The organism is Jiangella aurantiaca, from assembly GCF_004349105.1.
Taxonomy (GTDB): Bacteria; Actinomycetota; Actinomycetes; order Jiangellales; family Jiangellaceae; genus Jiangella; species Jiangella aurantiaca.
In genome coordinates this window covers 1-57671 of record NZ_SMLB01000034.1, presented here as the reverse complement: position 1 = coordinate 57671, position 57671 = coordinate 1, and the positions used below count along the sequence as shown (strand labels likewise).

General features: G+C 71.8%; 51 protein-coding genes (1 of these 51 running past the window's edge). 23 read left to right on the top strand and 28 right to left on the bottom strand.

Annotated elements, in window-relative coordinates:
- On the top strand, positions 1-251 hold the 3' portion of the coding sequence (locus tag E1262_RS20880) for a hypothetical protein (protein WP_132105156.1). The gene continues 43 nt to the left of window position 1, outside the view; 251 of the gene's 294 nt are visible here — the last part of the coding sequence; its start codon lies off the left edge, out of view; it ends in the stop codon at positions 249-251.
- A gap of 33 nt (positions 252-284) precedes the next feature.
- Here E1262_RS20880 and E1262_RS20875 read toward each other — a convergent pair whose 3' ends face one another.
- The 4 genes from E1262_RS20875 to E1262_RS20860 form a co-directional block, all read right to left on the bottom strand.
- Complete coding sequence (locus tag E1262_RS20875) at positions 285-713, bottom strand: TA system VapC family ribonuclease toxin (RefSeq protein ID WP_132105154.1); 429 nt, start codon at positions 711-713, stop codon at positions 285-287.
- Positions 710-913, bottom strand: coding sequence for a hypothetical protein (locus E1262_RS20870; RefSeq protein WP_132105152.1), 204 nt, complete (start codon positions 911-913; stop codon positions 710-712). Before E1262_RS20870 ends, E1262_RS20875 begins: the two co-directional genes overlap by 4 nt.
- A complete protein-coding gene (mptB, locus tag E1262_RS20865; protein ID WP_132105150.1) occupies positions 870-2450 on the bottom strand; it encodes a polyprenol phosphomannose-dependent alpha 1,6 mannosyltransferase MptB in 1581 nt (526 codons plus the stop codon). The genes E1262_RS20870 and mptB overlap by 44 nt, the downstream gene beginning before the upstream one ends.
- Before the next feature lie 186 nt (positions 2451-2636).
- Positions 2637-3632: an aldo/keto reductase gene (locus E1262_RS20860; protein WP_132105148.1), complete on the bottom strand. Its 996-nt coding sequence runs from the start codon at positions 3630-3632 to the stop codon at positions 2637-2639.
- Positions 3633-3729: 97 nt separating this feature from the next.
- On the opposite strand from E1262_RS20860, the gene E1262_RS20855 reads away from it, so the two are divergent.
- A complete protein-coding gene (locus E1262_RS20855; RefSeq protein ID WP_132105146.1) occupies positions 3730-4446 on the top strand; it encodes a TetR/AcrR family transcriptional regulator in 717 nt (238 codons plus the stop codon).
- Here the strand turns inward: E1262_RS20855 and E1262_RS20850 are convergent, their stop codons facing one another.
- The 3 genes from E1262_RS20850 to E1262_RS20840 all read right to left on the bottom strand — a co-directional run bounded on the left by E1262_RS20850 (position 4447) and on the right by E1262_RS20840 (position 6720).
- Positions 4447-4638: an alpha/beta fold hydrolase gene (locus tag E1262_RS20850; protein WP_132105144.1), complete on the bottom strand. Its 192-nt coding sequence runs from the start codon at positions 4636-4638 to the stop codon at positions 4447-4449.
- Between the two features lie 250 nt (positions 4639-4888).
- Positions 4889-6064 (bottom strand): sensor histidine kinase, encoded by a 1176-nt coding sequence (locus tag E1262_RS20845; RefSeq protein ID WP_132105142.1) that lies wholly within the window; start codon positions 6062-6064, stop codon positions 4889-4891.
- On the bottom strand, positions 6061-6720 hold the full coding sequence (locus E1262_RS20840) for a response regulator transcription factor (RefSeq protein ID WP_203454120.1): 660 nt from the start codon (positions 6718-6720) through the stop codon (positions 6061-6063). Before E1262_RS20840 ends, E1262_RS20845 begins: the two co-directional genes overlap by 4 nt.
- A gap of 139 nt (positions 6721-6859) precedes the next feature.
- Here E1262_RS20840 and E1262_RS30445 point away from each other — a divergent pair, with 139 nt between their 5' ends.
- Genes E1262_RS30445 through E1262_RS20825 form a run of 4 tightly spaced genes read left to right on the top strand, consistent with a single transcriptional unit; the run spans position 6860 to position 10348 of the window.
- The gene (locus E1262_RS30445) at positions 6860-7405 is read left to right on the top strand and encodes a hypothetical protein (protein WP_162606014.1); all 546 of its coding nucleotides are present in this window, start codon (positions 6860-6862) and stop codon (positions 7403-7405) included.
- Positions 7402-8478 carry a peptidoglycan-binding domain-containing protein gene (locus tag E1262_RS20835; protein WP_162606013.1) on the top strand — a complete coding sequence of 359 codons (1077 nt, stop codon included), beginning with the start codon at positions 7402-7404 and terminating at the stop codon, positions 8476-8478. Before E1262_RS30445 ends, E1262_RS20835 begins: the two co-directional genes overlap by 4 nt.
- On the top strand, positions 8475-9143 hold the full coding sequence (locus E1262_RS20830; RefSeq protein ID WP_132105138.1) for an ABC transporter ATP-binding protein: 669 nt from the start codon (positions 8475-8477) through the stop codon (positions 9141-9143). The genes E1262_RS20835 and E1262_RS20830 overlap by 4 nt, the downstream gene beginning before the upstream one ends.
- Positions 9140-10348, top strand: coding sequence for an ABC transporter permease (locus E1262_RS20825; RefSeq protein ID WP_132105136.1), 1209 nt, complete (start codon positions 9140-9142; stop codon positions 10346-10348). The genes E1262_RS20830 and E1262_RS20825 overlap by 4 nt, the downstream gene beginning before the upstream one ends.
- Before the next feature lie 57 nt (positions 10349-10405).
- Here the strand turns inward: E1262_RS20825 and E1262_RS20820 are convergent, their stop codons facing one another.
- From E1262_RS20820 to E1262_RS20795, 6 genes are all read right to left on the bottom strand, one after another.
- Entirely contained in the window at positions 10406-10651 is a 246-nt protein-coding gene (locus E1262_RS20820) for a Rossmann-fold NAD(P)-binding domain-containing protein (RefSeq protein WP_132105134.1), read from the bottom strand.
- A 150-nt stretch (positions 10652-10801) separates the two neighbouring features.
- Entirely contained in the window at positions 10802-13576 is a 2775-nt protein-coding gene (locus E1262_RS20815) for a sugar-binding protein (protein WP_132105132.1), read from the bottom strand.
- A gap of 33 nt (positions 13577-13609) precedes the next feature.
- Complete coding sequence (locus tag E1262_RS20810; RefSeq protein ID WP_132105130.1) at positions 13610-14422, bottom strand: carbohydrate ABC transporter permease; 813 nt, start codon at positions 14420-14422, stop codon at positions 13610-13612.
- Positions 14419-15303, bottom strand: a complete 885-nt coding sequence (locus E1262_RS20805) for a carbohydrate ABC transporter permease (RefSeq protein ID WP_203454119.1) — start codon at positions 15301-15303, stop codon at positions 14419-14421. The genes E1262_RS20810 and E1262_RS20805 overlap by 4 nt, the downstream gene beginning before the upstream one ends.
- 65 nt (positions 15304-15368) lie before the next feature.
- Entirely contained in the window at positions 15369-16754 is a 1386-nt protein-coding gene (locus E1262_RS20800) for an extracellular solute-binding protein (protein WP_203454117.1), read from the bottom strand.
- Between the two features lie 145 nt (positions 16755-16899).
- On the bottom strand, positions 16900-18003 hold the full coding sequence (locus E1262_RS20795) for a PfkB family carbohydrate kinase (RefSeq protein ID WP_132105124.1): 1104 nt from the start codon (positions 18001-18003) through the stop codon (positions 16900-16902).
- Positions 18004-18206: 203 nt separating this feature from the next.
- On the opposite strand from E1262_RS20795, the gene E1262_RS20790 reads away from it, so the two are divergent.
- On the top strand, positions 18207-18959 hold the full coding sequence (locus tag E1262_RS20790; protein WP_132105122.1) for a DeoR/GlpR family DNA-binding transcription regulator: 753 nt from the start codon (positions 18207-18209) through the stop codon (positions 18957-18959).
- Positions 18956-20287: a family 4 glycosyl hydrolase gene (locus E1262_RS20785; protein WP_132105120.1), complete on the top strand. Its 1332-nt coding sequence runs from the start codon at positions 18956-18958 to the stop codon at positions 20285-20287. The genes E1262_RS20790 and E1262_RS20785 overlap by 4 nt, the downstream gene beginning before the upstream one ends.
- Before the next feature lie 112 nt (positions 20288-20399).
- Here E1262_RS20785 and E1262_RS20780 read toward each other — a convergent pair whose 3' ends face one another.
- From E1262_RS20780 to E1262_RS20770, 3 genes are all read right to left on the bottom strand, one after another.
- A complete protein-coding gene (locus tag E1262_RS20780; RefSeq protein ID WP_132105118.1) occupies positions 20400-21335 on the bottom strand; it encodes a trypsin-like serine peptidase in 936 nt (311 codons plus the stop codon).
- Positions 21336-21514: 179 nt separating this feature from the next.
- Positions 21515-22339, bottom strand: coding sequence for a DUF5134 domain-containing protein (locus E1262_RS20775; RefSeq protein WP_132105116.1), 825 nt, complete (start codon positions 22337-22339; stop codon positions 21515-21517).
- Between the two features lie 561 nt (positions 22340-22900).
- Entirely contained in the window at positions 22901-23272 is a 372-nt protein-coding gene (locus E1262_RS20770; protein ID WP_132105114.1) for a VOC family protein, read from the bottom strand.
- Between the two features lie 147 nt (positions 23273-23419).
- On the opposite strand from E1262_RS20770, the gene E1262_RS20765 reads away from it, so the two are divergent.
- Positions 23420-23758 (top strand): YciI family protein, encoded by a 339-nt coding sequence (locus E1262_RS20765; protein WP_238993003.1) that lies wholly within the window; start codon positions 23420-23422, stop codon positions 23756-23758.
- 17 nt (positions 23759-23775) lie between these two features.
- Here E1262_RS20765 and E1262_RS20760 read toward each other — a convergent pair whose 3' ends face one another.
- Together E1262_RS20760 and E1262_RS20755 are read right to left on the bottom strand one after the other, a co-directional pair.
- Positions 23776-24789, bottom strand: coding sequence for an aldo/keto reductase (locus tag E1262_RS20760; RefSeq protein ID WP_132105110.1), 1014 nt, complete (start codon positions 24787-24789; stop codon positions 23776-23778).
- Between the two features lie 34 nt (positions 24790-24823).
- Positions 24824-25624: a helix-turn-helix transcriptional regulator gene (locus E1262_RS20755; protein ID WP_238993002.1), complete on the bottom strand. Its 801-nt coding sequence runs from the start codon at positions 25622-25624 to the stop codon at positions 24824-24826.
- A 108-nt stretch (positions 25625-25732) separates the two neighbouring features.
- On the opposite strand from E1262_RS20755, the gene E1262_RS30980 reads away from it, so the two are divergent.
- Positions 25733-26155 carry a DUF2000 domain-containing protein gene (locus E1262_RS30980; RefSeq protein WP_203454109.1) on the top strand — a complete coding sequence of 141 codons (423 nt, stop codon included), beginning with the start codon at positions 25733-25735 and terminating at the stop codon, positions 26153-26155.
- 255 nt (positions 26156-26410) lie between these two features.
- Here E1262_RS30980 and E1262_RS20745 read toward each other — a convergent pair whose 3' ends face one another.
- The 4 genes from E1262_RS20745 to E1262_RS20730 all read right to left on the bottom strand — a co-directional run bounded on the left by E1262_RS20745 (position 26411) and on the right by E1262_RS20730 (position 30832).
- Complete coding sequence (locus E1262_RS20745) at positions 26411-26899, bottom strand: anthrone oxygenase family protein (protein ID WP_132105104.1); 489 nt, start codon at positions 26897-26899, stop codon at positions 26411-26413.
- Positions 26900-27057: 158 nt separating this feature from the next.
- Positions 27058-27912: an FAD binding domain-containing protein gene (locus tag E1262_RS20740; protein WP_132105094.1), complete on the bottom strand. Its 855-nt coding sequence runs from the start codon at positions 27910-27912 to the stop codon at positions 27058-27060.
- Positions 27909-30308, bottom strand: a complete 2400-nt coding sequence (locus tag E1262_RS20735) for a xanthine dehydrogenase family protein molybdopterin-binding subunit (RefSeq protein ID WP_132105092.1) — start codon at positions 30306-30308, stop codon at positions 27909-27911. Before E1262_RS20735 ends, E1262_RS20740 begins: the two co-directional genes overlap by 4 nt.
- Positions 30305-30832: a (2Fe-2S)-binding protein gene (locus E1262_RS20730; RefSeq protein ID WP_132105090.1), complete on the bottom strand. Its 528-nt coding sequence runs from the start codon at positions 30830-30832 to the stop codon at positions 30305-30307. Before E1262_RS20730 ends, E1262_RS20735 begins: the two co-directional genes overlap by 4 nt.
- Positions 30833-31161: 329 nt before the next feature.
- On the opposite strand from E1262_RS20730, the gene E1262_RS30440 reads away from it, so the two are divergent.
- From E1262_RS30440 to E1262_RS20715, 4 genes are all read left to right on the top strand, one after another.
- Complete coding sequence (locus tag E1262_RS30440; RefSeq protein ID WP_162606012.1) at positions 31162-31326, top strand: hypothetical protein; 165 nt, start codon at positions 31162-31164, stop codon at positions 31324-31326.
- Between the two features lie 34 nt (positions 31327-31360).
- The gene (locus tag E1262_RS20725) at positions 31361-31732 is read left to right on the top strand and encodes a DUF2203 domain-containing protein (protein ID WP_132105088.1); all 372 of its coding nucleotides are present in this window, start codon (positions 31361-31363) and stop codon (positions 31730-31732) included.
- A gap of 348 nt (positions 31733-32080) precedes the next feature.
- Positions 32081-35191, top strand: coding sequence for a M14 family metallopeptidase (locus E1262_RS20720; RefSeq protein ID WP_132105086.1), 3111 nt, complete (start codon positions 32081-32083; stop codon positions 35189-35191).
- Between the two features lie 121 nt (positions 35192-35312).
- Positions 35313-35555 carry a hypothetical protein gene (locus E1262_RS20715; RefSeq protein WP_132105084.1) on the top strand — a complete coding sequence of 81 codons (243 nt, stop codon included), beginning with the start codon at positions 35313-35315 and terminating at the stop codon, positions 35553-35555.
- Here the strand turns inward: E1262_RS20715 and E1262_RS20710 are convergent.
- Entirely contained in the window at positions 35545-39300 is a 3756-nt protein-coding gene (locus tag E1262_RS20710; RefSeq protein WP_162606011.1) for a 5'-nucleotidase C-terminal domain-containing protein, read from the bottom strand. The genes E1262_RS20715 and E1262_RS20710 overlap by 11 nt on opposite strands.
- Before the next feature lie 133 nt (positions 39301-39433).
- Here E1262_RS20710 and E1262_RS20700 point away from each other — a divergent pair, with 133 nt between their 5' ends.
- Entirely contained in the window at positions 39434-40318 is an 885-nt protein-coding gene (locus tag E1262_RS20700; RefSeq protein ID WP_132105079.1) for an NAD-dependent epimerase/dehydratase family protein, read from the top strand.
- Here the strand turns inward: E1262_RS20700 and E1262_RS20695 are convergent.
- From E1262_RS20695 to E1262_RS20680, 4 genes are all read right to left on the bottom strand, one after another.
- Complete coding sequence (locus E1262_RS20695) at positions 40307-41047, bottom strand: cupin domain-containing protein (protein ID WP_132105077.1); 741 nt, start codon at positions 41045-41047, stop codon at positions 40307-40309. The genes E1262_RS20700 and E1262_RS20695 overlap by 12 nt on opposite strands.
- Positions 41044-41976, bottom strand: a complete 933-nt coding sequence (locus tag E1262_RS20690; protein WP_132105075.1) for a DUF6807 domain-containing protein — start codon at positions 41974-41976, stop codon at positions 41044-41046. Before E1262_RS20690 ends, E1262_RS20695 begins: the two co-directional genes overlap by 4 nt.
- Before the next feature lie 134 nt (positions 41977-42110).
- Positions 42111-44240, bottom strand: a complete 2130-nt coding sequence (locus E1262_RS20685; protein ID WP_132105073.1) for a PhoX family protein — start codon at positions 44238-44240, stop codon at positions 42111-42113.
- Between the two features lie 354 nt (positions 44241-44594).
- Entirely contained in the window at positions 44595-46730 is a 2136-nt protein-coding gene (locus E1262_RS20680; protein WP_132105071.1) for a PhoX family protein, read from the bottom strand.
- Between the two features lie 162 nt (positions 46731-46892).
- Between E1262_RS20680 and E1262_RS20675 the strand changes: the two genes are divergently transcribed.
- Positions 46893-48620, top strand: a complete 1728-nt coding sequence (locus E1262_RS20675; protein ID WP_203454108.1) for an aminotransferase class V-fold PLP-dependent enzyme — start codon at positions 46893-46895, stop codon at positions 48618-48620.
- Positions 48621-49011: 391 nt separating this feature from the next.
- Positions 49012-49647: a vitamin K epoxide reductase family protein gene (locus tag E1262_RS20670; protein ID WP_132105067.1), complete on the top strand. Its 636-nt coding sequence runs from the start codon at positions 49012-49014 to the stop codon at positions 49645-49647.
- 104 nt (positions 49648-49751) lie between these two features.
- On the opposite strand, the gene E1262_RS20665 is transcribed toward E1262_RS20670, so the two are convergent.
- Entirely contained in the window at positions 49752-50966 is a 1215-nt protein-coding gene (locus E1262_RS20665; protein WP_132105065.1) for a TerC/Alx family metal homeostasis membrane protein, read from the bottom strand.
- Positions 50967-51159: 193 nt separating this feature from the next.
- On the opposite strand from E1262_RS20665, the gene leuS reads away from it, so the two are divergent.
- From leuS to E1262_RS20635, 6 genes are all read left to right on the top strand, one after another.
- Entirely contained in the window at positions 51160-54033 is a 2874-nt protein-coding gene (gene leuS, locus E1262_RS20660; RefSeq protein ID WP_132105063.1) for a leucine--tRNA ligase, read from the top strand.
- Positions 54034-54039: 6 nt separating this feature from the next.
- Positions 54040-54951 (top strand): DegV family protein, encoded by a 912-nt coding sequence (locus tag E1262_RS20655; protein WP_132105061.1) that lies wholly within the window; start codon positions 54040-54042, stop codon positions 54949-54951.
- A 32-nt stretch (positions 54952-54983) separates the two neighbouring features.
- Positions 54984-55442, top strand: coding sequence for a VOC family protein (locus E1262_RS20650; protein ID WP_203454107.1), 459 nt, complete (start codon positions 54984-54986; stop codon positions 55440-55442).
- Positions 55443-55617: 175 nt separating this feature from the next.
- Positions 55618-56082, top strand: coding sequence for an RNA polymerase sigma factor (locus E1262_RS20645; protein WP_132105059.1), 465 nt, complete (start codon positions 55618-55620; stop codon positions 56080-56082).
- On the top strand, positions 56079-56789 hold the full coding sequence (locus tag E1262_RS20640) for a hypothetical protein (RefSeq protein WP_132105057.1): 711 nt from the start codon (positions 56079-56081) through the stop codon (positions 56787-56789). The genes E1262_RS20645 and E1262_RS20640 overlap by 4 nt, the downstream gene beginning before the upstream one ends.
- Before the next feature lie 205 nt (positions 56790-56994).
- Positions 56995-57671: SLBB domain-containing protein (locus E1262_RS20635; RefSeq protein ID WP_203454106.1), on the top strand; the 677-nt coding region annotated here is incomplete at its 3' end.

The following is a 57671-nucleotide window of genomic DNA, read 5'->3' as shown; positions in this document are numbered from 1 at the left end:
CTGGCGTACTCGCCGCGACGTGCGGCGGCCTGGCCGGCGTCTCGTTCGACCCGTGCTACCACTCGTTCTGCGACAACCTCACTGGCGACGGCCAGGACGAGGCCATCTACGACGCGCTGCAGGCGGAGTACGACCTCGTCGGCAACGTCAACACGAAGGCGCTGGACATCAACGCCGACGTGATCGGCTCGGCCGTGCTGACCTTCGCCTACGACACCTCGACGGTCAACGGCGTCAAGCCGCGCCGCTGAGTACGCGCTCGTCTCGACCGGCGGCCGGGTTACTCACTCGGCAAGCGGGTTCTCCCAGCGCAGCCCGGGAAACCTGGCGAAGTCGCCGTCGGTCGAGACGAGCGCCAGGCCGTGCTCGATGGCGAGCGCCGCGAGGTGCGCGTCGGGGACCAGCGTGGATCTGGTCACCGACGGCACCAGGGAGTCGAGCACCTCACGATGACGGTCGGTGGGTACCGGGACCCAGGAGGGATCGGCGTCGAGCCATTCGCCGACCTGAAGCCAGGCATCGGCGGCCGACTCCGGTCGTGGAAACAGCTTGGGGTTGGTCACGAGGCGGACGAACGCCAGCAGGCTCTCCCATGGCAGGCCCACTCGGCTGACGCCGTTGAGTGCTGTATCGAGCCATCGGCGCGCGGCCTCGTGTTGCGGATAGTCGACGACATGCGCATAGAGAAGGATGTTGGCGTCGACGAGAATCACGGGTGCGAGCCGCCCTCGACCTGGTCGAGAACATCGGCGACGTCGTCGACGTTGGGCAGGCTGGGCCGGCCTAGGGTGACCGTGCGCGTGGCGAACGCGCGGCGTCTGGAGGGCTTCGCCTGCGTGAGCCCCCTGCGAAGAGCCTCGTTGACGACGTCACGCAGCGAAGCGCCCTGTTCGCGCCGGATCGTCTCGATCATCTTCGCGACGTCCGGGTCGAGGGTCAGCGTCGTTCTCATGCATCAAAGCATAGCTCCCGTGATGTCTTGATGCGTAGGCCGCTGCGTCGGAGCGCGCCGCCCTCGGGGTGCGCGCGTCGGCCAGCCACCAGAAGGTCAGCGCCAGCGCCACCACCAGGAACAGCAGCGTCAGCGGCAGTAGCCCGTGGTGCCACCGGGTCAGCGGGTCGGGCAGCGCCGAGAAGCACAGCGCGACGCTCAGGCCGATCAGCCAGCGGTGCCCGACGATGCCGGCGCAGGCCGCCAGCAGCGCCAGCGCCCACGAGAGGTACCAGGCGTGGATGACCGGTGCGGCCAGCGCCAGCACTACGAGGGCGCTGCCGACCAGCACGCCGGCCCGGCGCACCGGTGTCGACGGGTCGCCGCCGCGTACGATCAGCCAGCCGATCAGGCCCGCGCCGGCGACGGCGCACAGCCACCGCGACCAGTCCAGCAGCTCGCCGAACCCGACGCCGCCCACCGTCAGGCCGAGGAACCCGTACGCGACGCCGGCGACCGCCGCCGGCACGGTGTACAGCAGCTCCACCCTCCCCGGGGTGTCGAGCGTGGCGACCCAGCCCCAGCCGTCCGGCACCGTCGACGCCGCGGCCAGCGTGACCGCCGCCGTCACCGCCAGCACCTCAGCCGTTCCGGTCCAGCGCCGGCCGGGCTGCCGGAACCGGGCCCACAACACGTAGCCGACCAGGATCAGGCCGGGCAGCTTGATCGCGAACGCGGCCGTCGCGGTCAGCGCCGCCAGCCACCACCACCGCTTGCGCACCGCCAGGAGCACGACCGGTGCCAACGCGCCGACCAGCACGTCCAGATGCACGCCCCCGACCATGTGCAACACGACGATCGGGTTCGCGGCGACCAGCGCGACGGCGGTGGCCCGCGCGTCCGGCCGGGCCAGCCGCGCCGCTGCCACCGTCCCGACCACCACCGCGACGATCGCCAGTGCGCGCAGCAGCAGCACGAACGGCACGTGGTCGGCGCCGGTGAGGTCGGCGGACCTGCCGAGCAGGCTCAGCGACAGCGGCCCGTACGGCGCCGGCGTCATCCGCCAGACCGGTGCGACCGGGTCCAGCAGCGGACCGCCGCCGAACACGATCGGGCCGGTCACGTACGGGTCGATGCCCATCACCAGCAGCTGGCCCTGCGCGACGTACGAGTACGCGTCCAGGCTGAGGATCGGCTGGGCCAGCAGCACCGGCGCCGTCCACACGGCCGCCGTCCGCGCGACGCACCGGACGTCGACGATGCGGTGGCGGGCCAGCAGGTAGAGCCGGACGAACGCCAGCGACAGCGCCGTGATGCCGACGACCGCCAGGACGCCCCAGACGGGCCGGCCGGCGTCGGCGGCCCGCCACAATCCCAGCGGCCCGTCGGGCAGGACGACCCCCGGGATCGGGCCGGCCCGCGTGACGGCTATCGCGACCGTCGCCGACGCGGCCGCGCCGGCCACCAGCGTGGCGCGCGGCGGGTCGCGCAGCGCGGTGGCGGCTGACGTGAGGGACATCGGGCTCCTGCCGGTCGACCAGAGACGTCAACCGCCACGAAGCCAGACCACGGCGTGGAGCCGACGGCGCCTCGATGAACGGCGCTGGGCGGCCGGGTGAATGCTCCGCTGGGGCCGCGCGAACCGGGCGAACCACCCGCCCCCACGCCAGAGCACCCCGGCGGAGCCGGCCGGCGCAGCGAACCGTCAGCGCTCGCTGTCGAGGTGGGCGTACGCGTAGTCGGCGTACCGGTTGCCCGCGGCCGCGCCAGCCGGGACCGTCTGCTCGATGCGGGCGAGGTCGGCGTCGCCGAGCACCAGGTCGTCGGCGCCGAGCGACTCGGCCAGCCGCTCGCGGGTGCGCGCTCCGACCAGCGGGACCACGTCGGAGCCCTGGGCCGCGACCCAGGCGATGGCGACCTGAGCCACCGTCGCGCCTTTCTCGTCGGCGATGCCGCGCAGCGCGTCGACCAGGGCGAGGTTGCGCTCGAGGTTGCCGTCCTGGAACCGCGGGCTGGTGGCGCGGAAATCGCCGGCGGCGAGCTCCCGGTCCGGCCGCCAGTGGCCGCTGAGCAGCCCGCGCGACAGGACGCCGTACGCCGTCACGGCGATGCCGAGCTCGCGGGCCGTGGGCAGGATGCCCGCCTCGATGCCGCGGGAGAGCAGGGAGTACTCGATCTGCAGGTCCGAGATCGCGTGGACGGCGGCAGCGCGGCGCAGCGTGTCGGCGCCGACCTCGGACAGGCCGATGTGCCGCACGTACCCGGCCTGGACGAGCTCGGCGATGGCGCCGACGGTCTCCTCGATCGGCACGGCGGGGTCCAGCCGCGACGGCCGGTAGACGTCGATGTGGTCGGTGCCGAGCCGGCGCAGGCTGTAGGCGGCGAAGTTCTTGACCGCGGCCGGCCGGGTGTCGAACCCGAGCCAGGCGCCGTCGGGAGCGCGCAGGCCGCCGAACTTCACGCTGATGACGACGTCGTCGCGGTTCCGGTCGCGCAGCGCGTCGCGCAGCAGCATCTCGTTGTCGCCCATGCCGTAGAAGTCGCCGGTGTCGAGCAGGGTGACGCCGGCGTCCAGGGCGGCGTGGATGGTGGCGACGGACTCGTCGCGGTCGGCCGGCCCATACAGGTCGGACATCCCCATGAGGCCGAGGCCGAGAGCGGAGACGGCGGGTCCGGTGCTGCCGAGTGTGGTGGTGCGCATGGAGGGCTCCTTGGTGAACGGTGTTTCCAGTGCTAACCACTTGACGTTAACACTGATTCGATAACGATGCTAACGCAGGCCTGTTATCATTGATTCCATGACTCCGGCCGACAGTGGCGACACCCGCGACCGCATCGTGCGCGCGGCCGCCGGCCTGCTGGAACGCGAGGGCCGAGAGGCCGTGTCCACTCGGGCGGTGAGCGCCGCGGCGGGCGTGCAGGCGCCCACGCTCTACCGGATCTTCGGCGACATGACCGGCCTGCTCGACGCGGTGACGGCCTACGGCTTCGAGCAGTATCTGTGCGGCAAGCAGACCCTGAACGAGACCGACGACCCCGTGGCCGATCTGCGTCGCGGCTGGGACCAGCATGTGGAGTTCGGCCTCACGCGGCCGGCGTTCTACGTGCTGATGTACGGCAACGCCCGGGCGGCCGGCGCCTCGCCCGCGGGCCGGGACGCCACCGCGATCCTCCGCCGGCTCCTCGGCCGGGTCGCCGCCACCGGCCGGCTCACCATGAGCGTCGAGCGGGCCGCGGAGTTCACCCACGCCACCGCCGTCGGCGTCGTGCTGACCCTCATCGCGGCCCCGGATGCCGAGCGCGACCTGTCGCTGTCCGAGCTGGCCAGGGAGAGCGTGCTGCGTACCGTGGTCGCGGGGACGGCGGACCCGCCGGCGGTGGCCGCTGACCCGGTAGCCACCCAGGCGGGCGCCCTGCGCGAGGCGCTGCGGACCGCGGACGACGGCGCCGGCGTGCTCACCGGTGCCGAGCGCGCCCTGCTCGAACAGTGGCTGGACCGCCTCGCCGGCCGGTGATCACGGCAGCCTGGCCAGCCAGTGCCCAACGAGGTCGGCGAACACGGCGGGCTGTTCGAACGGCAGATAGTGCCCGGCGTCCGGCACGACGGCGAAGGCGCCGTCCGGATAGCGCTCGAGCGCGGCGAACTGGTCGGCATACCCGGCGACGAGGTCCTGCCGGCGCCGCCAGCAACTCCACGACGGCCGCACACACCGCGTCGGACGTCGGTTCACCGCCCGGCGACGCGCCGGTGCCGGGCAGGTCCACGTAGACCCTCCGCCACCCGGTCCGGCCGCGGAACATCGGCTCGAACGCCGCGACCACCGAGCTCCGGTCCAGTCCGAACCACGGCAACACGACGAGTGGCCGTCCCTCGCCGCGGGTCTCGTACGCCAGCGCCATGCCCGCGAGCGTAACCGGACGCGCAAGGACGACCACACGTCCCCACGCCGCAGCACCTCAACGAACGCCGGGGCGCATCGGCAAGAAGACGGTGACCGTCAGGCCTCCACCCGGCCGGGCGGCGGCGGTCGCGTCGCCGCCGTGTGCCCGGGCCACGGCCCGGACGATCGACAGGCCGAGGCCGAAGCCGCGGTCCGGGCCGGCGCGCCGGTCGCCGAGCCGGCGGAACGGCTGGAACAGCGCCTCGACCTCGTACTCCGGCACTTCGGTGCCGGTGTTCGCGACGGTGAGCCGGACCCCGTCGGGCGCCGTTCCCGTCGTGACCGACAGCCAGCCGCCGGCCACGTTGTGCCGTACGGCGTTCTCGATCAGGTTGTGCGCCAGCCGCTCCAGCAGCACGGGGTCGCCGGACGTCGGGGCTGGGTTCAGCGGGCCGGCCCGCAGGGTCACCTCGGCCAGCGCGGCATCCGGCCCGGCCGACCGGCACGCGTGCGCGGCGACCTCGGCGAGGTCGACCGGGGGCCGCTCGGCCACCGCGTGCTCGCTGTCGGCCAGCGTGAGCAGGCCGTCGATGAGCCGCTCGTGCCGCTGGTTGACCGCGAGCAGCGCCGCGCCCAGCCGCTGCGTCTCCTCGGCCGCGCCGGGCTGCGTCACCGCCAGCTCGACCAGTGCGCGATTGAGGGCGAGCGGGGTGCGCAGCTCGTGCGAGGCGTTTGCCACGAACCGGCGCTGCCCGTCGAAGGAGCGGTCCAGCTGCTCCAGCATGTCGTCGAAGGTGTCGGCGAGCCGCTTCACCTCGTCGTCGGGGCCGCTGAGCGCGATGCGCTCGTGCAGGCCACGGACGCCGCCGCCGCGGGCGATGCGGCGTGCGGTACGGGTGATGATGACCAGCGGGCGCAGCGCCCGCCCGGCCACCAGCCAGCCGGCGGCCGCGGCCACGATGCCAACGGCCAGCAGCGCCAGCGCGCCCTGCGTGAGCAGCGAGTCCAGCGCGGCGTCCTGCAGGGCGTCCTGCTGGGCCTGCACCTGCGTGATCACCTCGTCGACGTTGCCGGTCACGGCGGCGGATGCCCGCAGGGCGGCGAGGTCGGACTCCTCGCGGTCCGGGTCGGTGATCGACTCCAGGCTCTGCCGCACCAGGAGGTACGTCACGGCCAGCACGAGCGCGCCGGCCAGCACGAACAGCCCGCCGTACAGCGTCGTCAGCCGCAGCCGCAAAGTCCAGCGCGTCACGGCAGCCGGTATCCCGCGCCGGCCACCGTCTCGACCACCGGCGGGTCGCCGAGTTTGCGCCGCAGCTTCATCATCGTCACCCGCACGACGTTCGTGAACGGGTCGATGTTCTCGTCCCATGCCTTCTCCAGCAGCTGCTCGGCGCTGACCACGGCGCCGTCGGCCCGGAGCAGCTCGGTCAGCACGGCCAGCTCCTTGTTGGCCAGCGCGACCGGACGGCCGTCGCGGGAAACCTCGCGGCGGGCGGGGTCGACCCGGATCCCCGAGCGCTCGAGCACCGGCGGTGCGGCCGGCCGGGCGCGGCGCAGCAGCGCGTGCACCCGAGCGGACAGCTCCGCGAACGCGAACGGCTTGGTCAGATAGTCATCGGCGCCCAGCCCCAGCCCGCCGACGCGGTCGCGGACCCCGGCCGCGGCCGTCAGCATGAGGATCCGCGGCGACTCCGCACCGGACGAGAGGATGCACCGGCACACGTCGTCGCCGTGCGTGCCGGGCAGGTCGCGGTCGAGCACGACGACGTCGTACGCGTGCACGGGGAGCCGCTCGAGCGCGGCGTCCCCGTCGTAGCAGACGTCGACAGCGAACGACTCGCGCCGCAGCCACTCGGCCACCGCGTCGGCCAGGATCCGCTCGTCCTCGACCACCAGGATGCGCATACCTCATCATCACGCATCGTGAATAACCCCCGCGTAACCAGCGGGAGCGTGGTCACGCTGAGGTTACCGGCCGCTCGCTTCAGTGGAGGGACGACCGGCCGGCGAAGGCCGGTGCCGAACCCTTCGGAGGAGACGAGCGATGAATCGACGCACGACGATGACGCTGGCGTTCCTGCTGCTCGGCGTGGGCGGGCTGAGCGCCTGCAGCGACGGCGAGGACGCGCCGGAGGTCGCGACGGTGGAGACCGGCGCGCCCAGCGCGCCACCCACGACCGGCGGCGGCGAGCCGGGCACCCATGCGGGCACCGAGCCGAGCGCGGAACCGGGGCCGCTGGCGTTCACCGAGTGCATGCGCGACCACGGGATCGACATGGCGGACCCCGATCCCACGACCGGCCGGCCGCAGGTGGGCGACGGCGTCGACTCGGATTCGCCGGCCTACCAGGAGGCGATGGACGCGTGTGCCGACCTGCTGCCCGGCGGAGCGCTGGCCGAGCCGGACTCCGCCGAGCTGGAGCAGTACCAGGCGTTCGCCGAGTGCATGCGCGACAACGGGCTGCCGGAGTTCCCGGACCCGCAGCCCGGCGGCGAGGGCCTGTTCGAGGGGATCGACCGCACCAGCCCGGCGTTCCAAGGCGCGCTCGAGGCCTGCCAGGACGTCCTGCCCGCGGGTGGCGGGCAGTGACGCCGCGGCGGGTCCTGGTGCCCCTCGGCGTGGCGGCGGTGATCGCCGCGGGCGCCCTGGCCGCCCGCGGGATCGGCGGCGGCTCGCCGTCCGGCAGCCCGGCGCCCGACGGCCTGCCGCCGGCCACGGCCACGGTCACCACCACCGACCTCGTGCAGACGGTGCAGGTGCCGGGCGTGCTGGGGTACGGCACTCCGGTCGCGTTGCCGGCGAAGTCCAACAGCGGCACGCTCACCTGGATCGCGGCGCCCGGCGCCGTCGTCGGGCAGGGGCAGCCGGTCTACGCGGTCGACGGCGACCCGGTCGTGCTGATCCATGGCACGGTGCCGCCGTACCGGCCGCTCGAACCCGGCGTGACCGGGCCGGATGTCCAGCAGCTGGAGGAGGCGCTGGCCGCGCTCGGCTACACCGGGTTCACCGTCGACGACGAGTACACGTGGTCGACGGCGGACGCGGTGGAGGAGTGGCAGGACGACCTCGGCGTCGAGGAGACCGGGACCGTCGGCGTCGAGCAGATCGTCGTCGTGCCGGCCGACATCCGGATCGCGCTGCAGACGCTGGCCGTCGGCAACACGCTCGGCGGCGGCGAGGGCGGCAACGAGTCGGTGGTCACGTACACCGGGACCACGCCCGCGGTCGTCGTCGGGCTGGACCCGGCGCAGCAGCACCTGGTGGCGCCCGGCACGCCGGCCACCGTGCTGCTGCCCGACGGCTCCACCACGGCCGCGACGGTGTCCGCCGTCAGCCCCGTGGCCACGGCCGTCGACACCGGCGACCCCGAGACCAGCACCACGACCATCAGCGTGACCGTGGCGCTGGCCGACCCGGCCGCCGCCGGCGCGCTGGACTCCGCGCCGGTGGACGTCGATCTGGTCGCGGCCGAGGCGCAGGACGTGCTGGCCGTCCCGGTGGGCGCGCTGGTCGCGCTGGCCGAGGGCGGCTACGCCGTCCAGGTGGTCGACGGCGAGCAGACCGAGTTCGTCCCGGTCGAGACCGGCATGTTCGCGTCCGGCCTGGTCGAGGTCAGCGGGGCCGGGATCGAGGACGGCACCGTCGTGGGGGTGCCAGTATGAGCATCGTCGAACTGCACGACGTGGCCAAGACGTACCCCGGCGGCGTGCCCGCGGTCCGCGGCGTGACGTTGACCGTCGAGGCGGGCCAGCTGGTCGGCATCGTCGGGCCATCCGGATCCGGGAAGTCGACGATGCTCAACGTCATCGGCACTCTGGACCGGCCGACGTCGGGCGAGGTGCGCATCGCCGGGCACCGCGTGGCCGGGCTCAGCGACCGGCAGCTGTCCGCGTTGCGGGCCCGGTCCATCGGCTTCGTGTTCCAGCAGTTCCACCTGACCTCGGGCGTGGCCGCGCTGGACACCGTCGCCGACGGGTTGCTGTACGCCGGCGCGCCGAGGTCACGACGACGGCGACGCGCCGAGGAGGCGCTCGAGCGGGTCGGGCTCGCGCATCGCCTGCGGCACCGGCCGCACGAGCTGTCCGGCGGAGAGCGCCAGAGGGTCGCCATCGCCCGCGCCGTCGTCGGCGGGCCGCGGCTGCTGCTGGCCGACGAGCCGACCGGCAACCTCGACTCGGCCGCGGGCGCCGGGGTGATGACGCTGCTGCGCGAGCTGCACGCGGCCGGCACCACCGTCGTGATCATCACCCACGACCGGGAGATCGCGGCCGGGCTACCGCGCCGGGTCGAGATGCGCGACGGGCGGATCGAGCGGGTGACGCCATGAGCGCCGCCGGCACGCTGCGGCCGGCCCGGCTGCGGCCGGCGGACGTCGTCCACATCGGCGGCGCCGGACTGCGGTCGCGGCCCACCCGGGTGGTGCTGTCCGCGCTGGGCATCGCCATCGGCATCGCCGCGATGATCGCCGTCGTCGGCATCTCCACGTCCAGCCGCGAGGAGCTGAAGCGTCAGCTCGACGCGCTCGGGACCAACCTCCTCTCGGTCGGTCCGGGACAGGACCTGTTCGGCGACGACGCGCAGCTGCCGCCCGAGTCCGTCGGCATGATCGGGCAGATCGGGCCGGTGATGTCGGTGGCGGCGAGCGCGGTCGTCCCGGACACCGCGGTCTACCGCAACGACCTCGTCCTGCCCGGCGAGACCAACAGCCTCGCCGTCCTCGCGGCCCACCTTGGCCTGCTCGACACCGTCGGGGCGACGGTGTCCAGTGGCGCGTTCCTCGACACGGCCACGGCGCAGTACCCGGCAGTCGTGCTGGGTGCGACGGCGGCAGACCGGCTGGGCGTGGGCGCGGCCGGGCCGGAGCAGACGGTCTACCTGGGCGGCCAGTGGTTCACCGTCGTCGGCGTGCTCGATCCGGTGCCGCTCGCGCCGGAGCTGGACACCGCCGCCCTGGTCGGCTGGCCGGTCGCGGAGTCGCTGCTCGGCTTCGACGGCCTGCCGACGACGGTGTACGCGCGGGCCATGGAGGACGCTGTCGGCGCGGTCCAACAGGTGCTGGCGGCGACGGCGAACCCGGAGGCACCCAACGAGGTCGACGTCGCCCGGCCGTCCGACGCGCTGGTCGCCCAGGCCGCCGCCGACAGCACCCTGAACGCGCTGCTGCTCGGCCTCGGCGCCGTCGCCCTGCTGGTCGGCGGCGTCGGCGTCGCCAACACCATGGTCATCTCGGTGCTGGAACGGCGCGCCGAGATCGGGCTGCGGCGCTCGCTCGGCGCCACCCGCGGGCAGATCCGGCTGCAATTCGTCTTCGAGGCGCTGCTCCTGTCCGCCCTCGGCGGCGTGGGCGGGGTGCTGACCGGCATCGCGGTCACGGCGGGCTACGCGACCGCGCAGGGTTGGCCCGTCGTGGTGCCAGCGTGGGCCATGGGCGGTGGGATCGGCGCGACGCTGCTCATCGGGGCGCTCGCCGGGCTGTATCCGGCGGTCCGAGCGGCGCGACTGGCGCCGGCTCTTGCGCTGACTGCTCCGTGAGCCTGGGGTGCTGTTGCGTGGGGGCGGGTGGTCGGCCTCCGCGTCGACCGGGGGGAGTTAGCGGGCGGCTGTCAGGCGGTAGATCAGGCGGTGGGGGAGCAGGCGGGTCAGGACGGCGACGGCGCGGGCGTCGCGGCCGATCACGCGCCGTGGTGCGGGGTTTCGGCTGGTCACGGCGTGGACGATCACGTTCGCCACGCTCGCCGGGGGCAGGCCCGAGTGGCGGTCCGTTCGGCGTTCGTCCTGGCGGCGCGGCGTGACGGTGGCGCCGAACTCGTCGACGGTGTCGCGGCCGGTCAGCACGACGGCGGCGTCCTCGCGTTCGAAGGCGGCGACCGCGAGTGCGGCGGAGGGGGTTGGCCGTCATGAGGATTACCCGAGCCTCAACACGCCTGCAATCGTGTTGAGGCTCGGGTAATCCTGGTGGTGCTCAACCTGATCAACTAGCGGTCGTCAGCCGACCGGCTCGGCCAGGGCCAGCGTGCCGTCGTCGGTGATGAATGCGACCAGCGCGGTGAGCTCACCGGAGCCGCCGGTCACAGGCACGTCGACGGTGGTCTGGCCGGAGCCGACCTCCACCGACACCGAGCCCGCCACGCTCTCGCCGTCCCAGAGGAAGACGTTCGCGCGGCCGGACTCGCGGGTGCGCAGCCGCACCTCCACCTCGTCGCCGGACGCGCGAGCCGACGTGATCGCGGCCGTGCCCGCCGGCAGCTCCGGACCGCCGCCCAGACCGACGCCGTCGACGGCCGACTGGGCGATGCTCTGGGGCGAGTCGACGCTCAGCGCGGCGGTGTCGGGCATGATCGGCGCGACCGGGTCGGAACCGGCGTCGGCCAACCCAGGCAGTGTCGCCAGCGCCCACCGGAACGGGTCGGCCTGCACCCCGTTGAACGTGGACCAACCGATCCGTGTCTGGCCGGTCTTGTCCTGCGTATCGGAGTCGTAGACCAGTACGTTCAACCCCATCCGCTCGGGGTCGACGTTGTCCGGCAGCACATCGAGCGGGATCTTCGCCTCGACGGTGTACCCCGTGTAGCCCTCGGCCGCCGTCGCGCCGCCGGTGCAGGCCGCGCAACCGCACGAACCGCAGCTGCTGGTGTGGCCGTTCTGAGTCCGGGCGGCGCCCATCACCGCGGCGACCTCCATGCCGGGTGCGGTCTCGGCTCCCGGGCCCTGACGGTTGTCGGCGTCGCGCTGGAAGCACGCTTCGCCTTCGACCGTCGTCGGGAAGATGCCGGTCTTGAACGTCGTCGACGTGTTCGACGATGTGCCGCGCGGGTCGACGGTGATCTCGACGGAGTCGGTGCGCCAGTGCCGCTTGCAGTCCTCCAGCGGCAGGACCGTGCCCAGGGTGTCATCGGTGACCTCCACCAGCACGTAGAGCGCGTCGTCGGTGAAGCTCAGCCGGGTCGTGGACGAGGCGTCCGCCGGCGGCACCGCCTGACCCTCCCACATCGTCGAGGAGTCGATGGCCTCGCCCGGGTACTCGCCCTCGCCCGCGACGCCGTCGACCACCGGCGCGGTGGACACGTCGGGGATCGTCGTGCTCGGCACGAGCTCGAGGACGGCGTTCGAGGTGTCCGCGCTGGAGCCGGACTCGGTGACGATCTGGAACGGGTACCCGCCGTTCGGCGCCCGGTTGGACGTCGGCAGCGACGTGTTCTCGTTCGTCACGGAGAACGTCACCGTCGTCGACTCGCCCGGCGCCAGGTCCGAGAACGACGCGGACACCGGCGACGCGCTGAAGCCGTCGGCGAGGTCCAGCGTGACGGAGCCGGACGCGGGCGCCATGCCGTCGTTGCTGACGTCGACGGAGACCGGCTGGGTGCGGCCGACACCCACGGAGGCGATCGGCGCGATGAGGCTTTCCAGCTTCGGCAGGTCCTGGTCGGCGGTCCACTGGGCGAAGACCTCCGCCTCCGGCCGCTGCGCCAGCTCGGCGTGGACGGCCGGGGTGGTCTCGACCGCGGCCTCGTTGGAACCCGACGCGCCGCCCGCCTCGAGCGCGGCCTTCAGTGCCACCCGCTGGCCCGTGGCGGCGTCGGCCGGGGGCGTCACCGTGACATCCACGGTGATCTCCTGACCGGGCCGGATCAGCCGCGGCAGCGCGCCGTCCGGAACCGACACCGTCCAGCCCTCGGGGCCGGTCACGGACAGCGACGGCCGCACCAGCGGCCGCTTCGCCGGCGCCTTGACCTGCACCGTCGCGCTGAACTCCGCTCCCGGCAGCACGAGGAACGGCTCCGGGTCGATGGTCAGCTCGGTGCCGAGCGGCAGCCCGCCCTCGGCCGGCAGCAGCGCGCCCTGCAGCGCCGCCGTCGGGCCGGCCGTGGTCGCCGGGTATGGCGTCCGGCTGGCGATCAGCGTGAACCAGTCGCAGCCGTTCTGCTGCGGGTCGGTCGGCGGCGGCGGGAACACCGCCCAGCCCTGGCTGACGTACTCCCACTGCGACTTGCGCTCGCGCAGCGCCCACAGCTCGCCGGTCTCCTCGGACACCCGGCCCTGCCAGACGCCGAACACGCGGTCGGTGGGGTCGGCCGGCTTGTACGGCGTGGTCTCGCAGGCCGAACCGGTGACGCCGGTGCCCGTGGCGCCGCCGCGGAGGATCCGGGAGACCCGCCAGGTGGACAGGCCCTCTTCGGACAGCTGCTCCGGGAACGCCTCGGAGTCGGCGGCCGCCTCGTACGCCTCGACGGCCAGCCGCGCGGCCTGCTGGTGGTGGCCGTGGTTGCCCGACGTCGGCGACGGGTTCATCGTGACGATGACCTCCGGCCGCGTCGATCGGACCACGCGCACCACTCGCTCCAACGCGTCGTCGCCCCAGACCTGGTCGGTCAGCGGCGCGCTGGCGTTGTAGAAGAAGTCGAGCTCGTCGAGGTTGTAGACGTTATCGATGCTCGCGTTGCCGACGGCGCGGCGCTCCTCGGCCTCGCGCAGCATGCCCAGCTCCGGCCCCTCCTCGAGGCCGACGGCGTTGCCGCCGCCCTCCCCTCGGGTGACGGTGATGACACCGGCCTGGATGTCGTCGTACTCGTTCCATTGGCCGAACGCGGCCAGCGATCCGGCCTCGTCGTCGGGGTGCGCCCCGATATAGAGCACGTCGAGGTCGACGGCGTCCGCGCTCGCGGCTGGCGTTCCCGATGCGGCCGGTGCGGCGACCGCCGGGAGCGTCGCCGCGAGGAGAGCTGCGGTGGCGGCTGCAGCAGCGGGTATGGCTGCTCGCATGGTGACTCCTCTCGAATTGTGACGAACCGGGCGCTACTTGACGGCGCCCTCGACCATCCCCCGGATGAAGTGACGCTGCAGGAACAGGTAGAGCACGATCACCGGCAGCGCGACCAGGGTCGCGCCGGCGGCCAGCAGCGCCGTTCCGGACGTGTACTGGCCCTGGAAGAACGCCAGGCCCAGTGGTGCGGTGCGCAGGCTTTCGTCAGTGGCCATGATCAGCGGGATGAGGAACTCGTTCCACGTCCACATGAAGACAAGCACGATCATGGTGGTCAGCGCCGGCCGGCCCATCGGCACCAGGATCCGCCACAGCGTGGTCCAATGCCCGGCGCCGTCGATGCGGGCGGCCTCGACCACCTCGCGGGAGCTGCCACGGAAGTAGGCGCGCATCCAGAACGTGCCGAACGCCGTCGACTGCGCCACCTGGGGCATGACGATCGCCACCAGCGTGTTCGTCAGCCCCAGCTCGCGCATGTCGAAATAGAGCGCGATGACCAGCGCCTCGGCCGGCACCATGATGCCGAGCAGGATGACGTAGAACAGCACCTCTGAACCGCGGAACCGCATGGTGCCGAACGCGTAGCCGGCCAGCACGGAGAACAGCGTCGACAGCCCGACCACCAGGATCGCGACGACGACGCTGGTGCGCAGGTAGGAACCGAAGTGGCCCTGGTCCCAGGCGTCGGCGAAGTTCTCGAAATGAAGAGAAGAGGCACGACCCTCCGAAACTATTCCGTCGTTCGACAGCGCCGTCTGCAGGATCAGCAGCACCGGGAACACGGCGATCACCGCGAACAGCGCCAGCATGGCGTAGTTCGCCAGCCGTTCACCGCGCGAGATCATCGCTGCCCCCGTTCGCCGACCCGGTTGATGAGCACCGTCGCCACGAACACCACCAGCGTCAGCACGACGGCCAGCGCCGTCGCGATGCCGACCCGGCCCAGCAGGAACGCGTTGTTGTAGACCTGGTACGACGGCACGGTGGTCTCGGTGCCCGGCCCGCCGCTGGTCATGACGTAGACGAGGTCGAAGGTCTTCAGCGCGGCGATGACGGTGAGCGTCAGCGCGACCGCCAGTTCACCGCGCAGCGACGGCAGCGTGATGGCCCGGAACTCCCGCAGCGCGCCGGCGCCGTCGAGCCGGGCCGCCTCGTACAGCTCGCGCGGGATGCGTGACATGCCGGCCAGGAACAGCACCAGGCACAGGCCCGTGCCGACCCAGGTGCCGACGATGCCCACCGACGGCAGCGCCCAGGTGTAGTCGCCGAGCCACGGCCGCGCCAGCGAGTCGAGGCCGACGAACCGGAGCGTGTCGTTGAGCGGCCCGTTCGGCTCGTAGATCTGCCGCCACGCGATGGCCACCACGACCATTGGGATGACCTGCGGCAGGAACAGCACGACCCGGAAGAACCCCATGCCGCGCAGCACCGCCCGGCTCATCGCCGCGGCCAGCAGCAGCCCCAGCAGCACCGGGATCACCGCGTAGAACACGACCAGCACGAGCGCGTGGACGAACGCCCCGCGCAGTTGCGGCTCGGTGAACAGGTCGCGGTAGTTCGACAACCCGGCCCACGTGCTGGCGCCCAGCCCGTTCCACTCGTAGAGCGAGAACTGCGCCGTCCGGACCAGCGGGACGAGGACGAACAGGCCGAAGACCAGCAGCGCCGGCAGGATGTAGAGGTACGCGACCCGACGAGGCTCCCCGGGCCGCCCACCTCGGACCACTGCCGATCTGTGCGTCCTCAACGAGTCGGGTGCCCTCCGCCCGGCGGGCGCCAGCGGAGCCGCCATCAGCTACCAGTAGCCGCGGTGTACTCGGCCTCGAGCGTGTCGAGGAACTGCTGCGGGTCGCTCTGACCGGCCATGAGGTTCTGCACGGCGACGGTGATGGTGTCGTAGAACGTCTCGGTCGCGTAGTCGAGGTACGGCACGATCAGGTCCTCCTGGCCGGCCTGCGCCCACGCCGCGAACACCTCGGACTGCAGCCCGGTGGTGGTCTGCTGGTCGGCCTCGATGACCGGGAGGTTGCCGGCCTCGGTGACCGCCGTCATGGCGTCGGAGCTGGTGATGAAGTCGATGTAGGCGGCCGCGGCCTCCTTGGCGTCGCTGTTGGCCGGGATCGCCCACGGGATGCTGATGCCGCCGGTGACGAGGTGCTGCCCGCTGGCGCCAACCGGCGGGAGCACGAAGCCGACCTCGTCGCCCATGGCCGAGGTGAGGTCGGCGACCAGCCAGGTGCCGCCGACGAAGAACACGCCGGTGCCCTGGGCGAACGCCTGCCAGGCGCTGTCATAGGAGACGCCGTTGAAGCCGTCGACGAAATAGCCGGCGTCGACCCAGTCGCGGGTCGCTTGCGCGGCCGCGACGTTGTCGTCGGACGTCCACGACGAGCCCGGCCGGCCGAACCCGAGGTTGCGGATGGTCTCGGCGTCGGAGAACTGGTTCTGGACGAACCCGAACTCGTGGATGCCGGCCCACGGCTCGGAGTTGCCGAACTGGATCGGCACCTCGCCGGCCGCCTGCGCCGCCTGCAGCGCCGCCTCGAAGTCCTCGGTGGTCTCCGGTGGCTCGAGGCCGAGCGCGGCGAGCTTGGTCTTGTTGTAGTAGAGGCCGACGATCTCGCCCATCTGCGGCAGACCGTAGAGGTCGCCCTCGCCGAAGTTCGCACCATCCTCGCTGTACGACGCCAGCGCACGCACCGACTCGGGGAAGCGGTCGAACCAGCCGTACCCCTCGGCGTAGCCGTCGAGCGGCGTGAGCAGGCCGGACGCGACATACTGGCCCATCTCGGGGCGGCCGTTGTTGGCCTGCACGACGTCAGGCGCGTCCTCGCCGGACAGCGCCAGGCGCAGCGTGGTGCGCAGGTCGTCGGTGGAGCGCGACACCCGCTCGATGGTGATGTTCGGGTAGGCCTCCTCGAACGCGGCGTTGAGCGCCTCGATCTGCTCGGTCTGCCCCTCGCGGACCTCCTGGTCCCACACCGTCAGCGTGACGTCGCCCAGCTCGGACGGATCGGTGGCGACGTCGCCCGCGGTGGGTGCGCCGGTCGCGTCGGCGTCGTCACCGTCGTCGCCCGGCGCGCAGGCCCCGATCAGCAGTGCGACGGCGGCAGCCGCGCCGATACACAGGAAGCGTCGCGCCGGGCGACGAGCGCTCTCGCTCTCCTGTCCCCTCACGGTCAGGACCGACGGCTCGAGGGGACCTTCGGCCCCCTGTCGCCGATCGGTGTCGCCCGGCACTCCGCGGTGCCGGGTGCTGGTCCTCGTGATCGACAGCGTCATGAGTCGGCCCTTTCGCAAATGTCGGTGTGCCCAGGTGTCCTCAGCGGCCGGCCCGGAAGCCGAGCGTCGCGATGGCCCGCGACACCTCCGGGACGGCGTCGTCCGGGACGATCGTGTTGAGGAACTCGTAGTCGCCCGCGAGAGCGGGGTCCTTCGACCCCGTCTCGCGGTACCACAGCGCGATGTCGCCCCAGCCCGGCGAGGCCAGCGCCCCGCCGAAGTGCCGCACCGAGAGCGCGGCACCCAGGTTGGCCAGCCGCAGGCTGTGCACCAACGGCCAGCCGGCCAGCGTACCGACCATGAGGCCGGCCACGAACACGTCCCCGGCACCTGTGGGATCGAGCGCCTCGACGGGGACCGCCGCGGCCTTCACCGGCCGGCCGGTCTCCGTGTCGAACGCGAGCGCGCCGTCGGCGCCGTTGGTGACGACCGCCAGCGGCACCAGCTCGGCCAGCTTCTCCACAGCCGCCTCGGGGCTGTCGGTGCGGGTGTAGCTCATCGCCTCGACGGCGTTGGGGGAGAACGCGTAGCAGCCGGACAGGCTCTCGCGCAGCCGGCCGAAGTCCCAGCGGTCCTCCGGGTCCCAGCCGAGGTCGGCGAAGACCCGGCCGCCCGCTGCCGTGACGGAGTCGACCCACGGCTGCCGCTCGGCACCCAGGTCGACGAAGCAGGACCGGGCCTGCGGCGGGTGGGTGACCAGGCGGTCGAGCGCCTCGGGGCGGTGCCCGTGCGTGACCATGGCGCGGTCGCGCTGGTAGACCATCGACACCGTGACCGGCGAGTGCCAGCCGGTGACGTAGCGCGAGTAGGTGAGGTCGACGCCCTCCTGGACGCCGAGCGTCTGCCGGCAGTAGTCGCCGTAGAGATCCTCGCCGAACGTCGCGGCCAGGCCGGTGCGCAGCCCCAGCCGCGCGGCGGCGACGGCGAGGTTGGCCACGCCGCCCGGGCTGGAGCCCATGCCGTCGGCCCACACCTCGGTGCCCTGCTTCGGCGGGCCCTCCATGCCGATGAAGATGATGTCGAAGAAGACGGTGCCTGTGAGGAAGACGTCGAGCTCGGGACCACCGTCAGGGCGCAGCCCGGCCAGCGGGTCGTGCCGCGAGGGTGCGCGGTACGGGTCGCGAGCGATGTTGGACACGGCCATTCCTCCCCATTCCCTGTGTCCCATGCGTGTGCCACAGGGTTGGGTCGAACCCTAGTGGGGCTGCGCGTAAATGACAAGATATGAGCGCTTGTGATGGATCCCTCGCGTCTCCACTGGCCCGGACTTGGCATTTCGCTCAGTTCTGCTCACGTTTCGGCGCGACTACTGTTCGATTGAGCGAAGATGACTGATATGGTGCAGCCGTGCTTGCGCAGCGCCGATACGAGCTCATCATGCAGACCCTCCGTGCCGAGGGCCCGGTGTCGGTGACCACGCTGGGCACCCGCCTCGGGGTCAGCCAGGCGACCATCCGGCGCGACCTCGCCTGGCTGGAGGAGCAGGGACTGCTCACCCGGGTGCGCGGCGGCGCGGCCGCCAGCCCGTCGCTGGAGCCGTCGTTCGCGGCCGTCGCCACCGAGGCGCACCAGGCCAAGGACGCCATCGCCCGGCGCGCGGCGGAGATGGTCGAGGACGGCGATGTGCTGCTGCTCGACATCGGCACGACGGTGCACCGCCTAGCCGTCCACCTGCGCGGCCGCAAGGTCACCGTGATGACCGCCAACATGGCCGTGTACGAGGAGCTGCTGCCCGACCCCGACATCGAGCTGATCCTGCTCGGCGGCGTGGTACGGCGCAACTACAAGTCGCTGGTCGGCTTCCTCACCGAGGACGCCGTCCGCCAGCTGCGCGCCGGCAAGTTGTTCATGGGGACCAGCGGGGTGCGCGCCGACGGCGCCGTCGTCGACACCACGGTGGTCGAGGTACCGGTGCGCCGGGCCATGATCGCGGCGGCCGACCAGGTCATCCTGCTCGCCGACGCGGAGAAGTTCCCGGGGACGGGGTTCGCCACCGTGTGCGGACCCGACGCCCTGGACGTCGTCGTGACCGATGCGGCCGAGGGCACCGAGGCTCTCGGCGCACTTCGGGAGAGCGGTGTGAAGGTGGTTCTCGTATGAGATTGACGATCCTCGGGGGCGGCGGTTTCCGCGTCCCGCTGGTGCACCGCGCCCTGGCGAGCGAGGCGTCGGGCGTCGACACCGTCGTCCTGCACGACACCGACGCCGAACGGGTGCAGGCCGTGCGGGCGGTGCTCGAGGAACGTTCCGGTGGCCGCGGCCCGGCGCTGGTGGTCGAGAGCGACCTCGCGGCGGCAGTGCGCGGCACCGACTTCGTCTTTTCGGCGATCCGGGTCGGCGGGCTGGCGGGCCGGTCCTGCGACGAGCGGACGGCGCTCGGCCAGGGCGTGCTCGGCCAGGAGACGACGGGCGCCGGCGGCGTGCTGTACGGCCTGCGGACGGTGCCGGTGGCGCTGCGCATCGCGTCGACCATCGCCGCGGAGGCGCCGGACGCCTGGGTGATCAACTTCACCAACCCGGCCGGCATGGTCACCGAGGCGATGAGCTCGGTGCTCGGCGACCGCGTCATCGGCATCTGCGACTCCCCGGTCGGGCTGTTCCGCAGGGTCGCCCGCGCGCTGGACATCCCGATGGGCGCGGCGTGGTTCGACTACGCCGGGCTCAACCACCTCGGCTGGCTGCGGCGGGTGCTGGTGGGCGGACGCGACGTGCTGCCCGACCTGCTGGCGTCGGACGACGCGCTCGGCTCGTTCGAGGAGGGCAAGCTGTTCGGAGCGCCGTGGCTGCGCACGCTGGGCGCCATCCCGAACGAGTACCTCTATTACTACTACTTCACCCGCGACGCGATCGCGTCGGCGCAGGCGGCGCCGGCCACCCGCGGGGAGTTCCTGCTGGAGCAGCAGGCCGGGTTCTACGCGTCGTCGTCCGGTGGGGGCGCGGCCGAGCGTTGGGACGAGGTGCGGCGCGAGCGCGAGGCCACCTACATGGCCGAGAGCCGCGAGGCCGCCGGCGTCGGCAACCGCGACACCGCCGACCTCGACGGCGGCGGCTACGACCGCGTCGCGCTCGCGCTCATGCGGGCCATCGCCGCCGACGAGCGGGCCACGCTGGTGCTCAACGTCCGTAACCGCTCCGCGCTGCCCGGCGTCGACGCAGACGCCGTCGTCGAGGTGCCTTGCCTCGTCGGCAGCAACGGCGCCCACCCGCTGGCGGCCGGCGCGCTCGACCCGGCGGCGGCCGCGCTGGTGGCGTCGGTGAAAGCGACCGAGAGGGCCACCATCGCGGCGGCCCGGTCCGGTTCCCGGCGAGCGGCGGTGGCGGCGCTGGCGAGCCAGCCGCTGGTCGACTCCGTCACGACGGCGGAACGGCTGGTCGACGCCGAGCTGGCCGCGCTGCCCGAGCTGCGCGCCGTCCTCACGAAGGACTGACCCGGCATTCGGGTCGGTGCGGACCGCGGGGGTGTCCGCACACATGGCAGCGCCGCTCCACCGGCGCTCGGGGGTTCGCCGGTGGAGCGACGCTGGCTTGGTGCGCCGGCCGTCAGGCGGCCGCGGCCGCGTTGTAGATGGACTGCGCCGTGCTGCCGAAGTACGGGCCGTACATCGTGTTCGGGTCGTTGTTGTACTTGTAGCTGTTCACCGAATTCAGCCGGCCACCCGTGATCCAGCCGCCGCCCGACGAGCCGCCGGTCATGTCACAGGGGATGCCCTGGGTCTGCAGGCCCGACGGGTCGTTGCGCGCGGTGCCGCTGCACGAGTACAGCCGCTGGCCGTTGAACGGCGGGGCCGCCGGGTAGCCGTAGGAGGTGTAGCTCAGGCCGCGGGCCAGGTTGAACGCGATTGGGTACGAGCCGACCACGCTGGTGAGGCTCTGGCCGGAGGAGTTCTCGTTCATGACAGCGAAGCCGACGTCGACGTTGAAGTCGCCGCTGTTCGCCCAGCCGCTGGACGTGAACAGATCCGACGCCGTCCACTGGCCGTACGGCGCGGAGCCGTTGTTGTACGCGGGCACGAAGGTGAATCTCGAGGCGAACGCGCCGCCGTCGCCCTCGTGCAGGCAGTGTCCGGCGGTCGTGACGACGTCGCCGTTGCCGCTGCTGGTGGCGGTGCCGGAGCAGACGTAGTTGACGCCGCCGATGGTGAAGAACACCTTGCCGAGCTGCGGGCGCGGGTTCTCCGGTACGGCGGCCGGGCGCGGCTTGGCCTTGGCGGCGGTGGTCGCGGCAGTGCTCGCGGTGCCGACGCGGGTGGCGTCGGCCGGGATGGCCGCCCGCATGCGCTCGGGCGTCCAGTAGGCCTCCGTGGTGCGCTGCTGGGCCCGCGTCGTCGCCAGTTCGTGGTGCGCGACCTCGGACGCCCGGATGCCGCCGGTGGTCGCCGTCGTCACATCCGTTCCGGCCAGCGCCGGAGTGGCAGCGATACCGGACACCACGAGTGCGGCTCCGGCCAGGAGAGATCGGATGACGGGTCTCCTCATTGCCCATTCCTCCCTGATGAGGCAGTTCGTCGCGTTCGACGAGATGCCTCAACATACAGTCATCATCCTGTCATGTACAGGTATGTCGGAATTGACTTTTCTGCAAGGCGTTAGGGACAACGGCCGGGACCGTAAGTCATGGAGGCGTCGACCGTATCGGCACGTGGACGCGGTGAGACTCAGAGGCCGCTGAAGAACACCACCGCCATGCCGGCGCTGAGGGCGACCTCGAGGGCGCAGGCGCCGGCCGGCGAGGTCAGCAACCGCGCGGCAGGCGCGGGCGCCGCGGCCGACGCGGCGGCCGCGGCCGCGGGCGGGAACCCGGACGCCGTGTGGTGCGTCAGCTGCACGGCCGACTCGCCCACACGGAAGCCCAACGACGTGGCGGCCACCAGGAAGTACAAGCCGAACAGCCAGCACAGCGCGGCCAGCGGCGGCAGTGCGGCGTGTGCGCCGAGAGCGCCGTGGGCGTCCAGGGCGGCCGCGTCGGACGGCGCCGGGCCGCTGCCGGCCAGGGCGGCCGTCGTCGCGCTTGCAGTGCTGAGGGCGCGATGGCCGGTCAGGTACATGACGACCATCGCCGCGCAGCCCACGAAGTGGTGCAGGTGGTAGCCGCCGTGCCCGGCGGTCTCCCCGTCTCGGTGACCGAGACCGCCGAGACGGCTGGGGGTACAGCACCCGGCGGCGTGCCGGCCGTCGGTGAGTGCCGGCAGGGCGGCCCGGCTCAGGACGCCGTCGTGGCGGAGGCGGGCGGCGAACCAGGCGGCGAGCGCCGTGAACGCGGCGATGCCGAGCGGCTCGGGGACGGCCGGCCCGGCCGGGCTGACCATCAGTGCCATCGCCGCTCCCATGAGCGCGTGCGAGAGATCGGGGACGTCGGCCGCGCTGATGCGCGGTCTCGTCGAGCGTCGTGTCACCGACCACGTGAATCGCGCGGCCGAATACAGGGCCACTGCCAGGAACACGACCACGGCCACCGTGCGCGTCATTTCGATCGGGGACATCGGCCTCACATCCCGCTCGATGTTCGTACGCCGGCCGTGCTCCGGCGCAGGCAGTGCCGTGAGTCCACGGTAATGCACGCAACTGACCCGCAACAGTCTTGATCTAGGCCAAGACAGCCAGTAATTTACCTGTCATCATGCCTTGAGAAGCCTTCCGGCGGCGTCAAACAAAATTACTTCTCCTCTTGAAAATCTGTAACAGCGAGTGTCATAGTGGAGTCACAACAGAACACTGGAGTCCCGCTCGGGACGACCGGCTCGACACTGGTCCCCGAGCGGCTGTGTCACCGCTTCTCGGGGGTCATTCCAACCCACAAGGGAGGAACGATGAAGGGCAGGCACAGGCGGCGGCGTCCCACCAGGTCGCGCAAGAGCTGGCCGCTCAGCTGGTTGAAGAGCGCCTCGCGCGGGCGTGGGGATGATCCGGATGCGGTGGTGGTCGCCAGGTGACGCCGCAGCGCTCCAGCGTCCTGGGGTCGCTCGTCCCGTGACGGGGGTGGACGGGTCACCGCAGGACACGAAGGATCCGGCTCGGGGCGAGCCGGATCCTTCGTGTGTGGGTCACTCCTGCAGCACAGAGAGCACGTTGCCCGCCGGGTCGGTGAACCAGGCGATCGGCGGGCCGTCTGTGCGGTGGATGCCCTTCGCGTCGGCCTTCATACCTTCGTACCGCTGGAACCCGACGCCGCGGCTGGCGAGCTCGTCGACGGCCGCGTCGATGTCGTCGACCGGGAAGTTGAGGATGGTGAACGACGCCGGCGTGTGCGCGTCGCCCTTGGGGTAGACGAGCACCCCGTTACTGCCGGCGATGTGCAGCGTGAGCATGCCGTTCGCCTCGCTGACCTCGAGGCCGAGCGTCTCGGCGTAGAACTGCTTGGCCCGCGGGATGTCGTCAACGGAGAAGCCGCTGTAGGCCTTCGTCTGCTCGAACATGTCGGTCCCCTCTCTTGTCACGTGTGACGTTACCCACCCGCGGCACGGGTGGGGGAGGATGTCGAGACGCGGGCGCCGGCTCCGACGTCTCGCACGAGTGGTGTCCAGTGGGGACGCCGGAGCACGAAGGGTCACGTCGTGAAGTACATGCTGCTCATCTACAACAACGCCGCCGCGTTCGAGACGATGTCCGACGATGAGAAGTCGGCCATCTTCGGGCAGGTCGACGTGCTGATGAAGGAGCTGCAGGAGTCGGGGGAGTGGGCCGGCGGCGAGGCACTCGTCGACGCCGTGCGGGCGAAGACGGTGAAGGTGCGTGACGGCGCCACGATCGTCACCGACGGCCCGTACCTGGAGGCCAAGGAGCACCTCGCCGGCTACCTCACCGTCGACGTGGCGTCGGAGGAACGGGCGCTCGACATCGCCGCCCGCTGGCCCGACGCCTCCCGGTGGGCGATGGAGGTTCGGCAGGTCATCGGCGGCTGACGCCGCCTGGCCGCGCGTCACATCGCGCCGGCCGGTTCGGCGCGCAGGTCCGCCAGCAGCCGCTCGACCTCGGCCAGCTCGGCCGGGGTGAGCGGCCCGTGGGCCAGTGCGCCGGCGTTCTCCTCGACCTGGGCGACGGTCCGGCAGCCGGGGATCGGGATCGTCGATCCGCTGCGCGCCCAGATCCACGCCAGCGACCCCTGCGCCAGCGTCCGTCCGCCGCTGCGCAGCACCTCCCGGATCGCGGCGACCCGGTCCAGCCACAGCGGCACCGGCCGGCCGTCGCGGAAGTAGGAGAGCCAGTCCGGCGCGAGGCCGCGGACGTCGTCCGGCCCGAGTGTCGACGATGCGGTGAACTTGCCGGTGAGCAGGCCCATCGCGAGTGGACTGCGGTTCAGGCTCGCCAGATCGTGCTCCTCGCACACGGCCAGCACCTCGGCGGCGTCGTGCAGGACATTGAAGGCGTGCTGGACGGCGGTGCAATGCGGGCCGGCCTCGCCCCACGCGGCGGCGCGGTCGGCGTGGTCGGTGCTCCAGCCGTACCAGCGGATCTTGCCCTCCTCGACCAGCTCCTCCAGCGTGCCCAGCAGCTCGTTCGCCACGGGGATCGGCAGGTCGTTGAGGTGCAGCTGGTAGAGGTCGATGTAGTCGGTGCCCAGCCGCGCCAGCGACCCCTCGAGCCCCCGGCGCAGGTACTCAGGCGACGGGTCGCTGCCGGTGAGCTGCCGCGTGGCCGGGTCGATGGTGTTGCCCCACTTGGTCGCGATGAGGACCTCGTCGCGGCGCCCGGCTAGCGCGCGGCCCAGGATCGTCTCGCTGTGCCCGGTGCCGTACGCGTCGGATGTGTCGAACAGGGTCACCCCGAGCTCGACCGCCCGGCGGACCGTCGCCACCGACTCGTCGTCGTCGACCTCGCCCCATCCGAAGGGCTGGGTCCCGCCCCAGAACGGCCCGCCGATGGCCCAGCAGCCCATGCCCAGGGCGCTGACCTCGATGCCGCTGCGGCCCAATGTGCGCGTCGTCACAGTCATGCCGAACACGCTGCCACTTCGAGCGCGGTCGAGGTCAAGCCCTTGCGTAGTGGCCCGGACTGACGCCGAGGTAGCGGCTGAACTGCCGGGTGAGGTGCGCCTGGTCGTAGAAGCCGGCGGCGGTGGCGACCTCGGCCGGACGCTGCCCGGCCAGCAGCAGCCGGCGGGCCAACTCGACGCGGCGGCCGGTGAGATACCGATGCGGCGGCAGGCCGAACGCCGTCGTGAACGAGCGCACCAGATGGGTCGGGTGGGCGTGCAGCTGCGCGGCCGCGGCCCGCAGCGTGACGCCGTCGGTGACGTGCGCGTCGAGCAGGTCGCGCAGCCGGCCGGCCAGGCCGGACGGTGGCCGCGGCGGGTCCGCGGCGGTCCGGCCGGACCTCAGCAGGGTGGCGATCCGGGCGCCGATCAGCGTCAGCCGGCTCTCCGCCTCCAGTGCGTCGCCGGGCCGCTCCAGCGCCCGGTGCAGCTGGTGGACCCGCAGCCGCAGCTGCCGGTCGGCGAACGTGGGGTGGTCGACGGCGGCGCCGATCAGCTCCTCGCCGAGGACGTCGGGGTCGAGGTAGAGCACCCGCTTACCGAACCCGGCCGGCGTCGCGGCCCGGCCGTCGTGCGGGACGTGGGGCGGCAGCAGCGTGACGGCGGACCCGGCGGCGCCGTGGTGATGCCGGTCGAGGTCGAACCGGATGGCGCCGTCGTCGACGATGAGCAGCGTCCACGCGGTGTGGGTGTGCGCGGGATAGGCGTGGTGGGTGAACCGGGCGTGGAAGACCTCGACCAGCCCGGGCACGTCGGGACGCCAGGCCCGGACCGTCGCGCCGGCGGGGGCGAACACGCGATCCCCCTTTCCGCTGTGGGACTCGCCGCCGCTTGGGACCTCGCGGTCGGCCATCGGCTAATAACGTACAAGACCCGCGGCGGCCGGTCGGCGCATGCTGGAGCGGTGACCGACGAGATCCGCTTCGCCACCAAGATCGCTGTGCTGCTCGCCGACGACCTCGCCGTCTGGCAACGCCTCAACGTGACGGCGTTCCTGGTCAGCGGCGTGGCCGCGACCTCCCCGGAGCTGATCGGTGAGCCGTACGAGGACGCCGACGGCACCGGCTACCTGCCGATGTTCGGCCAGCCGGTGCTGGTGTTCGCCGGCGACGCCGCCGTCCTGACCGCCGCGCACGGCCGGGCGCTGGACCGCGGGCTCCGCCCGGCGATCTTCACGCGCGAGCTGTTCGGCACCGGCAATGACCGCGACAACCGGGCCGCCGTGGCTGCGGTGAAGCGGGCCGACCTCGACCTGGTCGGGCTCGCCGTACACGGCCCGAAGAACGCCGTCGACAAGATCGTCAAGGGCGCCCAGCTGCACCGGTGAGCGCGTCGACGCCGAGGCCACCCTCGACATGTGCCCGTGGGAGGGTGATGCAAAACCGACGGGCGATGGGGGGGCCGGAGGTCCCCTGAGTCCTCGGTCCAATGCGTGAGCCGACTGGAGAGAGTTCGTGATCTTTGCTCGCTGACCACGACGAGATCTGGGTCGGTCTCGGAGACGCCGACGGCGTAGAGGTGGCATCCGGCGGCGCGCAGCCCGTCGCACGGCCGCGGCCGGCGCGGCTTGTATGGATCGGACCTACTCGACGGCGGCCAGGCCTGCGGCGAACAGGATGGCCGAGGCGAGGCTGGCGATCGATCGGATGTGGTTCCAGGACGTCCACTCGGCGTCGTAGGTCTCCCAGCGCTCCTTCGCCTCCTGCCCGTCCGGGTCGACGAGGGCCAGCGCGTTGTTGCGCGGGATGTGGTAGCCGCGGGTCAGGCCGATGGAGCCGAAGATCAGCAGCAGGCCGCCGATGAGCAGGTAGATCGCCTCCTCCTCGCCCCAACGGACGAGCGAGAAGATCAACGACACCAGGGCCAGCGCCGCGGAGCCGAGGAACGCGGCGAGGAACCACGGGTTGATGACGGCGACGTTGATCGCCTGCATCGATCGCACGGCCTCGCCCGGCTGCAGGCGGCGCAGCCCCGGCATCACCATGCTCGAGAACGCGAAGTAGATGCCGGCCATCAGTCCGGCGGAGACCGCCGAGGCGAGCGTCAGGGCGAAGAACACGCTGTCGGGCATGCGGAGCCTCCAGACGACGGTGGAGGTGATCCTAGAGGCTGCGCCGGACGCATGGCCGCTCCCGCGCCGGTGAGCAGATGCGGCGGCCCGTGATCATCAACCGTTGGTGTCGTCATGGCAGCCCGGAAGGTTGATGATCAAGGGCGTATAGGGCGCGGCTACAGTCCGCCGGCCGCCATGACGGCGCGCCGGGTGAGGACGGGCGCCAGCTGGGTCCGGTACTCCGCTGACGCGGTGCCGTCGGTGAGCGGCGACGCGCCTTCCATCGCCCGCGCGGCCGCGGCCGCCACCGTGTCCGCCGTCGCCGGGGCGCCGGTCAGGGCCTCTTCGACGCCGCGGGCGCGGATCGGGGTGACGCCCATGTTGGTCAGGGCGACCCGGGCCTCGGCGATGCTGCCGTTGGACCGGCGCACCGCCGCGGCCACGCCGACGACCGACCACGACTGCGCCATCTGGTGGAACTTCTCGTAGTGGGTGCTCCAGCCGGTCAGCTTCGGCACCCGCACCGACACCAGTACGTCGCTGGCGCCGAGCGCCGTCGTGAAGTAGTCGACGAAGAAGTCGCCGGCCGGCACGTCCCGCATGCCGTCGGGCCCGGCCACCGACATCACCGCGTCCAGCGCCAGCGCCACGCCGGGCAGGTCACCGGCCGGGTCGGCGTGCGCGAGCGACCCGCCGAACGTGCCCATGTGCCGGACCTGGCGGTCGCCGACGGTCTCGGCGGCCTGCGCGATGAGCGGCGCGTGCTCGCGCACCAGCGGGTGCTTCGTCACGTCGTCGTGCGTGGTCATGGCGCCGATGACGAGCGCGTCGCCGTCGTCGCGGACGCCGCGCAGCTCGGCCACGCCGCCGAGGTCGACCACCATCGTCGGCGCGGCCAGCCGCAGCCGCAGCATCGGGAGCAGGCTCTGCCCGCCGGCCAGCACCTTGCCGTCGTCGCCGGCGCCGGCGAGCACGGTGACGGCGTCCTCGACCGAGGCCGCCCGGGTGTAGTCGAACGCCGCGGGGATCATCGGGGCTCACCTCCGTTCGCGGAGCGGGCAGCCTGGATCGTCGACCACACCCGTTCCGGCGTGCACGGCATGCGCACGTCGGTGACGCCGAGCGGTCGCAGCGCGTCGACCACGGCGTTGACAACCGCCGGGGTCGAGGCGATGGTGCCGGCCTCGCCGACGCCCTTGGCGCCGAGCGGGTGCCCGGGCGCCGGCGTCTCGGTGCGGTCGGTGACGAGGTCCGGCAGGTCCGACGCGCTCGGGATCGTGTACTCGACGAACGTCCCAGTCATGAGGTTGCCGTCCTCGTCGTAGCGGGCCTCCTCGAACAGCGCCTGCGCGATGCCCTGGGCGACGCCGCCGTGCACCTGCCCCTCGACGATCAGCGGGTTGACCGCGCGGCCGACGTCGTCGACGGCCACGTACGAGCGGATCGTCGCCATGCCGGTCTCGGTGTCGACTTCGACGGCGCACAGGTGGGTGCCGTGCGGGAACGAGAAGTCGACGGGGTCGTAGCTGGCGTCCGCGTCGAGGTACGGCTCGACCCCGTCGGGCAGGTCATGTGCGGCGAAGATCGCCAGCGCGCACTCGGTGATGGACTTCGCCGCGCCCGGCGCACCGCGCACCCGGAACTGCCCGTCCACGAACTCCAGGTCCGCGGGGTCGCACTCGAGCATGTGCGCGGCCATCGGCCGGGCCTTCTCGACCACCCGCCTGCACGCCTCGACCAGCGCGTACCCGCCGACCGCGAGCGAGCGCGAGCCGTAGGTGTCCAGGCCCTTGTGCGACGTGCGGGTGTCGCCATGCATCACCTCGACGTCCTCGAACGGCACCCCGAGCTGGTCGGCGACGATCTGGCTCCACACCGTCTCGTGCCCCTGGCCGTGTGGCGTGGTGCCGGTGAGCACTTCGACCTTGCCGGTGGGCAGCATCCGCACCGACGCGGACTCCCAGCCGCCGGCGGCGTAGCCGAGGGAGCCCAGCCAGCGGCTCGGCGCGAGCCCGCACATCTCGGTGTAGGTGGAGATGCCGACGCCCAGCTGGACGCGGTCGCCGCGGTGCCGGCGCTCCTGCTGCTCGCGGCGCAGCTCGTCGTACCGGAACAGCTCCATCGCTCGCTCGGTGGCCGCCTCGTAGTCGCCCGAGTCGTAGGTCAGCCCGGTCACCGTCGTGAACGGGAATTCGTCGTGCCGGATCCAGTTGCGCCGGCGCAGCTCCATCGGCTCCATGCCCAGCTCGGCGGCGAGGTCGTCCATCGCCCGTTCGATGGCGAACGTGGCCTCCGGCCGGCCGGCGCCGCGGTAGGCGTCCGTCGGCGTGGTGGTGGTGAAGACGCCGGTGCACTCGAACCGGTGCGCCGGGAACTTGTAGATGCCGTTGTACATGTAGCGGCCCAGGAGCGGCGTCGCGGGCGTGAGGAGCCGCAGGTAGCCGCCCATGTTCGCGAGCAGCCGGACGCCCAGGCCGGTGACCGTGCCGTCGCGGCGGGCGCCGATCTCGACCTCCTGGATCATGTCCCGTCCGTGGTGCGCCGCCAGCATCGACTCCGACCGGGACTCGGTGTACTTCACCGGCTTGTGCAGCCGCTGCGCGGTCAGGAACGTGATGAACTCCTCCGCCGTGATCTGCAGCTTGCCACCGAAGCCGCCGCCGACGTCCGGCGCGATCACCCGGATCTTGTGCTCAGGCGTCCCCAGCAGGGCGGCCAGGAAGAACCGGACGAAGTGCGGCACCTGGGTCGAGGACCACATCGTGATCTGGTCGGGGGTCGGGTCGACGACGACGCTGCGCGGCTCCATGAACGCCGGGATCAGCCGCTGCTGGACGTACCGCCGGCGGACGACGACCTCGGCCTGCGCCAGCGCGTCCGCCAGGTCGCCGCCAGTGCCGGCCTCGGCGGAGTCGAAGACCCAGGTGAAGGCCTTGTTGGTGCCCAGGCTGTCGTGGACCAGCGGGGCACCGTCGGCGAGAGCCGCCTCCATGTCCAAGACCGCAGGCAGCGGCTCGTAGTCGACGTCGATCGCTTCGAGCGCGTCCAGTGCGCTGGCCCAGTCGCGGGCGGCGACGACGGCGATCGGCTCGCCGGCGAACCGGACCTCGTCGACCGCGAGCGGCGGGTGGTCGGGATGCTTCAGGTCCGGAGTGACCGTCCACGCGCATGGCAGGCTGCCCTGGACGTCGGCGACGTCGCGGCCGGTGAAGACGTCCACCACGGCGGTCATCTCGCGGGCGGCGGTCACGTCGATGCCGGTGATGCGCGCGTGAGCCATGGGGCTGCGCAGGATGGCGAGGTGCAGCATGCCCGGCAGGGACAGGTTGTCGGTCCAGGTGGTCCGGCCGGTGATCAGCCGGGCGTCCTCCTTGCGGCGGCGGTCGCGGCCGACCTCGCCGGACGGGCGCTGCTCGGTGACCGTCACGTCGTCACCCCCTCGCGGGCGCCGGCCTCGGCGGTTTCCGGCGTCGACGGCACGCTGGTCCGCATCGACTCGGCGGCCGCGCGGACCGCCCGCACGATGTTCTGGTAGCCGGTGCACCGGCACAGGTTGCCCTCGAGCCCCTCGCGTATCTCCGCGTCGGTGGGCTCGGCGTTCTCGGTCAGCAGGTCGACCGCGGCCATGATCATGCCGGGCGTGCAGTAGCCGCACTGCAGGCCGTGCTGCTCGTGGAAGGCCGCCTGGACGGGGTGCAGCTCGCCGCCGTCGCCGGCCAGGCCCTCGATGGTGGTGACGTCGGCGCTGTCCGCCTGCACGGCCAGGATGGAACAGCTCTTGACGCTCTTGCCGGACAACAGGACCGTGCAGGCGCCGCAGTTGCTGGTGTCGCAGCCGACGACGGTGCCGACCTTGCCGAGACGGTCGCGCAGGTGCTGGACGAGCAGGGTGCGTGGCTCGACGTCGTCGTCGTACCGGACGCCATCGACGGTCATGCTGATTCTGGTCATGGGACTCCCGCCTACGCCAGGGACCGGCGCTGCCTCGACCGGCCCGACCGAGAGCGCAACGGGAGCAAACCGCGGCGCGCTGTCACCTCCTCGGGTCGCGATCCAGGAGTCGCCGGCGGCGTCCGGATCCCGATGCGCGCTTGCTGGTCCCAGCAAAGTCGGCGAATGCTGACACCGCAAGGGTTTCGCCCGAACCGGTGTGACCCACGGCACATGTGACCGTGCTCACGGCGGTCTGGCGATCACGGCGGGGCACTGGGCACTCTGGACGTAGCAGCGACTCGCGGCGAGGACGGCGCGAACCCCGTCCCACGCCAGGAGTGCGCACGATGCTCTACGACTGCCCCGAATGCGGGCTGCCGGCCACCGTCACGCCGCGCGGCACGTTCTCCAGCACCTCTGGTCCGGTCGAGCACGTCGCCGTCCACTGCGCCGCCGACCACCGGTTCCTCGGCCCGGCCGACACCCTGCGCGTCCTCGTGCCGCGGCCCTGACGGCGCCGCCCTGCCGCTCCGGGACAATCGAGGAGTGAGCGACGTCTACACCGCCGCCGAGGCGCGGGCCGTGCTCGAACGGCTGCGCCCGGTCCTGGCCGGCCTGATCGAGGTCCGCGCCGACCTCGCCGAACTGGGCGCCGCGGTGCAGGGCGGCCCGGCGACCCCGCTGGGCGGGCTGCCGGAGCTGAAGGCCGCCCAGGCCCGCCTGGACGAGCTGCTGTCGGCCGTCGTCGCCGCCGGGCCCGAGGTGAAGGGCATCGCGCCGCTGCTGCTGGACTTCCCGTCGGTGCTCGACGGCGAGCCGGTGCTGCTGTGCTGGCTGGAGGGCGACGCCGACCTCGCCTGGTACCACCGGGCCGACCTCGGCTTCGCCGGCCGCCGGCCGCTTCCACCATCGGCGTGATCGTTGGCTGGGATGACCGACAGTCGACCGGTGTGCCGGACTCACACCGTCATGTTGATCACGGAGAAACGCCCCTTTCGAGCTCCTCGAAAGGGCACCTTCTCCATGATCGTCAACTTCTGGCTGGCGGTAGCACCAGAAATCCTCGTGGTGTAGCGGATCCTGGATGCCACGTCGGCCGGAGGCCCTCGGACGCGCACGCGCGGTCCGGACCAGTGGCTGCGCGAAGATCAATGCCACCGGTAGCGTCCGCCCGGGGGCGAGCCCGGGGGGCGGCCTGGGCCGCAACCAGCCGCGGCTCTCGAGTTCGTCGTCGACGTCAGTCGCCTGCGGACAAGGGAGTCCATCATGGCTGTAGCGCGTTCCACGTCCAGGCGGCTCGCCGCCGCTCTCGCCATCACCGGTCTGGGGCTCTCCCTGCTGGTCACCAGCGGCGCCGGTGCTCAGGAGGGCGCCCCGGACGAGCAGTCACTCGAGGTCTACACCGCGGAGGTGACCGGCGCGGAGGCGGCCGCGCTGGCAGGCGAAGGACTGGACGTCGTCGCCACCGAGCCCACCGCAGGCGGCGTCACCGTCGACCTGGTGCTCAGCGAGGACGAGGCCCAGGCCCTGCGCGGCCGGGGCGTCGATCTGCGGGTCAAGCGCAACGAGGACGGGCTCAGCGCGACCCAGCTGGCGGCGAGCCAGGCCGCCAGCGGATTCCAGGTCTGGCGGTCCTGGGACGAGGAGGGCGGACTGCGCGACGAACTCTACGACCTGGCCCGGCGCAACCCGCAGATCGCCAAGCTCGTCGTCCTCGGCGAGACGTACAACGGCCGCGAGATCATCGCGCTGAAGCTGACCCAGGGCGCCCGCGGCATCGCCGACGGCACCCGGCCGGCCGTGCTCTACAGCTCGCTGCAGCACGCCCGCGAATGGATCTCCGGCGAGGTCAACCGCCGGCTGCTGCACCACTTCGTCGACGGCTGGCGGGCCAACGACCGGGAGATCCGGAGCCTGCTGCGCCGCAACGAGTACTGGTTCGTGCTGGTCGCCAACCCCGACGGCTACCAGTACACGTTCGACGAGGAGCGGCTCTGGCGGAAGAACCTGCGCGACAACGACGGCGACGGCGAGATCACGCAGCTCGACGGCGTCGACCCGAACCGCAACTACCCCGAGCACTTCAAGTACGACGAGGAGGGCTCGTCGTCGCTGTCCTCCAGCGACACCTACCGCGGACCCGCGGCCGCGTCGGAGCCGGAGACCCAGGCCATGATGGACCTGTACGACCGAGTCCGGTTCGCCTTCCACGTGAACTGGCACTCGACGGGGGAGTGGCTGCTCTATCCCGAGGGCTGGCAGATCGGCACGCCGACCGCCGATGACCCGATCTACTTCGCGCTGTCCGGCAACCGTGACACCCCCGCGATCCCCGGCTGGGAGCCCGGCCTGTCGTCCGACGTGCTCTACGTGACCAACGGCGAGACCACCGACTTCGCCCATGCCCAGCGCGGCACACTGGCTTGGACCCCTGAGCTGGGCGAGGGCGTTCCGGGCAGCGGCTTCGTCTTCCCCGACGACGAGGCGCTCATCCAGGCCGAGTTCGAGAAGACGCTGCCGTTCGCGCTGGACGTGGCGATGTCGGCGGCCGACCCGGACGACCCGGTGTCGCACCTGGGCCTGACGACCGAGCCGTTCTACCTGGAGAGCGAGGACACCTACAAGACCGGGCTGCCGCTGGCGAACTTCACCTTCGACTACTCCTACGGCGACCCGCAGGAGGTCCGGGTACTGGCCAAGCGCGAGCTCGGCGAGGTGACGCTGAGGTACAGCATCAACGGCGGCGCGGCTGTCAGTGCGCCCACCGAGGAGTGGAAGGGCGGCGACCGTTATGGCGGGACCACGGCCGTGTACTACCGCGTCATGAGCGGCCTGGTCACCGGGACGGAGCCCGGCGACACCGTCGAGGTCTGGTTCGAGGGCGGCGGCGCCACCAGCGAGTCGTTCACGTACACCGCTGTCGAGGAGACCGGGAACGACGTCCTGATCCTGTCCGCTGAGGACTACACCGGTGCCTCGCCAGTGCAGACCGCCGGGCCGCACTACCTGGCCGCCTACGAGGAGGCGCTGACGGCCAACGGCGTCGGCTACGACGTGTACGACGTCGACGCCCGCGGCCGGATCGCGCCGGACGCCCTGGGCGTGCTGTCGCACTACGAGGCCGTCATCTGGTACACCGGCGATGACGTCGTCACGCGGGAGCCGGGCTGGGGGCCGGGCAACGCGTCCCGGCTGGCCATGGACGAGTTGCTGGAGGTCCGCGACTTCCTCAACGAGGGCGGGCAGGTGCTCTACACCGGCAAGTACGCCGGCAGTCAGTACACGCAGAACCTCGGGCTGCAGGCGTACGACCCGACCGCGGCGAACGCGCAGTGCGCGCCGCCCGGCGGGCAGGCGCTGGAACGGTGCCGGCTGCTGGCCGGCTCCGGCGACCTCACCAACGACGTGCTGCAGTACTGGCTGGGTGCGTACCTGGTGGTCGATGACGCCGGCACCGGCGACGACGGCGAGCTGCTCGACGTCATCGGCAGCGAGCTGGGCCCATTCGAGGGTCTGGCCTGGGGCTTCAACGGTGCGGGGAACCAGGACCACAGCAACTCGCAGGTCGTCACGAGCGGCATCCTGCCGGTGGAGGAGTTCCCGCAGTTCGAGAGCTGGGTCGCGGCGCGCTGGGACCGTGAGGGCGGGCCGTTCGCCCCGCACAGCGGCGAGTTCTACGTGTACTCGCAGATCGCCGACGTCTCCTTCAAGCGGCTGACCAACACGATCAGCGTCCCGGCCGGTGGCGCGACGATGTCGTTCTGGACGTCGTACGACACCGAGGCTGCTTGGGACCACCTGTTCGTCGAGGCGCGTCCCGCCGGCACCGACGACTGGACGACACTGCCGGACCTCAACGGCCACACGACGACGGCGACGGGCGACAGCTGCCCAGCCGGCTGGAACGCGCTGCACCCGCAGCTGGAGCACTACCAGACCGTCGTCGATGACGAGACCTGCACGCCGACCGGCACGACCGGCGAGTGGAACGCCGCGTCCGGCAGCTCCGGCGGCTGGCAGCAGTGGACGGTGGACCTGTCCGCGTACGCCGGTGGCGACGTCGAGGTGTCGATCAGCTACGCCAGCGACTGGGCGGTGCAGGGGCTCGGCGTGTTCGTCGACGACATCACCGTGTCGACGGGCGACGGCACGACGGACTTCGAGACCGACCTCGACGGCTGGGCGGTGCCGGGCTCGCCGCCGGGAAGCGCGCCGAACGCCAACGACTTCGTCCGCACGACGGCGGCAGGCTTCCCGGAGGCCGCGGTGACCGCGACACCGGGCACGCTGTACGCCGGGTTCGGCCTCGAGGGCATCGACGATCCCGCCGTCCGTGCCGAGGTCGTCGGCCGGGCGCTGGAGCACCTGCTGGACTGACCCCGTCGCGTCGCTCGTCCCCCGTCCTCGCGCCGAGGACGGGGGACGGCGCGCGCGCTGCATCCTCGCCAGTGTCGGTGTGCGGGTGCATGCTGGTCTGAGAGCAGAAGAGGAGGCGGCGATGCAGCTCAACCTGTCCGACGATGAGGCCGAGGTACTGTGTGACTATCTGGGCCGCCGTCTGGGCGACCTGTCCATGGAGATTTCGCACGCGGACAATCCCACCTACCGCCGCATCCTCCGGTCCGATCGCGACGTGCTGCGCCGGCTGCACGACGTGCTCGTGACCGCGACCGCCGAGAGGCCCGGGCCGCGACGTCCAGCCGAGTCCCGGACGTCGGAGCGCCCGGGCTCTACGGCGTGACGACGGGGCAGGCCGTGGCGCCGCTGGTGGTGCAGACGATGCGGCCCTGGATGTCCGGACTGATAGGGGTCGTAGCCGCCAGGTGGTCGGCGACCACCTGGTCCATGATCTCGCGGGTGGTGGCCCGCGCCGCGAAGTTCGGATAGCCGTCGCCGCCGGTGGCCATGAAGTCGTTCTCGGCCAGCGTGTAGGTGGCCGACGCCGTCAGGTCGACTGGCGCGCCGGTGCACGAGCCGTCGGCCGCTTGCCGGACCACGGAGGTGACGCGGCTGCCGACCGGCGCCGAGACGTCGTACGTCACGCACATCCCGGACACCTGCGGGAACCGGCCGTTCGCCGCCGGCATCGCCGAGACGCCGTTCTCCAGCATGGCCTTCAGCTCCGCGCCGGTCACCGTGAGCGTGACCACGACGTTGCCGAACGGCAGCACGCCCAGCACCTGGCCGCGGGTGATCGGATACGGCGGCGGTGTGTACGGCGGGCAGAAGTCGCTCGGGTTGTCCGCGGTCGGGCAGGTGAGGTCGGCGCGCAGGCCACCGGAGTTGGTGATCGCGACGTCCGTGCCGTACGTGGCGCGCATGGCGTCGGTGACCACGTTGCCGACCAGCGACTCGCACAGCCGGCCGTCCACGCGTCCGCAGGAGTCCGACCGTGGCACGAAGACGTCCGATTCCGCGATGACAGTGCCGAGGATCGGCGCGAGCTGGGCGTTCAGCTCGTCGATCTCGGCCTGGATCCGCCGGTCGGGGGTGACGCCGATGGTCCACGGCTTGTGGAAGTCGGCCGTGGTGTACACGAGGTCGCCCCGGACTTCGTCCATGACCACGCGGACCCGGGTGAAGCGGACGCCACGGCTCAGGTTCTCGACCACCAGCGACCCGTTCGGCCGCGGCGAGATCACTTGGAAGTTCGTGTGGTCGCCGACCACGACGTCCGCGCCCTCGATCGCGTCGGCCAGATCGATGATCGGCCCGGACGGGTTCGTCAGCGTGCCGGAGGTCGCGCCGTCGTGACCCATGACGACGATGGCGGCGAGATTCTTCTCGGTCGCCCGGAGCCGGTCGATCTCGGCCTGGACACTGGGCACCCGAGGCTCGACGTGGAACGGGCCCAGTGAGCCGGGCTTGGTCAGCTCGGGGATGTCCTCGTTGGAGAAGCCGACGACGCCGACCCGCAGCCCGCCCACGCGGACCACGGTCGACGGCTGCCATTCGTCCGGCGTCCGCCCGGCGTCGTCGACGATGTTGGCCGACAGGTAGTCGAAGTCGGCCAGTGGGATGAGCTCCTGCCGCAGGTACTGCTCACCCCGGTCGAAGTTGTGGTTCCCGAGCCCGTCGAGATCGAAGCCCATGAGGTTCATCAGCTCGATGGTGGGCTTGTCGCCGAAGAACGACGAGATGGGCGGGGTCGCCCCCACGGCGTCGCCCGCCGTCAGCGTCAGGTGGCCATCGCGTGCCTCATGCCGGTAGACGTCGAACCACGGCTTCAGGAACGCCGCACCCCCGATCCCGAAGCTCGGGTTGGCCGCGCCGCCGCCGCTCAATGTGTCCGCGGCCTCGGCCAGCGGTGTGAGCTGGCCGTGGTAGTCGCTGATGTCGAGCAGCGTCAGCTCGGACAGCCGGTCTCCGCCCTCGACGATGTCGTACAGGATCCGGCCGCGGGCGTTCTGCGGGCCCGGGATGTCGAGCAGGAAGGCGAGCGTCGGCGCCACGTCGATCGCCCGGACGTCGCGGATGGGTTTCCTCGCCTCCACGATGCCGGCCCCGGCCGCGATGAACGTCCCGTGCAGGTTGACGTTGCGGTTCAGCTTGACCAGGTCGGGCAGATAGCCGTGCTGGCCGAAGAACTGCGACGGCGCGATCAGCTCGCCCGGCGTCGCGGCGTCGGTCTGGTACGGCGGACGGAAGACGACCACGACGTCGCCGCTGCGGTTCGGGTGCAGCGCGTCGGTGCCGGCCACGTCGCGCAGCTCCTCCTTGAGGAAGACCTCGTCGACGACCTGCTGCCGGCCCGGCAGATTCGGGTCGTCGAGGCCCTCGAACGCCTCGACGATCCGCTGCCGCACCGCGTCGTACTGGGCGGCCGGCACCTGCGGCTCGTTTCCCGCCGCAGGGTCACGGCCGGCCAGGTTGAGGTAGATCTGCGAGGTACCGCCAGCGTGACACTCCTTGGCCAGCGTGGCTCCGCTGGCCGCCTTGCGGCAATTGCCGGTCTGCTCGGCGCCCTGCAGGCCGAGCTCGACCAGCTTGGCGCTGACGTTGACCGCGAACCACTGCGGCGCGAAGCCGTGGTCGGAGGTGACGAACGTGGTGACGTCGCCGCCGCCCATGAGGGCACGCCCGAGTCCGAGCGTGGCGTCGGCCTCCTCGTAAGCGGCCCGGATGTAGCCTTCGCGCACGGCGACCCGCCCGTCGGGGACGTCGTCGTCGGTCACGTCGTCGAAGAACGGGTTCGGGTTGCCGTCGATGTCGTCGCGCGTCACCAGCCCCATGAACTGGTGGCTGAACTCGTCCGTCACCGGCGTGCCGAGCAGCAGCAGGTCGGGGTCCACGTCCAGGGTCGTGAAGATGTGCTCCAGGTAGGCCCAGTGCGCGTCCTTCCACATCAGGCCCTGCTCGACGTAGGTGTCCTCGTCGACGATGCCCGCCTCCAGCGGCGCGAAGTCCGCCGCCGTCGACGTCGGGAACTGGCTGGCCAGCGTCTCCTCGAAGGCCGCCGACCCGGCCGGGCCGAGCGCGTTGTAGGTGGCGTTCACCCGGGCGACGGACGTGAAGTACAGCCGGAACTGCGACAGGTCCGGCGCGATGTCGATCGCCTTCACGTAGTACCCGGCGGTCTGGCCGGCGCGCGGGCCGATCAGCGACACCTTGACGTCGGCCCAGTCACCCTGCGCCAAATCGGCCGTCGCCGCAGCACCATTTCTGCCCGCCTCGGCCGGCACCAGCAACACGTGGTCGTAGTTCTGCTGGCCGTCGTCGGTGCTGTCATAGATGTAGAGGTCGACGACGCGGGTGGGGTTGGCGGCGGCGAACGTGGTGGTGAGCGTGAACTGCTGCTGTTGCGCCGGGCTGAACGACGCCGGCACGTTCGTCCATCCGGTGGCCGGCTCGAGGCCGACGCGCTGGTAGTCGACGCCGAACGCGTTCGCGCCGGCGGGCTGGCCGGGCAGGTCGTAGTTGAGGACGATGCCGCGACGGGAGAAGAAGCTGCGGAAGTCGACCACCGGGCCCTGCAGTGCGGGAGTGAGCGAACGTGCGGCCACCCACTCGACGGAGACGACCGTCTTGCCGGCCCGCTCGGCCGCCTGGGCGATGTGGTCGGCCTGCAGGACGCCGGTGGCGGCGAAGCTCGTGGAGTTGTTGAAGTTGCCCTCGCCGGTGCGGTGGAAGGTGTTGTTCGTGGAGCCGTGCTCGCCTGGCCACGTCCCGGTGGCCAGCGTCGCCCAGCCGACGCCGGTGTTGGGCGGGAACCCCTGCAGCAAGCCGTTGCGCCCGGTCACGCCGTCGTCCATCAGCTGCGCCATCGTCGGCAGCGCTCCTTGGCGGGCGTACCGGTCGACGAGGTCGGGCCGCATGCCGTCGGCGGCGAACAGCACGGCCTTCTCGGCGGGTGGGTCCGCGCTGGTCGTCGCGGCCGTGGCTGCGACCGGGTTCGGGGCGCTCGCAGCCGGCCCGGTGGCGGCCAGTGCGGCCGGCGCGGCCACGGCGATGGCGGCGCAGAGGGCGAGAATCCGGTGCCGGCTCATCGACGACCCCCTCGTGTCGTGCCGGTGGAGCACTCAAGGCGGGACGGTAGACCTCGCACGAGGTCCTGACCACCAGTTGTCATGACGTCCCACCGCCATCGTCCTGCGGAGATACCTGAGAGGATGGGCGCTCGTGAGGCGAGTACTCATCACCGGGGCCGCGGGCCTGATCGGCCGGACCGCCTGCCGGCACTTCGCCGAGGCGGGCTACGGGGTCACCGCGCTGGTGCTCGACGATCCAGGCGGGCTGGCGGCCGATCGCGTCGTCGTGGGCGACGCCACCGACCGCGACACCGTGACGGCCGCGCTGGACGGCGCCGACGCGGTGGTGCACCTGGCGGCGCTCCCGGCGCCGGAGCTCGGCTCGCCCGAGGCCGTCTTCGCGGGCAACACCGCCGCGACGTTCACCGTCCTCGACGCCGCGGGGGAGCGGGGCGTGCGCAACGCCGTCATCGCCAGCAGCATCAACGCGCTCGGCTACCGGTACGGGCGGCAGCAGCCGGCGCACCCGGAGTACCTGCCGCTGGACGAACGGGTGCCCAGCCGCGCCGCCGACCCGTACTCACTGTCGAAGGTCGTCGACGAGCTGACCGCGCAGGCCATGCACCGCCGCCACGGCATGGACGTCGTCGCGCTGCGGTTCCCGATGATCGGCGGGTTTGGCGACGACGCCGTCGGCGACGACCGGCTGGTGGGCTACCTGGAGAAGATCGCCGCCGACCCCGGCCACGCCGCCCCGGACCTGTGGCTCTACCTGGAGACCCGCGACGCCGCGCGGGCGGCCGAGCTCGCGCTGCGGCCCACCCGGCCGGGGGCGCACACGGTCTTCGTCGCCGCGCCGGAGAACTCCACGCCGTACCCGACGGAGCAGCTGCTGGCCGCGTTCCACCCGGACGTGCCGCGGCGGCGCGCGTTCTCGGGGCGGGAGGCGCCGGTCGACCTGACCGCCGCCCGCGAGCTGATCGGGTTCACGGCGACCCGGCTCGCCCGCCTGTCTGAGGAGGATCTATTCCGCTAGGGCCGCGACGTCCCAGGTGCGCAGCCGGCCGCACATGCCGTAGCGGTAGGTCCGCTCCCGCCGCTCGCCGACGTGCACCGACGCCGCGCGCAGGTGGCCGGCGTCGCCTCCGGCGAGGTTCGCGAGAACCCGAGCGGTGTCGTCGACGCCGGCCCTGACGGTCTGCTCCCAGGTGGCCCGCCAGTCCGGCACCTTCGCGGCGACCAGCGCGCCGGCTCGCTCGTGCAGCTGGTCGAGGGCGGCCGGCCCGTCCGTGGCGACGCGGTCGCGCAGCTGGGCGAACCCTTCCAGCGCGAGGTCGCGGCGGCGGCGGGCAGCGGCCGCGATCGCGTCCTCGTCAGCGTCGTCGTCCGGCAGCGCGGCGGCCGCGGCGTAGCGGTCCGGGTCGGCCAGCACGTCGTCGGGGAAGGTGAAGACGGCGTCGCCGGCCTCGGGCAGCCCGGCGTTCTGCATGACCACGACGATCTCCAGCCCGCCGTCGTTGACCAGCCGGTGCACCGTCCCCGGCGTGAACCACAGCACCGAGCCGGGCGCCAGCGGGTGCTCGGCGGCGCCGTCGCCGCTCAGCGTCTGCAGCCGCCCGCTGCCGCCGACGACGACGTAGCCCTCGCCGGAGGCGGTGTGCAGGTGCGGCGACCCGCCGGCCAGCCCGTCCGCCGTCGGCCAGTCGTAGACGGTGAGATGGCTGACCGCCGTCCCACCGGGGAACCCCGGCCGCGGCGCGGTCATCGCGCCACCTCCTCGAGCCGCGTGCCGACCGGCTGCGCCAGCGTGGCCAGCGCCGCCGCGCGGTCCGGGTCGCTCGCGCCGTCGGCCACCACGACGGTGTACGAGAACCGCAGCGTGGCGCCCGGCTCGAACGGTACCTCCTCGCTGAAGAACGGCGCCGGGCAGACAGCCGCGAACGCCTCGGTGCGCACGAACCACTGCGGCGGATGCGCCGGGTTGTCCGCGTGGTCGACGATGACGACGGTCGACGCGCCGCCGGTCTCGTCGTGCCGGCCGGTGAACCCCATCCACGGCGCCCGCTGCCCGCGCAGGTCGTCGCCGCCGGCGACGCCGGGCGCCAGCACCGTCCCGCCGGTGAACGCGCGCGGGCCGCGCCAGAACAGCCCGCCGTAGCCGGCGTTCTCGCGCCCGGCGGTGGTGGGGCTGCCCAGCATGAGCGTGGCGTCGGTGCGGTTCGTCATGGCGGTGTCGAACCGCAGCGTCCACGCGTCCTGGCCGAGCGGCATGGCGACGGCGACGGCCCGGTCCTCGTCGACGATGTGCCGGCCGGCCTCGGTGATCCAGGCGAGGTCGTGCCGCCACGTCACCCCGCCCGGCTGGGCGTCGAGCGTGGTGAACCGCTGGTGCCGCATCGCCCCGTTGTTCGGGTACTGGACGTAGCGCTGCTCGTCGCGCGAGTAGGTGCGGCCGCCCCAGAAGTTGTCCGGGCCCACGTGCGGCAGCGACCACGCCAGGCCCTTGTGCCATACGTGGTCGTGCGGGCGGTTGACGGTGACGAGCTCGCCGGCGAGGGTTCGCAGCGGGTGGAAGTACGGCCGCGGCGCCTCCCGCTGCGGGTCGTCCGGTGCGTAGACGTAGCGCACCAGCTCGGCGCCGTCGTGGGTGACGGTGACCGACCTCCCGACGTCGTGCACGCAGCCGAGGTTCATCCACGTCCTCCTGGTCCTTCTCGTCCGCAGGTGCGGAAAGCGCTCTCCCAGCCTATCGGTGGCACCCCGGACGCGAAAGGGCCCCGGCGCCTGGATGGCACCGGGGCCTTCTGCCTGCGGATGGTTCCTGCGGATCAGTCGCCGATGAACGGCCCACCCGTGGGGCTCTTGCGCCAGACGGTGACGACGGACGGCCGCGGCTGGTCGCCATACGGGAACGTCGAGAACGGGTTGTCCGGCGAGGCGTCGTCGTCCTCACCCGGGTGCTGCACCGCGATGGTCGCGGTGCGGCCGTCCGGGGTGATGAACGGGCCGGAGCACTCCGCACCCTTCGGGACCGAGGCGAACCGGCGCACGTGACCCTTGTCGGGGCCCTCGACCGGCATGACGAACAGGCCGTCGTGGATGCCGGACGGGCCGGGCATGCCGTCGGTGGAGATCCACAGCCGGCCGGCCGGGTCGAACGCCACGTTGTCCGGGCAGGACATGTGGCTGACCTGCGTCTTGTCGTAGCCGTCGTAGTAGGTCGACGGGTCGCTCGGGTCGCCCGCGAGCACCAGGATCTTCCAGGTGAACGTGAGCGCGGCGGGGTCGTTGCCGGCCTCGTCGAGGCCGATGACGTGACCCCACTTGTTGTTCAGGCGCGGGTTCGGCTCCTCGACCCCGCGTGCCGCGTTGCGTGCGGTGTTGTTCGTCAGGGCGATGACGACGGTGCCGGTGACGGGGTTGCGCTCGACGTCCTCGGGGCGGTCCATCTTCGTGGCGCCGACCTTGTCGCCGGCGAGGCGCGTGAAGGTCAGGACCTCCTGGACCGTCATGCCCTGGACCTTGCTCTGGCCGCCGACCACGAGCGGGATCCACTGGCCGGTGCCGTCGAAGGCGCCGTCGGCCGGTAGCTTGCCGGTACCGTCGATCTCGCCGGCCGGGCTGTCGCCGGTGAACTTGGCGACGTAGAGGTCGCCCTCCTCCAGCAGCCGCATGTTCGAGTCGCGGTCGCGCTTGCTGTCGCCGGTGCGGTACTTGTTCTTCGAGACGAACTTGTACACGTAGTCGAAGCGCTCGTCGTCGCCCATGTAGGCCACGACGCGGCCGTCCTCGGCGATGGAGACGGTGGCGCCCTCGTGCTTCATCCGGCCCAGCGCGGTGTGCTTGCGCGGCGTGGAGGTCGGGTCGTACGGGTCGACCTCGATGATCCAGCCGAAGCGGTTCGGCTCGTTCGGCTCCTGCGCCACGTCGAAGCGCTTGTTCGTCTTCTCCCAGCCGCGGTCGGTGCCGGCCGTGGTGCGGATGCCGTAGCGGCGGTAGCGCTCCGCCACGGCCGCGTCGGTGACGGCTGCCGACGCGCCGAAGTACTGGTTGAAGTTCTCCTCGGCCGTGAGGATGGTGCCCCACGGCGTGGTGCCGCCGGCGCAGTTGTTGAGCATGCCGAGGATCTTCGTGCCGGTACGGTCGGCGCTGGTCTTCAGCAGGTCGCTGCCGGCCGCCGGGCCCGTCACCGTGAACTCGGTGTTGGTGTGGATGCGCCGGTTGTAGCGGCGGCGCCCGCCGACCGGGAGCCACTCGCCGGACTCGCCGACCCGCTCGATCTCCACAACGGAGCCGCCGTGCGCGGCCTGCGCGATCTTCAGCTGCTCGACGGTGGCCGCGGCGGCGTCGGTCCAGCCGCGGAACATCAGCTCCTCGTTGGTGTACTCGTGGTTCACCCAGAGCAGCGCCTTCGTGAAGTTGCGGTCCAGCGGCAGGATCGCCACGAAGTCGCAGTTGTAGCCGAACTGCTTCAGCTGCGCGGCCTCGGACTGGTGGTCGAAGTCGAACTCCGGCGCGCCCGGCAGGATCGGGTCCCCCCAGGCCACCGTCACCGACCAGTCGTAGCCGTTCGGCACCACGATGGTGTCGAGCGTGTTGTCGCCGATCGAGCGGAAGCCGACCGGGCGGCCGCGCTCGGGCACGTCCGGGAAGTTCGGGGTCGGCGGCTTGGGGCCCGACGACCTCGTGCTCGCCGGGGCAGCGGCGGCGGCCAGCGCGCCGCTCCCGACGCCCGACCCGACGACCAGCGCGGCGACGGCGCCGCTGCGCAGCAGGCCGCGGCGCGACATCGCCTTGTTCACCATGTCGCCGAAGTACTCGTTGTCGCTCTCGTTCGGCACCGGGTGGAAGCAGGCGTCGGCGCAGCGGTACTTGCACGTCATGGCGCTGCGGCCGCCGTGAACGCCACCCAGGAGGGGCAGCAGGCGGCGGCGCTGGGCGCCTTCGGGTTCGGGCATGGGAGTCCCTTCGTCACTTCTCCGGCACGTTCTCACCAGAACCTAGGAACAGGTGCGAGCGGTAGCCACCACATCAGGACGAACAGAAGGTAAAGGGCGCATGAGTTAGGCAAGCCTTCGCTACGCCGCTGACCAGCGCATTTGCCGAGAGTGATCACGCATGACCGGCGTGCCGCTCCCGCCCGCCCGTCTCCCATGATCACCAGCGATCACTGGCGTGTTGGCACCGATCGCCGATCATGGTGGGACGGGGCCGGCGCCGCGGACGAGGGACGCCGGCCCACGCCCCACCCACCCCGGGGCACTGGGGCGCCGTCAGTCGCCGATGGGGCGACTCGCGGCCGACCGCAATGGTCAGTCTCCGATGTATGGCCCGCCGGTCGGGCCGGTGCGCCAGACGGTGACGACCGACGGCCGCGGCTGGTCGCCGTAGGGGAACGTCGAGGCGGGCGCGTCGGGCGATGCGCCATCCTCCTCGCCGGGGTGCTGGACAGCGATCAGCGCGGTCCGGCCGTCGGGCGTGACGCACGGCCCGCAGCACTCGGCACCCACCGGGACGGAGGCGAACCGGCGCAGGTGGCCGGCGTCGTCGCCGTCGAGCGGCAGCACGAACATGCCGTCGTTGACGCCGACGGAGCCGGGCATGCCGTCGGTGGCCAGCCAGAGCCGGCCGGACGGGTCGAATGCGATGTTGTCCGGGCAGCTGATCATGCTGACCCGCGACTTGTCGAAGCCCGCGTAGTAGGTCGAGGGGTCGTCCGGGTCGCCGGCGACCAGCACGATCCGCCAGGTGAAACCGAGCGCCGCCGCGTCGCCGCCGTCCTCGTCCAACGCGATGACGTGGCCCCACCGGTTGGTGGCGCGTGGGTTGGCCTCGTCGGCCTGGGCGGGGGTGCGGCGGTCGTTGTTGGTCAGCGCCATGAAGACGGTGCCGGTGACGGGGTGCGGCTCGACGTCCTCGGGCCGGTCCATCTTCGTGGCGCCGGCGGCGTCGGCGGCCAGCCGGGCGAACACCAGCACCTCTTCGACGCTCATGCCGTCGACCCGGCTCTCGCCGCCGACGACCAGCGCCAGCCACTCGCCGGTGCCGTCGAACAGGCCGTCCGACGGCAGCCGGCCCGAGCCGTCGATCTCCGCTGCCGGGCTGTCGCCGGTGAACCGGGCGACGTAGAGGTCGCCGTCCTCGAGCAGGGCGAGGTTGTGCCGGCGGTCGCGCGCCGATCGGCCGGCGCGGTACCGGCCGGACGAGACGAACTTGTAGACGTACTCGAACCGCTCGTCGTCGCCCATGTAGACCGCGATCCGCCCGTCGGCCGTCAGTGCCGTCGTCGCGCCCTCGTGCTTGAACCGGCCCAGCGCGGTGAGCTTCTGCGGCGTCGAGCGCGGGTCGTACGGGTCGATCTGGCAGATCCAGCCGAAGCGGTTCGGCTCGTTCTGCTCACGCGCGACGTCGAACCGTGGCTCGGCCCGCTCCCAGCCGCGCTCGGTGCCGGTCGTCGTGCGGATGCCGTAGCGGGCGTACCGCGCGGCCGTCGTCGAGTCGATGACGTCGGCGGACGCGCCGAAGTACTGGTGGAAGTTCTCCTCGCCGGTCAGCACGGTGCCCCAGGGCGTGGTGCCGCCGGCGCAGTTGTTGAGCATGCCGAGGACGGCCGTGCCGGACGGGTCGGCCTCGGTGCGCAGCAGAGCGCTGCCGGCGGCCGGGCCGGTGACCCGGAACCGGGTGCCGGTGTGGATGCGCTGGTTGTGACGGCGCCCGCCGCCGGCCGGCCGCCACTCGCCGGTGTCGCCGACCCGCTCGATCTCGACGATGGACCCGCCGTGCGCGGCCATCGCGATGCGCAGCTGCTGCCGCGTCGCGCCGGCCGCGCCGGTCCAGCCGCGGAACATCAGCTCCTCGTTGGTGTACTCGTGGTTGACCCAGAGCAGCGCGCGATCGAAGCGGCGGTCCAGCGGCAGCACGGCGACGAAGTCGCAGTTGTAGCCGAACTGCTCGCGCTGGGCGGCGGCTGTCTGGTCGTCGAAGTCGAACTCGGGCGCTCCGCGCAGCACCGGGTCACCCCACGCGATGGTCACCGACCAGTCGTAGCCGTTCGGGACGACGACGGCGTCGAGCGTGTTGTCGCCGACCGGGCGGAAGCCGACCGGACGGCCGTACTCGGGGCCACCCGGGTGGTCCGGCGTGGGCGGCGTGGCGGCACCGGCGACGTCGTCCGATGCGGTGGCGAGCGTGCCGGCGGTGAGCGTGCCGGCCGCACTGGATCCGACGACGACGGCGGCCGCCAGGGCGCCGCCGCGGAGCAGGCCGCGGCGGCTGACCGCGGCCTCGACCACGTCGCCGAAGTAGGCGTTGCCGCTGGTGTTGGCCGGTTCGTGCGCGCAGGCGTCGGCACAGCGGTATCGGCAGGTCATGGCGCTGCGGCCACCGCGATCGGCGTCGAGCAGCGGGAGCAGCCACCGCCGGACGGGTGCGTCGTCGTGATCGGGCATGGGCGCGACCCCCTTTGCCAGTGGCACGAACGTGGTGTCACAGCGTAGGTAAACATTCACCCGTTGGCTACCGAAAAGTCACGAATGGCGTGGCGGCGGATTCCCGCGTGCCCGACCGGGTCCCGAGGGTGCATGCTGGACCCACGGGGAGAGGGGGCCGCCATGGTCACGACGTCGCTGATCGAGCGGATCCGCAGCGGCATCATCGGCGAGGGCGAGGTGCTGCACGGGCCGTACGGGGCGCGCCGCATGACCTACGCCGACTACACGGCGTCGGGCCGGTCGCTGGACTTCATCGAAGACTTCGTCCGCGAGCAGGTGCTGCCGCTCTACGCCAACACGCACACCGAGAGCTCCGGCACCGGGTTGCAGACCACGCTGCTGCGCGAGGACGCCCGGCGCACCATCCGGTCGTCGGTCGGCGGCACGGACGACCATCTGGTCGTGTTCACCGGGTCCGGCGCCACGTCGGCGGTCAACAAGCTGGTCGGCATCCTCGAGCTGCGGCTGCCGGCCGGCGCGCCGAAGCGGCACGGCGTGCTCTACGACGTCCCGCAGAACCGGCCGGCGGTGTTCGTCGGTCCGTACGAACACCATTCCAATGAGCTGCCGTGGCGCGAGACCATCGCCGACGTCGTCGCCGTCGACACCGACGCCGACGGCCACATCGACCTGCGCCAGCTCGACGATCTGCTGCGCGCGTACGCCGACCGCCCGCTGCGCATCGGCAGCTTCTCCGCCGCCTCCAACGTCACCGGCGTGCTGACGAACACCGACCGCATCGCCGCGCTTCTGCACGAGCACGGCGCGCTGTCGTTCTGGGACTACGCCGCCGCCGGGCCGTACGTCCCGATCCGCATGGCCGAGAGCGCGCCCGGCGCCGGCGACCACAAAGACGCGATCTTCTTGTCGCCGCACAAGTTCGTCGGCGGACCGCAGACTCCCGGCGTGCTGGTGGTCGACCGCGCGCTGGTGCAGAACCAGGTCCCGACCGTCCCCGGCGGCGGCACCGTCGAGTTCGTCAGCCCCGACGAGCACCGCTACCTCGACGACCCGGTCGCCCGCGAGGAGGGCGGCACGCCGGCGATCGTCGAGTCGATCCGGGCCGGACTGGTGTTCGGGCTCAAGGAGGCCGTCGGCACCGACCTCATCCAGGAGCGCGAGGAGCAGCTCTGGAAGTACGCGCTGCGTCGCTGGCAGGACGTCCCGCAGATCGACGTGCTCGGCAACCGCGACGTGCCGCGGCTGTCCATCGTGTCGTTCCGTATCCGCCACGGCGACCGCTTCCTGCACCACAACTTCGTGGTCGCGCTGCTCAACGACCTTTTCGGCATCCAGGCGCGGGGCGGCTGTTCGTGCGCCGGGCCGTACGGCCATCGGCTGCTGTCGGTCGGCCCGGCGCAGTCGACGGCGTTCCGCGACGTCGTCGGCGTCGGCTGCGAGGGCATCAAACCGGGCTGGACCCGGCTGAACTTCAACTACTTCATCTCCGACACCGTCCGCGACTACCTCGTCGACGCGGTGACGCTGATCGCCCGCGACGGCTACCGGCTGCTGCCCGACTACGGCTTCGACCCGCACACCGGGCTGTGGCGGCACCGCGAAGGGACGTCGCGGCCGCCGGTCCGGCTCACGGGGCTGCACTACGACGAGCAGGGGGCGCTGGTCGGGGCCGAGCGGCACGAGCGGGTCGGCGAGGAGGCGCTGGCCGCGCACCTCGACGACGCCCGCGCGGTGCTGGCCGGGCGGCCCGACACCGTCGAGGACGGGCCGACCGGGCTGTCGGACGAGTTCGAGGCGCTGCGCTGGTTCGTCCTGCCGCCGTCGTGCGTGCTGACAGGGGACCGTTCGGTCGAGGTACTGGTCGACGACCGCTGCGCACGGCACTGACCGGGCCGAACGGCGGCGTTCGAGGCAACCTCACACCGAGACAGCGCGCCGACTCGCAGCTGAGCCGGACCCGCGGATCGGGTCGGAGAGCCTTATCGGGTTCGTTGGTGGGCAGCGGCTCGATCGGCTCGACGTCGGTGGAGGGGTCGGCTCCGCTGAACCACTCCGGTTCTGGACGTCGACCGGCCCTGTGGCCGGCGCCAGCACGACGACGGGGGCGGCCACGGCGACCGCCGCGGCGGCGAGTGGCCCGCCGGCGGGACGTCGCTCGAGCCAGTGCATTGCGGCAATCCTCGCATATCGCCAAAGGACCTTCGGCCCGTGCGGCACCAATCGCGGGTAGCGTACGTTGATGGTCCGTCGGATCCCTACGAACTACCCTGGGTGAGTCATGGCCGTGCAGGAGAAGGAACACCTCGAGGACACCGAGTTCGAGCTGCCCGAGACGCGGGCCTCGATCAAGGTGCTCGGCTGGCTGCTCGCTGTCGGCGGCTCGGTCGGCCTCTTCGCGTCGGCGATGCTGATCATCGAGCGCGTGCGGCTGCTCGAGGACCCCGACTACACGCCTTCCTGCAGCTTCAACCCCATCGTCACCTGCGGCACGGTCATGGAGAGCTGGCAGGGCTCGCTGTTCGGCTTCCCGAACCCGGTCATCGGCGTGGCGGCGTTCCCCATCGTCGTCACGGCCGGCGTCATCGCGCTCACCGGCGCCAAGCTGCCGCGCTGGTTCTGGCTGGGCCTCAACGCCGGCGCGCTGGGCGGCGCGGTGTTCGTCACCTGGCTGTTCACCCAGACCACCTACTACATCGGCGCGCTGTGCCCGTACTGCATGGTCGTCTGGGTGGTCACCATCCCGATCTTCGTCTACACGACGGGCTACAACCTCTCCGAGGGGCACCTCAAGGCGCCCGCCTGGCTGCGGCGTGCCGTCGTCGAGAGCCGCGGCCTCATCGTCACCGTCTGGTTCCTCATCATCGCGATCCTCATCACCATCGAGTTCTGGGACCGCTGGTACCTCGTCTTCTGACGCCGCCTCGGCAGGCCGCGTCTCCGCGACCCCAGTACCAGCAGCGTCAGGCGGCCGCTTGCGGTGTGGCGACCGACTCCGCACGAAACTCGTGTCGACGCACCCTAGTGGTGGTGGCCGGCGGGGGTCTCGCCCCGGGCCACCGCCGCGTCGTGGCTGGCCTTGGCCCGGTCGACCAGGTCGAGCAGGCCCTCGGCGTCCTTGGCCATCTGCTTGTACTTCGGCCCGAGCGCGATGATCTGCTGTTTCTCGTCGACCAGGCGCTGGAAGATCCGCTCCCGCTCGGCCGGGTCGGCGGTGTACTCCGAGTCCAGGTAGGCGGTCGCGTGCCGGCGGGCGCCGGCGATCGCCGTCTGGGCCCGGCCGGTGTGGCTGACCAGCGACGCGACCACCGTCACCACCAGGACCACGACGATGACGCCGAGCGACAGCCCGGTGCTGGGCTCGGCCACCTCGACCGGTTCGCCGTTGTTGACGAACGGCAGGTTGTTCTCATGCAGCGCGTGCAGGATGAGCCGCACACCGATGAAGGCCAGGATCGTGGCCAGCCCGAAGGCCAGGTAGATCAGCCGGTCCAGCAGGCCGTCGATGAGGAAGTACAGCTGCCGCAGCCCGAGCAGCCAGAACGCGACGGCGGTGAAGACCAGATAGACGTTCTGCGTCAGCCCGAAGATGGCCGGGATCGAGTCCAGCGCGAACAGCACGTCCGTGCCGGCCAGCGCCACCATCACCAGCAGCAACGGCGTCATCGCGCGGCGCCCGTCGCGCACGGTGAACAGCCGGCCGTCCTCGTAGCCGTCCGTCGTGTGGAAGAGCCGCCGGGCGGCGCGGACGGCGATGTTGCCGGCCTCCTCGACCTCGCCGCCGCGGGGCTTGAGCATGTTGCCCGCCGTCACCAGCAGCACCAGCCCGAACAGGTAGAACACCCAGGCGAACGTGTTGATCAGCGCCGACCCGACGAAGATCAGCGCGGTCCGGGCGAGCAGCGAGAACGTGATGCCGAACAGCAGCGACTTCTGCTGGTACTCGCGCGGCACCCGGAAACTGTGCGGGATGACCAGGAAGACGAACAGGTTGTCGACCGACAGCGCCTTCTCGGTGAGGTAGCCGGCGAAGTACTCCGTGCCCATCGCGGTCCCGCCGAACACCAGGACGCCGATGCCGAAGGCTACGGCGATCCCGACGTACAGCGCCGACCACACCGCGGCCTCGCGCAGCGTCGGGACGTGCGCCTTGCGGATGTGGAAGACGTAGTCGAAGGCCAGCAGTGCGACGAGGCCGGCCACCGTCAGTGTCCACACCCAGCCGGGGACGTCCATGGCCACACCTGAGGGGCGTGGGGCGGGCGAGTGCGCTATCCTGACCACGTGCGAGGCCTGCTGCTCCTTATCGGGCCGCGCTGACTGCAACGGACGCCCTTTTCGCGGCGTCACGTCGGCGCGGCTGACCCCTCCTGCGTGAGGGGTCTTTTCACGTTCCGGGCCCGACACCACAGATGAGGGACGATTTCCGATGAGCCAGACGCAGACCGGCACGACGACGACGCCCGTCGACGACGCGCCGTATCGCTACACCGCCGAGGTGGCCGGCCAGATCGAGCAGCGCTGGCAGGACCGCTGGGAGCACGAGGGCACGTTCGACGCGCCCAACCCCACCGGCCCGCTGGCCGAGCCCGGCACCGAGCTGCCCGCGAAGAAGTTCTTCGTGATGGACATGTTCCCGTACCCGTCCGGGAAGGGGCTGCACGTCGGCCACCCACTGGGGTACATCGCCACCGACGTGTTCGGCCGCTACCGGCGCATGCGCGGCGACAACGTCCTGCACGCGCTGGCCTACGATGCGTTCGGGCTGCCGGCCGAGCAGTACGCCGTCCAGACCGGCCAGCACCCGCGCAAGACCACCGAAGAGAACATCGCGACCATGCGCCGGCAGTTGCGCCGGCTGGGGCTGGCGCACGACAACCGACGCACGTTCGCGACCATCGATCCCGGTTACGTCCGCTGGACGCAGTGGATCTTCCTGCAGATCTTCGAGTCCTGGTACGACACCTCCGCCGACGGCGGACGCGGGCGCGCGCGGCCGATCGCGGAGCTGATCGAGGAGTTCGAGAGCGGCCGGCGCGCTGTGCCCGGGGGCCGCGCGTGGAGTGAGCTGGACGCCGTCGAGCGGCGCCGCATCGTCGACGATTACCGGCTGGCCTACGTGTCCGAGTCGCCCGTCAACTGGTGCCCCGGGCTGGGGACGGTGCTGGCCAACGAGGAGGTCACGGCCGACGGCCGCAGCGAGCGCGGCAACTTCCCGGTGTTCAAGCGCAACCTGCGCCAGTGGATGATGCGCATCACCGCCTACGCCGACCGGCTGATCGACGATCTGGACCGCATCGACTGGCCCGAGAAGGTCAAGACGATGCAGCGCAACTGGATCGGCCGGTCCACCGGCGCGAACACGCGCTTCCGGACCGACGCCGGCGACCTGGAGATCTTCACCACCCGCCCCGACACCATGTTCGGCGCGACGTTCATGGTGGTGGCGCCCGAGCACCCGCTGGTCGACGCGCTGACGCCGTCGGCCTGGCCCGCGGGGACGAAGGACGCCTGGACCGGCGGGCACGCGACGCCCACCGACGCCGTCGCCGCCTACCGCGCCCAGGCCGCGACAAAAACAGATGCGGAGCGTCAGGCTGGGTCCTCAGGGGGCCGCGACAAGACCGGCGTGTTCACCGGCTCGTTCGCCGTCAACCCCGTCAACGGGGAGCGCATCCCCGTCTTCGTCGCCGACTACGTGCTGATGGGGTACGGCACCGGCGCCATCATGGCGGTGCCCGGCCAGGACGAGCGCGACTGGGAGTTCGCCGAGCGGTTCGACCTGCCGATCATCCGGACCGTGCAGCCGCCGGACGGCTTCGACGGCGAGGCGTACGTCGGCGAGGGTCCGGCGGTCAACTCCGCCAACGACGAGATCTCGCTGAACGGCATGGGCGTCGCCGAGGCGAAGGCCGCGATCATCGCCTGGCTGGAGTCGAAGGGGACCGGCGAGGGCGCCGTCACGTACCGGCTGCGCGACTGGCTGTTCAGCCGGCAGCGCTACTGGGGCGAGCCGTTCCCGATCGTCTACGACGAGAACGACCAGCCCATCGCCGTGCCGGACGACCAGCTGCCGGTCGACCTGCCCGAGGTGCCCGACTACTCGCCGCGCACATATGACGCCGACGCTGCAGATACCATGCCCGAGCCGCCGCTGGCCCGCGTCCCGGAGTGGGTCGAGGTCGAGCTGGACCTGGGCGACGGCCCGAAGCGGTACCGCCGCGACACCAACACCATGCCCAACTGGGCCGGGTCGTGCTGGTACGAGCTGCGCTACCTGGACCCCACCAACACCGAGCGGCTGGTCGACCCCGAGGTCGAGCGGTACTGGATGGGCCCGCAGGGCGACGGTGACGCCGGCGGCGTCGACCTGTACATCGGCGGTGTCGAGCACGCCGTCCTGCACCTGCTGTACTCGCGGTTCTGGCACAAGGTGCTGTTCGACCTGGGCCACGTGTCCAGCGAGGAGCCGTTCCACAAGCTGTTCAACCAGGGCTACATCCAGGCCTACGCCTACGTCGACGAGCGCGGCCAGTACGTCCCGGCCGAGCAGGTGGTCGAGGACGGGGACGGCTACACCTTCGAGGGCCGCCCGGTCACCCGCGAGTACGGGAAGATGGGCAAGAGCCTGAAGAACATGGTCACGCCCGACGACATGTATCGCGACTACGGCGCTGACACCTTCCGGGTGTACGAGATGTCGATGGGTCCGCTGGACCTGTCCCGGCCGTGGGAGACCCGCGCCGTCGTCGGGTCGCTGCGGTTCCTGCAGCGGGTCTGGCGGAACATCGTCTCAGAAGACACAGGCGAGACGGTCGTGTCGACCGCTCCGGCCGACGACGAGACCCGGCGGGTCCTGCACCGCGCCATCGACGCCGTCCGTACCGACATGGAGGCGATGCGGTTCAACACCGCCATCGCCCGCATGATCGAGCTGAACAACCACCTGACCAAGTTGGACACCGTCCCCCGTGAGGCGGCTGAGGCGCTGGTGCTGATGCTCGCGCCCGTCGCGCCGCACATCGCCGAGGAGCTGTGGTCGCGGCTGGGGCACCCGCAGTCGCTGGTGCACGAGCCGTTCCCCGAGGCCGACCCCGCCTACCTGGTGGAAGAGACGGTCACCTGCGTCGTCCAGGTCGCCGGCAAGGTCCGCGACCGCCTGGAGGTCCCCCCGTCGATCGGCGAGGACGAGCTGCGGGCGCTGGCGCTGGAGTCCGAGGCGGTGCGGCGGTCGCTGGACGGCCGGCCCGTGCGCACGGTCGTCGTGCGGGCGCCCAAGCTGGTCAACGTCGTCCCGGGCTGACGTCGCGTGACGGCGCGGGTCGCGGTCGTCACCGACTCGACGGCGCACCTGGCCGCCGGCGACGTCGAGTCGCACGGCATCCGGGTGGTGCCGCTGCAGGTGGTCGTCGACGGTGTCGCCGTCGACGAGTGGACGCCGGCCGCGTCGCCGCGGTTGGGGGCCGGGGCGGGCGTCGGCGGTCCCGGTGCCGAACGGCGGTTCGGGCCGCGGGAGGTCGCCGACGCGCTGCGGGCCCACGTGCCCGTGACGACGTCGCGGCCCAGCCCGCGGACGTTCCTCGACGTGTACGAGTCGGCGGCCGCGGCGGGGGTCACCGCCGTCGTGTCGGTGCACATCTCCGGCAGCCTGTCCGGGACGGCGGACGCGGCCCGGCTCGCCGCCCGCGACGCGCCGATCCCGGTGCACGTGGTCGACTCCCGGTCGCTCGGGATGGGGCTCGGGTTCGCGGTCCTGGTGGCGGCGTCGGCGGCGGCGCGCGGGCTGACGGCGGACGAGGTGGCGGCGCTGGCGCTGGACCGGGCCGTCCGGTCGTCGGCGTTCTTCTACGTGGACACGCTCGAGTACCTGCGCCGAGGCGGCCGCGTGGGCGCGGCCTCGGCCGTGGTGGGGACGGCGCTGGCGATCAAGCCGCTGCTCCACCTGCGCGACGGCTGGGTCGACCTGCTGGAGAAGGTCCGCACGTCGGCGCGGGCCCGGGCGCGCCTGGAGGACCTCGCCGTCGAGCGGGCGCTGGCCGCCGGTGGCCGCGTCGACGTCGCCGTGCACCACCTCGACAACGCGGCCCGTGCCGTCGAACTGGCCGGCCGTCTCGCTGACCGCCTCCCGTCCGTCGGCTCCGTCGTGGTCACCGAGGTCGGTGCCGTCATCGGTGCCCACGTCGGGCCGGGCCTGCTGGCCGCGGTGATCAGCCCGCACTGACGTTGTCGGTGGCGGCTGGCAGGATCTGGGGGATGCCGATCGCGTCCGAGATCTTCAACCTCACCTTCGACGCCGCCGAGCCGCGCCGGCTGGCAGAGTTCTGGGCGCTGGCGCTCGGGTACCGGCTCGAGCCGCCGCCCGAGGGCTTCGCCACCTGGGAGGAGGCCCTGGCCGCCTGGAACGTCCCAGAGGATCAGTGGGACTCTGCCAGCGCCATCATCGACCCCGATGGCGCGCTGCCACGGATCTTCTTCCAGAAGGTGCCCGAGCCCAAGACGGCCAAGAACCGCGTCCACCTCGACGTCCGCGCCTGGCGCTACACCACCGCCGACGGCGGCCGGCCGCCGGAGGCCGACGTCCGGGCCGCCATCGATGCCAAGGTCGCCGAGCTGGTCGCCGCCGGAGCCACGGTGGTCGGCACGACCGAGCAGTACGGCAACTCCTGGACCGTCCTTCAGGACCCGGAGGGCAACGAGTTCTGCGTGACCTGAGGGGATTCGGCAGCTGCCGGCGAGAACGCTCAGCACGCACCGCCCGAGGGCACTGTGGTGGGAGCCGGCGTGCCGACGAAGCGGCGAACGTCCTTGGCGAACACATCGACCAACACGACAGACGTCTCTGGTTCGGTGCAACGCTGAACCGTCGTCGGACGACATTGCAGGTGTGATGCCAACTGAGAAGGCTTCGGCCGGGTTCGAGGAGACCTACCGCGAGCAGCGACTGCCGCTGCTGCGGTTCGCCTATCTCCTCTGTGGCTCGCGGGAGACGAGTGAGGACGTCGTGCAGAGCGCGTTCGCGTCGGCTCAATCGCGATGGGACCAGATTCAAAGCCCGGCGTCGTACCTGAGACGGTCGGTCCTGAACCTGGTGAAGGACGGACAACGACGTCGATACCGCCTGGCCACGCTCGTTCCGGTTGCCCAATCGGAGGCGGTCGTCCTTCCTCCGGAGGTGGACGAGACCTGGACCCTGATCCAGCACTTGCCATGGCCCCAACGGGCTGTCGTGGTCCTGCACTACTACGAAGACCTTCCCTTGGTCGAGATCGCCCAGGTCCTCGAGCGGTCCGAATCGACGGTCCGCTCCGACCATCGTCGAGCCCTCGACAAGCTGCGAAAGGCACTGCGATGACCAACGAACCCATCACCGACCTTCGGCTGGACCAGCACCTGCGACACACCCTCGAGACGGTCGCCGAAACCGTCACGGCCGACGTGTCCGCCGCGCCAGGTGGTAACACCGGCAAGCGGCCGCACCGCCGCTATCGCCGCATCGGGCTGGTCGCCGGAGCCGTCGCCGTTCCCCTCGCCCTGGCGGCTGCCGCGTTCATCCAGTCGGGACCGGAGTACGTCGACCAGATCCCCCCCGAGTCGATCATCGCGAAGGGAAACGTGGGTGGCAGCGACTATCTGCTCGTGGAGAACCGCAGAACCGAGTGTGATCGGCCGGCACAGGGCGTCGAACTCGTCGAGGAGCGCGAGAACCTCTTCGGAAGTGAGTGGAACACCGTCGGCGAGCAGTACGGCGAGCGCGTCGACGATTGCGGGGTCGACACCAAGCGGTACCTCGCGAACCCGGCCCTCTTCAATGACGGCGGAGTCCCCGTCGGAGATGCGCTCGTCTGGCTCTGGGCGGTTCACCCAGACGTCACCGCGGTGCGCATCACAACGTCGGCCGACGTCGAGGACCTGCCCGTATACACGGTGGACGGCGCTGGTTACGCCCTGTTCGAAGTGCCCGACGACGTTGAGGCGTTCACCGCCGAGCTCCTCATCAACGGTGAAGTGGTTCCCGGCTCTGCAGAGGTTCACAGGCTGAACGCACCAGCTCGGGACTGAGCTCGATCGTCGACACGAACGGTCCGGGCGTTGTGGTCGAAGGCGGCGGCGCCCGGATCGATTCCCATGTCGACCGCACGCTCATCGGCAGTGTCGGGCGAGCCGCGTCCCAGCTTGTCCACAGCCCTGACCAGTTCCTTCAGTTGTCCACAGCAGCCGGTTTCGGCGGTCGCCGCGGTCGGTGGTGGGACCTAGCGTCGCTGGCATGCGATCGCTCCGTTCCCGCCCCGCTGACGACCGGACGGCGGCGCTCGTCCGTGCTCGGGTGGCGCACCTGGCCGGCGCCCAGCGCGGTGGAGCGCCCGCTGAAGCCACGGATCAGAGCGCGCCGGCGCCGCGGGACGAGCCGGTGCCGGGCGGCGACCGCGCGGACGAGGCGGGTCACGACGGCGACGCCCGATCGCAGGAGTGGCTGGACTCACTGCAGAACCGGTTGCCGGTGGCCGTCCGCCCGGCGCGGCTCGGGCTGGAGCGCACCCACCTCGCGGTGATCGTGCTCGTCGTCCTGGTCGGCGTGATCGGCGCGGCGGTGCTGTTCCTGCTGGCCAGGCCGGAGGTCGTGCCCCTCGAGCCCGAGCTCGTGGCCACCGGCCGGCCCATCGCCACCGGGACCGAGCCGCCGGCCGACGAGGTTCCCTCCAGCGAGACACCGTCCGGCGAGCCGCCGCCGTCGGGCTCACCGGCGGCCATCGTGGTGCACGTGGCCGGGCTGGTCGCCCGTCCGGGCGTGGTCGAGCTGCCGGCCGGTTCCCGGGTGGTGGACGCCATCGAGGCGGCCGGCGGAGCCACTGCGGACGCCGACCTGACCCCGATCAACCTCGCCCGCGTCCTCACCGACGGCGAGCAGGTGCTCGTCTCGGCTGACCCGCCCCCGCCGGAGGC

Bases quoted from the DNA above. Each gene is read 5' to 3' on its own strand.
- mptB (WP_132105150.1), bottom strand. From the start codon at position 2,450: ATGTCCCTCACGTCAGCCGCCACCGCGCTGCGCGACCCGCCGCGCGCC.
- E1262_RS20745 (WP_132105104.1), bottom strand. From the start codon at position 26,899: ATGCCCGACAGCGTGTTCTTCGCCCTGACGCTCGCCTCGGCGGTCTCC.
- E1262_RS20780 (WP_132105118.1), bottom strand. From the start codon at position 21,335: ATGAGGAGACCCGTCATCCGATCTCTCCTGGCCGGAGCCGCACTCGTG.
- E1262_RS30445 (WP_162606014.1), top strand. From the start codon at position 6,860: ATGAATCGACGCACGACGATGACGCTGGCGTTCCTGCTGCTCGGCGTG.
- E1262_RS20685 (WP_132105073.1), bottom strand. From the start codon at position 44,240: ATGCCCGAACCCGAAGGCGCCCAGCGCCGCCGCCTGCTGCCCCTCCTG.
- E1262_RS20840 (WP_203454120.1), bottom strand. From the start codon at position 6,720: ATGCGCATCCTGGTGGTCGAGGACGAGCGGATCCTGGCCGACGCGGTG.
- E1262_RS20825 (WP_132105136.1), top strand. From the start codon at position 9,140: ATGAGCGCCGCCGGCACGCTGCGGCCGGCCCGGCTGCGGCCGGCGGAC.
- E1262_RS20675 (WP_203454108.1), top strand. From the start codon at position 46,893: ATGGTCACGACGTCGCTGATCGAGCGGATCCGCAGCGGCATCATCGGC.
- E1262_RS20645 (WP_132105059.1), top strand. From the start codon at position 55,618: ATGCCAACTGAGAAGGCTTCGGCCGGGTTCGAGGAGACCTACCGCGAG.
- E1262_RS20870 (WP_132105152.1), bottom strand. From the start codon at position 913: ATGATCGAGACGATCCGGCGCGAACAGGGCGCTTCGCTGCGTGACGTC.
- E1262_RS20855 (WP_132105146.1), top strand. From the start codon at position 3,730: ATGACTCCGGCCGACAGTGGCGACACCCGCGACCGCATCGTGCGCGCG.
- E1262_RS20715 (WP_132105084.1), top strand. From the start codon at position 35,313: ATGCAGCTCAACCTGTCCGACGATGAGGCCGAGGTACTGTGTGACTAT.
- E1262_RS20695 (WP_132105077.1), bottom strand. From the start codon at position 41,047: ATGACCGCGCCGCGGCCGGGGTTCCCCGGTGGGACGGCGGTCAGCCAT.
- E1262_RS20860 (WP_132105148.1), bottom strand. From the start codon at position 3,632: ATGCGCACCACCACACTCGGCAGCACCGGACCCGCCGTCTCCGCTCTC.
- E1262_RS20765 (WP_238993003.1), top strand. From the start codon at position 23,420: ATGCTGCTCATCTACAACAACGCCGCCGCGTTCGAGACGATGTCCGAC.
- E1262_RS20830 (WP_132105138.1), top strand. From the start codon at position 8,475: ATGAGCATCGTCGAACTGCACGACGTGGCCAAGACGTACCCCGGCGGC.
- E1262_RS20815 (WP_132105132.1), bottom strand. From the start codon at position 13,576: ATGCGAGCAGCCATACCCGCTGCTGCAGCCGCCACCGCAGCTCTCCTC.
- E1262_RS20680 (WP_132105071.1), bottom strand. From the start codon at position 46,730: ATGCCCGATCACGACGACGCACCCGTCCGGCGGTGGCTGCTCCCGCTG.
- E1262_RS20640 (WP_132105057.1), top strand. From the start codon at position 56,079: ATGACCAACGAACCCATCACCGACCTTCGGCTGGACCAGCACCTGCGA.
- E1262_RS20775 (WP_132105116.1), bottom strand. From the start codon at position 22,339: ATGTCCCCGATCGAAATGACGCGCACGGTGGCCGTGGTCGTGTTCCTG.
- E1262_RS20770 (WP_132105114.1), bottom strand. From the start codon at position 23,272: ATGTTCGAGCAGACGAAGGCCTACAGCGGCTTCTCCGTTGACGACATC.
- E1262_RS20785 (WP_132105120.1), top strand. From the start codon at position 18,956: ATGAGATTGACGATCCTCGGGGGCGGCGGTTTCCGCGTCCCGCTGGTG.
- E1262_RS20795 (WP_132105124.1), bottom strand. From the start codon at position 18,003: ATGGCCGTGTCCAACATCGCTCGCGACCCGTACCGCGCACCCTCGCGG.
- E1262_RS20650 (WP_203454107.1), top strand. From the start codon at position 54,984: ATGCCGATCGCGTCCGAGATCTTCAACCTCACCTTCGACGCCGCCGAG.
- E1262_RS30440 (WP_162606012.1), top strand. From the start codon at position 31,162: ATGCTCTACGACTGCCCCGAATGCGGGCTGCCGGCCACCGTCACGCCG.
- E1262_RS20710 (WP_162606011.1), bottom strand. From the start codon at position 39,300: ATGAGCCGGCACCGGATTCTCGCCCTCTGCGCCGCCATCGCCGTGGCC.
- E1262_RS20730 (WP_132105090.1), bottom strand. From the start codon at position 30,832: ATGACCAGAATCAGCATGACCGTCGATGGCGTCCGGTACGACGACGAC.
- E1262_RS20665 (WP_132105065.1), bottom strand. From the start codon at position 50,966: ATGGACGTCCCCGGCTGGGTGTGGACACTGACGGTGGCCGGCCTCGTC.
- E1262_RS20670 (WP_132105067.1), top strand. From the start codon at position 49,012: ATGGCCGTGCAGGAGAAGGAACACCTCGAGGACACCGAGTTCGAGCTG.
- E1262_RS20760 (WP_132105110.1), bottom strand. From the start codon at position 24,789: ATGACTGTGACGACGCGCACATTGGGCCGCAGCGGCATCGAGGTCAGC.
- E1262_RS20720 (WP_132105086.1), top strand. From the start codon at position 32,081: ATGGCTGTAGCGCGTTCCACGTCCAGGCGGCTCGCCGCCGCTCTCGCC.
- leuS (WP_132105063.1), top strand. From the start codon at position 51,160: ATGAGCCAGACGCAGACCGGCACGACGACGACGCCCGTCGACGACGCG.
- E1262_RS20690 (WP_132105075.1), bottom strand. From the start codon at position 41,976: ATGAACCTCGGCTGCGTGCACGACGTCGGGAGGTCGGTCACCGTCACC.
- E1262_RS20810 (WP_132105130.1), bottom strand. From the start codon at position 14,422: ATGATCTCGCGCGGTGAACGGCTGGCGAACTACGCCATGCTGGCGCTG.
- E1262_RS20740 (WP_132105094.1), bottom strand. From the start codon at position 27,912: ATGATCCCCGCGGCGTTCGACTACACCCGGGCGGCCTCGGTCGAGGAC.